The 57671-nt window shown below is 45.6% G+C and carries 57 protein-coding genes and 1 pseudogene (1 of these 58 running past the window's edge); 20 read left to right on the forward strand and 38 right to left on the reverse strand.

All coding sequences use genetic code 11. The features are described 5' to 3' along the window. Positions 1-174 precede the first annotated feature (174 nt). The 4 genes from AC6R03_RS16440 (at position 175) to AC6R03_RS16455 (ending at position 6037) form a co-directional block, all read left to right on the forward strand. Complete coding sequence (locus AC6R03_RS16440; RefSeq protein WP_500630571.1) at positions 175-1161, forward strand: sensor domain-containing diguanylate cyclase; 987 nt, start codon at positions 175-177, stop codon at positions 1159-1161. 217 nt (positions 1162-1378) lie between these two features. After that, positions 1379-2971, forward strand: a complete 1593-nt coding sequence (purH, locus tag AC6R03_RS16445; protein ID WP_500630572.1) for a bifunctional phosphoribosylaminoimidazolecarboxamide formyltransferase/IMP cyclohydrolase — start codon at positions 1379-1381, stop codon at positions 2969-2971. A 149-nt stretch (positions 2972-3120) separates the two neighbouring features. Next, a complete protein-coding gene (gene purD / locus AC6R03_RS16450) occupies positions 3121-4407 on the forward strand; it encodes a phosphoribosylamine--glycine ligase (protein ID WP_500630573.1) in 1287 nt (428 codons plus the stop codon). A 223-nt stretch (positions 4408-4630) separates the two neighbouring features. Further along, complete coding sequence (locus AC6R03_RS16455) at positions 4631-6037, forward strand: EAL domain-containing protein (RefSeq protein WP_500630574.1); 1407 nt, start codon at positions 4631-4633, stop codon at positions 6035-6037. Between the two features lie 123 nt (positions 6038-6160). Here the strand turns inward: AC6R03_RS16455 and AC6R03_RS16460 are convergent, their stop codons facing one another. Further along, positions 6161-6865, reverse strand: a complete 705-nt coding sequence (locus AC6R03_RS16460) for a DUF1481 domain-containing protein (protein ID WP_500630592.1) — start codon at positions 6863-6865, stop codon at positions 6161-6163. Between the two features lie 237 nt (positions 6866-7102). Beyond that, the gene (hupA, locus tag AC6R03_RS16465) at positions 7103-7375 is read right to left on the reverse strand and encodes a nucleoid-associated protein HU-alpha (RefSeq protein WP_100754166.1); all 273 of its coding nucleotides are present in this window, start codon (positions 7373-7375) and stop codon (positions 7103-7105) included. A 293-nt stretch (positions 7376-7668) separates the two neighbouring features. On the opposite strand from hupA, the gene AC6R03_RS16470 reads away from it, so the two are divergent. Beyond that, positions 7669-8745: a CNNM domain-containing protein gene (locus AC6R03_RS16470; protein ID WP_500630575.1), complete on the forward strand. Its 1077-nt coding sequence runs from the start codon at positions 7669-7671 to the stop codon at positions 8743-8745. Between the two features lie 33 nt (positions 8746-8778). Here AC6R03_RS16470 and AC6R03_RS16475 read toward each other — a convergent pair whose 3' ends face one another. From AC6R03_RS16475 to AC6R03_RS16485, 3 genes are all read right to left on the reverse strand, one after another. After that, on the reverse strand, positions 8779-9708 hold the full coding sequence (locus AC6R03_RS16475; RefSeq protein ID WP_500630576.1) for a hypothetical protein: 930 nt from the start codon (positions 9706-9708) through the stop codon (positions 8779-8781). A gap of 168 nt (positions 9709-9876) precedes the next feature. Then, positions 9877-10464, reverse strand: a complete 588-nt coding sequence (locus AC6R03_RS16480; RefSeq protein WP_500627464.1) for a YjaG family protein — start codon at positions 10462-10464, stop codon at positions 9877-9879. A gap of 238 nt (positions 10465-10702) precedes the next feature. Beyond that, a complete protein-coding gene (locus AC6R03_RS16485; protein ID WP_487902802.1) occupies positions 10703-10837 on the reverse strand; it encodes a hypothetical protein in 135 nt (44 codons plus the stop codon). Positions 10838-10959: 122 nt separating this feature from the next. Between AC6R03_RS16485 and AC6R03_RS16490 the strand changes: the two genes are divergently transcribed. Further along, positions 10960-11886: a D-2-hydroxyacid dehydrogenase gene (locus AC6R03_RS16490; protein WP_500630577.1), complete on the forward strand. Its 927-nt coding sequence runs from the start codon at positions 10960-10962 to the stop codon at positions 11884-11886. Next, positions 11886-12470, forward strand: coding sequence for a uracil-DNA glycosylase family protein (locus AC6R03_RS16495; RefSeq protein WP_500630578.1), 585 nt, complete (start codon positions 11886-11888; stop codon positions 12468-12470). Before AC6R03_RS16490 ends, AC6R03_RS16495 begins: the two co-directional genes overlap by 1 nt. Before the next feature lie 69 nt (positions 12471-12539). On the opposite strand, the gene AC6R03_RS16500 is transcribed toward AC6R03_RS16495, so the two are convergent. The 9 genes from AC6R03_RS16500 to AC6R03_RS16540 form a co-directional block, all read right to left on the reverse strand. Beyond that, complete coding sequence (locus AC6R03_RS16500) at positions 12540-13379, reverse strand: hypothetical protein (protein ID WP_500630579.1); 840 nt, start codon at positions 13377-13379, stop codon at positions 12540-12542. 14 nt (positions 13380-13393) lie between these two features. Next, a complete protein-coding gene (locus tag AC6R03_RS16505) occupies positions 13394-14983 on the reverse strand; it encodes a hypothetical protein (RefSeq protein WP_500630580.1) in 1590 nt (529 codons plus the stop codon). Between the two features lie 2 nt (positions 14984-14985). After that, positions 14986-16521: an OmpA family protein gene (locus tag AC6R03_RS16510; RefSeq protein ID WP_500630581.1), complete on the reverse strand. Its 1536-nt coding sequence runs from the start codon at positions 16519-16521 to the stop codon at positions 14986-14988. After that, on the reverse strand, positions 16508-16864 hold the full coding sequence (locus AC6R03_RS16515) for a hypothetical protein (protein ID WP_500630582.1): 357 nt from the start codon (positions 16862-16864) through the stop codon (positions 16508-16510). Before AC6R03_RS16515 ends, AC6R03_RS16510 begins: the two co-directional genes overlap by 14 nt. A gap of 416 nt (positions 16865-17280) precedes the next feature. Further along, the gene (locus AC6R03_RS16520; protein ID WP_500630583.1) at positions 17281-17637 is read right to left on the reverse strand and encodes a DUF4870 family protein; all 357 of its coding nucleotides are present in this window, start codon (positions 17635-17637) and stop codon (positions 17281-17283) included. A gap of 170 nt (positions 17638-17807) precedes the next feature. Then, the gene (locus AC6R03_RS16525) at positions 17808-18974 is read right to left on the reverse strand and encodes a nucleotide sugar dehydrogenase (protein WP_500630584.1); all 1167 of its coding nucleotides are present in this window, start codon (positions 18972-18974) and stop codon (positions 17808-17810) included. A 168-nt stretch (positions 18975-19142) separates the two neighbouring features. Then, positions 19143-20786: a chaperonin GroEL gene (gene groL / locus AC6R03_RS16530; RefSeq protein ID WP_500627458.1), complete on the reverse strand. Its 1644-nt coding sequence runs from the start codon at positions 20784-20786 to the stop codon at positions 19143-19145. A 72-nt stretch (positions 20787-20858) separates the two neighbouring features. Next, positions 20859-21149 carry a co-chaperone GroES gene (locus tag AC6R03_RS16535; protein WP_334554749.1) on the reverse strand — a complete coding sequence of 97 codons (291 nt, stop codon included), beginning with the start codon at positions 21147-21149 and terminating at the stop codon, positions 20859-20861. Positions 21150-21347: 198 nt separating this feature from the next. Next, positions 21348-22238 (reverse strand): LysR family transcriptional regulator, encoded by an 891-nt coding sequence (locus AC6R03_RS16540; RefSeq protein ID WP_500630585.1) that lies wholly within the window; start codon positions 22236-22238, stop codon positions 21348-21350. 108 nt (positions 22239-22346) lie between these two features. Between AC6R03_RS16540 and AC6R03_RS16545 the strand changes: the two genes are divergently transcribed. Both AC6R03_RS16545 and AC6R03_RS16550 read left to right on the forward strand, forming a co-directional pair. After that, positions 22347-22649: a putative quinol monooxygenase gene (locus AC6R03_RS16545; RefSeq protein WP_500630586.1), complete on the forward strand. Its 303-nt coding sequence runs from the start codon at positions 22347-22349 to the stop codon at positions 22647-22649. After that, positions 22646-23623: a Gfo/Idh/MocA family protein gene (locus AC6R03_RS16550; RefSeq protein ID WP_500630587.1), complete on the forward strand. Its 978-nt coding sequence runs from the start codon at positions 22646-22648 to the stop codon at positions 23621-23623. The genes AC6R03_RS16545 and AC6R03_RS16550 overlap by 4 nt, the downstream gene beginning before the upstream one ends. A gap of 79 nt (positions 23624-23702) precedes the next feature. Here the strand turns inward: AC6R03_RS16550 and AC6R03_RS16555 are convergent, their stop codons facing one another. From AC6R03_RS16555 to murB, 4 genes are all read right to left on the reverse strand, one after another. Next, entirely contained in the window at positions 23703-24035 is a 333-nt protein-coding gene (locus AC6R03_RS16555) for a DUF3135 domain-containing protein (protein ID WP_500630588.1), read from the reverse strand. 169 nt (positions 24036-24204) lie between these two features. Next, on the reverse strand, positions 24205-24828 hold the full coding sequence (locus AC6R03_RS16560) for a helix-turn-helix transcriptional regulator (RefSeq protein ID WP_500630589.1): 624 nt from the start codon (positions 24826-24828) through the stop codon (positions 24205-24207). Further along, the gene (birA, locus tag AC6R03_RS16565; RefSeq protein WP_500631354.1) at positions 24825-25793 is read right to left on the reverse strand and encodes a bifunctional biotin--[acetyl-CoA-carboxylase] ligase/biotin operon repressor BirA; all 969 of its coding nucleotides are present in this window, start codon (positions 25791-25793) and stop codon (positions 24825-24827) included. Before birA ends, AC6R03_RS16560 begins: the two co-directional genes overlap by 4 nt. Continuing rightward, positions 25790-26917 (reverse strand): UDP-N-acetylmuramate dehydrogenase, encoded by a 1128-nt coding sequence (gene murB / locus AC6R03_RS16570; RefSeq protein ID WP_500631355.1) that lies wholly within the window; start codon positions 26915-26917, stop codon positions 25790-25792. Before murB ends, birA begins: the two co-directional genes overlap by 4 nt. Positions 26918-27161: 244 nt before the next feature. On the opposite strand from murB, the gene AC6R03_RS16575 reads away from it, so the two are divergent. The 7 genes from AC6R03_RS16575 (at position 27162) to AC6R03_RS16605 (ending at position 34255) form a co-directional block, all read left to right on the forward strand. Next, positions 27162-27593 (forward strand): GNAT family N-acetyltransferase, encoded by a 432-nt coding sequence (locus tag AC6R03_RS16575; RefSeq protein ID WP_500631356.1) that lies wholly within the window; start codon positions 27162-27164, stop codon positions 27591-27593. A gap of 272 nt (positions 27594-27865) precedes the next feature. Further along, a complete protein-coding gene (locus AC6R03_RS16580; RefSeq protein WP_500631357.1) occupies positions 27866-28273 on the forward strand; it encodes an HI0074 family nucleotidyltransferase substrate-binding subunit in 408 nt (135 codons plus the stop codon). Between the two features lie 7 nt (positions 28274-28280). Beyond that, the gene (locus AC6R03_RS16585; protein ID WP_500631358.1) at positions 28281-28607 is read left to right on the forward strand and encodes a nucleotidyltransferase family protein; all 327 of its coding nucleotides are present in this window, start codon (positions 28281-28283) and stop codon (positions 28605-28607) included. Positions 28608-28879: 272 nt separating this feature from the next. Then, the gene (gene pssA / locus AC6R03_RS16590; protein ID WP_500631359.1) at positions 28880-30220 is read left to right on the forward strand and encodes a CDP-diacylglycerol--serine O-phosphatidyltransferase; all 1341 of its coding nucleotides are present in this window, start codon (positions 28880-28882) and stop codon (positions 30218-30220) included. Between the two features lie 482 nt (positions 30221-30702). Next, on the forward strand, positions 30703-31938 hold the full coding sequence (locus AC6R03_RS16595) for a sensor domain-containing diguanylate cyclase (RefSeq protein WP_500631360.1): 1236 nt from the start codon (positions 30703-30705) through the stop codon (positions 31936-31938). Positions 31939-32143: 205 nt separating this feature from the next. Beyond that, positions 32144-33733, forward strand: coding sequence for a tetratricopeptide repeat protein (locus AC6R03_RS16600; protein WP_500631361.1), 1590 nt, complete (start codon positions 32144-32146; stop codon positions 33731-33733). A 12-nt stretch (positions 33734-33745) separates the two neighbouring features. Continuing rightward, complete coding sequence (locus tag AC6R03_RS16605; protein ID WP_500631362.1) at positions 33746-34255, forward strand: hypothetical protein; 510 nt, start codon at positions 33746-33748, stop codon at positions 34253-34255. A gap of 112 nt (positions 34256-34367) precedes the next feature. Here AC6R03_RS16605 and AC6R03_RS16610 read toward each other — a convergent pair whose 3' ends face one another. The 20 genes and pseudogenes from AC6R03_RS16610 to AC6R03_RS16705 all read right to left on the reverse strand — a co-directional run. Continuing rightward, positions 34368-36317: a polysaccharide biosynthesis protein gene (locus AC6R03_RS16610; RefSeq protein WP_500631363.1), complete on the reverse strand. Its 1950-nt coding sequence runs from the start codon at positions 36315-36317 to the stop codon at positions 34368-34370. A 125-nt stretch (positions 36318-36442) separates the two neighbouring features. After that, on the reverse strand, positions 36443-37609 hold the full coding sequence (locus AC6R03_RS16615) for a nucleotide sugar dehydrogenase (protein ID WP_500631364.1): 1167 nt from the start codon (positions 37607-37609) through the stop codon (positions 36443-36445). Between the two features lie 238 nt (positions 37610-37847). Continuing rightward, positions 37848-38396 carry a sugar transferase gene (locus AC6R03_RS16620; RefSeq protein ID WP_500631365.1) on the reverse strand — a complete coding sequence of 183 codons (549 nt, stop codon included), beginning with the start codon at positions 38394-38396 and terminating at the stop codon, positions 37848-37850. 5 nt (positions 38397-38401) lie between these two features. Continuing rightward, on the reverse strand, positions 38402-39352 hold the full coding sequence (locus AC6R03_RS16625) for a UDP-glucose 4-epimerase family protein (RefSeq protein ID WP_500631412.1): 951 nt from the start codon (positions 39350-39352) through the stop codon (positions 38402-38404). Next, on the reverse strand, positions 39352-40104 hold the full coding sequence (locus AC6R03_RS16630) for a glycosyltransferase family 2 protein (protein ID WP_500631366.1): 753 nt from the start codon (positions 40102-40104) through the stop codon (positions 39352-39354). The genes AC6R03_RS16625 and AC6R03_RS16630 overlap by 1 nt, the downstream gene beginning before the upstream one ends. A gap of 35 nt (positions 40105-40139) precedes the next feature. Next, complete coding sequence (locus AC6R03_RS16635; RefSeq protein ID WP_500631367.1) at positions 40140-41579, reverse strand: phosphomannomutase; 1440 nt, start codon at positions 41577-41579, stop codon at positions 40140-40142. A gap of 2 nt (positions 41580-41581) precedes the next feature. Then, positions 41582-42994, reverse strand: a complete 1413-nt coding sequence (locus AC6R03_RS16640) for a mannose-1-phosphate guanylyltransferase/mannose-6-phosphate isomerase (protein ID WP_500631368.1) — start codon at positions 42992-42994, stop codon at positions 41582-41584. Then, positions 42984-44063, reverse strand: coding sequence for a hypothetical protein (locus tag AC6R03_RS16645; protein WP_500631369.1), 1080 nt, complete (start codon positions 44061-44063; stop codon positions 42984-42986). Before AC6R03_RS16645 ends, AC6R03_RS16640 begins: the two co-directional genes overlap by 11 nt. After that, entirely contained in the window at positions 44064-45122 is a 1059-nt protein-coding gene (locus AC6R03_RS16650) for a glycosyltransferase family 4 protein (protein WP_500631370.1), read from the reverse strand. Further along, positions 45119-46093 carry a glycosyltransferase family 2 protein gene (locus AC6R03_RS16655; RefSeq protein WP_500631371.1) on the reverse strand — a complete coding sequence of 325 codons (975 nt, stop codon included), beginning with the start codon at positions 46091-46093 and terminating at the stop codon, positions 45119-45121. Before AC6R03_RS16655 ends, AC6R03_RS16650 begins: the two co-directional genes overlap by 4 nt. A 1-nt stretch (position 46094) precedes the next feature. Further along, the gene (locus tag AC6R03_RS16660) at positions 46095-47084 is read right to left on the reverse strand and encodes a glycosyltransferase family 4 protein (protein WP_500631372.1); all 990 of its coding nucleotides are present in this window, start codon (positions 47082-47084) and stop codon (positions 46095-46097) included. A gap of 15 nt (positions 47085-47099) precedes the next feature. After that, the gene (locus AC6R03_RS16665; protein WP_500631373.1) at positions 47100-48242 is read right to left on the reverse strand and encodes a polysaccharide pyruvyl transferase family protein; all 1143 of its coding nucleotides are present in this window, start codon (positions 48240-48242) and stop codon (positions 47100-47102) included. Between the two features lie 21 nt (positions 48243-48263). Continuing rightward, on the reverse strand, positions 48264-49277 hold the full coding sequence (locus AC6R03_RS16670) for a nitroreductase family protein (RefSeq protein ID WP_500631374.1): 1014 nt from the start codon (positions 49275-49277) through the stop codon (positions 48264-48266). Between the two features lie 2 nt (positions 49278-49279). After that, positions 49280-50497, reverse strand: coding sequence for an oligosaccharide flippase family protein (locus tag AC6R03_RS16675; RefSeq protein WP_500631375.1), 1218 nt, complete (start codon positions 50495-50497; stop codon positions 49280-49282). A 32-nt stretch (positions 50498-50529) separates the two neighbouring features. After that, positions 50530-51090: a dTDP-4-dehydrorhamnose 3,5-epimerase gene (rfbC, locus tag AC6R03_RS16680; RefSeq protein ID WP_500631376.1), complete on the reverse strand. Its 561-nt coding sequence runs from the start codon at positions 51088-51090 to the stop codon at positions 50530-50532. Continuing rightward, positions 51077-51976, reverse strand: a complete 900-nt coding sequence (gene rfbD / locus AC6R03_RS16685) for a dTDP-4-dehydrorhamnose reductase (RefSeq protein ID WP_500631377.1) — start codon at positions 51974-51976, stop codon at positions 51077-51079. Before rfbD ends, rfbC begins: the two co-directional genes overlap by 14 nt. Before the next feature lie 2 nt (positions 51977-51978). Continuing rightward, positions 51979-52857: a glucose-1-phosphate thymidylyltransferase RfbA gene (gene rfbA / locus AC6R03_RS16690; protein WP_500631378.1), complete on the reverse strand. Its 879-nt coding sequence runs from the start codon at positions 52855-52857 to the stop codon at positions 51979-51981. Beyond that, positions 52857-53945 carry a dTDP-glucose 4,6-dehydratase gene (gene rfbB, locus AC6R03_RS16695; RefSeq protein ID WP_500631379.1) on the reverse strand — a complete coding sequence of 363 codons (1089 nt, stop codon included), beginning with the start codon at positions 53943-53945 and terminating at the stop codon, positions 52857-52859. Before rfbB ends, rfbA begins: the two co-directional genes overlap by 1 nt. Before the next feature lie 337 nt (positions 53946-54282). Beyond that, positions 54283-54609: a hypothetical protein gene (locus tag AC6R03_RS16700; protein WP_500631380.1), complete on the reverse strand. Its 327-nt coding sequence runs from the start codon at positions 54607-54609 to the stop codon at positions 54283-54285. 257 nt (positions 54610-54866) lie between these two features. Then, positions 54867-55151 (reverse strand): annotated as a pseudogene (locus tag AC6R03_RS16705) (helix-turn-helix domain-containing protein); the annotation flags it as partial. Between the two features lie 278 nt (positions 55152-55429). On the opposite strand from AC6R03_RS16705, the gene AC6R03_RS16710 reads away from it, so the two are divergent. The 4 genes from AC6R03_RS16710 to rfaD form a co-directional block, all read left to right on the forward strand. Next, the gene (locus AC6R03_RS16710; RefSeq protein WP_500631381.1) at positions 55430-55753 is read left to right on the forward strand and encodes a hypothetical protein; all 324 of its coding nucleotides are present in this window, start codon (positions 55430-55432) and stop codon (positions 55751-55753) included. 71 nt (positions 55754-55824) lie between these two features. Beyond that, positions 55825-56325, forward strand: a complete 501-nt coding sequence (locus tag AC6R03_RS16715) for an N-acetylmuramoyl-L-alanine amidase (RefSeq protein ID WP_500631382.1) — start codon at positions 55825-55827, stop codon at positions 56323-56325. Continuing rightward, on the forward strand, positions 56322-56663 hold the full coding sequence (locus AC6R03_RS16720) for a hypothetical protein (protein ID WP_500631383.1): 342 nt from the start codon (positions 56322-56324) through the stop codon (positions 56661-56663). Before AC6R03_RS16715 ends, AC6R03_RS16720 begins: the two co-directional genes overlap by 4 nt. Before the next feature lie 267 nt (positions 56664-56930). Next, positions 56931-57671 carry the 5' portion of an ADP-glyceromanno-heptose 6-epimerase gene (gene rfaD, locus AC6R03_RS16725; protein WP_500631384.1) on the forward strand. 201 nt of this gene lie beyond the right edge of the window, so only the first 741 of its 942 coding nucleotides appear in the window; the start codon lies at positions 56931-56933; its stop codon lies beyond the right edge, outside the window.

The raw sequence follows: 57671 nt of genomic DNA on the forward strand, positions 1-57671 counted from the left end.
TTGAGCTCAATTTGCAAGCGCGTTGTGATACTGAGCGAAAAGTCAGTAATTCAAATCACTAATTAGATTGACAATTTCGCAACAACTTAGACCCGAAGTGTGACCTAGAGCGATTACACTGGCTGTCTCATCCGTTAAAATAACGTTTTTGCTCAATTATCAGGAAGATAGATCATGCCAACAGACAGCCGAGAAGAGTGGCTGAGCTATGTGCTAAGCTCGTTGCCTGATCACGTCTTTATTCTTGATGAGCAAGGTCACTATACCGACAGCTTTGGCGGCGCGCACTTTGCCGCAGGGTTTGATGTCGAGCGCTATACGGGCCTCCACCTTAGCGACGTTTTGGTCGCCAACAAAGCCAATCAACTGCTCAGCTACTTAGAAGAAGTGTTTGAGCACAAACGCGACAAAGTGGTCAAATACGCCATCGCCCCGACCGACTTATTGATGATGCCGATTGATAGCATTGAGTCGATGGGTGCAGAGAGCGAAAACTGGTTTGAAGCGATCCTGCGCTACGTGCCGCAAAGCACGGCCCACGGCCCGCGAGTGATTTGGTCAGTGCGCGATGTCACCCGTACGCACCTGTTAGAGCAAGAGCTAAAAACCTTATCAGAGACTGATGAGCTCACGGAAATTCTCAATCGCCGCGCGTTTTTCTCTGGCCTCGATAGCGCCTTGCGCCGAGCTCAAAAGCAGCAAGTGCCGCTCGCTTGTCTGATGATAGACATTGACCACTTTAAAGAAATTAACGACCAAGTCGGTCATTTATCTGGCGATGAGGTGATCAAACACGTCGCGCAGATCTGTAAACAGGTGGTGCGAGGCAGCGATTATCTTGGGCGTCTCGGCGGTGAAGAGTTCGGTGTCGTGCTCAGCCACACCAACGCGATTGACGCGTACGACGTTGCAGAGCGTATCCGGGAGTCAATCTCGACAACCGAGTGCCAAGTGGACGGCCACGCCATTCATCCTACCGTCAGCATTGGTATTTCGGAGGTCACCTCCTCCATCGCCTCAAGCAAAGACCTGCTAATCCAAGCCGATAAAGCGATGTACTACTCCAAACAAACCGGCCGCAACCAAGTCACCCTCTACCACGATGGCCTCCCTGACATGAAAGCAGGTGCAACCAACGCCAAAATCCTCTACGCCTCCTAACCCTCTTCTTCCCATTCCCCCTCTAGGAACTAGGAACTCGCCACTAGGAACTAGGAACTCTCCCTCTAGCAACAATAAATTTGAATTTTTTTGCGATGCCAAACGATTGCGCGAGCTTTTTAGCGCTAACTTGGTTAGAATACGCGCCATAAATTACCCCTGACTATTGTTAATCGTTCATTTGATTGAACTTCGTGAATTTGAGGAAGATGGAAGCATGACTAACGCTCGTCCTATTCGCCGCGCTCTGTTAAGCGTTTCAGACAAAACCGGTATCGTTGAGTTTGCCCAAGCACTCGCTGACCGTGGTGTCGATATTCTATCGACTGGTGGTACGGCTCGCCTATTGGCAGAGCAAGGTATCGCGGTCACTGAAGTGTCTGACTACACCGGTTTCCCAGAAATGATGGATGGCCGCGTTAAGACGCTCCACCCGAAAGTTCACGGTGGCGTACTGGGTCGTCGTGGTCAAGATGACGACGTGATGGCGACGCACGGCATCAACCCAATCGATATGGTGGTGGTGAACCTCTACCCATTTGCACAAACCGTTGCCAAAGAAGGCTGCACACTCGAAGACGCAGTGGAAAACATCGATATCGGTGGTCCAACCATGGTTCGCTCTGCGGCGAAAAACCACAAAGACGTGACCATCGTTGTCAACGCGCACGACTACGACCGCGTCATCGCGGAAATGGACGCGAACGAGAAATCTCTCACTCTAGAAACGCGTTTCGACCTCGCTATCGCAGCCTTCGAGCACACCGCAGCTTACGACGGTATGATCGCGAACTACTTTGGTACTATGGTGCCTTCGTACGGTGACAATAAAGAGGGAGACGAAGAGTCTAAATTCCCTCGCACCTTCAACCAGCAGTTCGTGAAAAAGCAAGACATGCGTTACGGCGAAAACAGCCACCAAGCGGCGGCGTTCTATGTGGAAGCCAACCCAGAAGAAGCGTCTGTGTCTACTGCGCGTCAAATCCAAGGTAAAGCGCTCTCTTACAACAACATCGCGGACACTGACGCCGCGCTTGAGTGTGTGAAAGAGTTCGATGCGCCAGCTTGTGTGATCGTTAAGCACGCGAACCCATGTGGCGTTGCGCTGGGCGACAACATCCTAGACGCTTACGACCGCGCATTCAAAACAGACCCAACCTCTGCGTTTGGCGGCATTATCGCCTTCAACCGCGAGCTCGATGCAAAAACGGCAACGGCGATCACTGAACGTCAATTTGTTGAGGTGATCATCGCGCCTTCTGTCTCTGCAGAAGCGATCGACATCGTGGCAGCGAAAAAGAACGTTCGTCTGCTTGAGTGTGGCGAGTGGACAACTAAGACCACAGGCTTTGACCTAAAACGCGTTAACGGTGGCCTGCTTGTTCAAGACCGTGACCAAGGTATGGTCGATATGTCTGACCTGAAAGTGGTTTCTAAGCGTCAACCCACAGAAGAAGAGCTGAAAGACGCACTATTCTGCTGGAAAGTCGCAAAATACGTGAAATCGAACGCGATTGTTTACTCTAAAGGCGACATGACTGTTGGTGTAGGCGCTGGCCAAATGAGCCGTGTTTACTCGGCGAAAATCGCTGGCATCAAAGCCGCTGACGAAGGTTTACAGGTTGAAGGCTGCGTCATGGCCTCTGATGCCTTCTTCCCATTCCGCGACGGTATCGATGCGGCAGCAGAAGCAGGTATCAAGTGTGTGATTCAGCCAGGTGGCTCAATGCGTGATGACGAAGTGATCGCTGCGGCCGATGAGCATGGTATGGCGATGATCTTTACAGGCATGCGCCACTTCCGTCACTAATTACTCGTCGCATTGGGCGCGGTAGCGGCGTTAGCGCTTTCATTCACCCCGGTCACATAGCTAGGCTATGCTCCCGGGGATGAATTCAAGCACTGCCTTGCTACCACACCCACTGCTTAGAGTAATCCAACTTTTGAAAGGATTATTAAATGAATGTTCTAATCATCGGTGCGGGCGGTCGTGAGCACGCACTGGGCTGGAAAGCCGCGCAAAACCCTAAAGTAGAGACGGTTTTCGTTGCACCGGGTAATGCGGGTACGGCGCTCGAGCCAAAACTGGAAAACGTCAACATCGGCGTGGAAGATATCGAAGCACTGGTGGCATTTGCCAAAGAGAAAGCGATTGAGTTGACGATTGTTGGCCCTGAAGCGCCGCTTGTTATCGGTGTGGTGGATGCCTTCCGCGCTGCGGGTCTGCCTATCTTTGGCCCAACAGAAGCGGCGGCTCAGCTTGAAGGCTCTAAAGCATTCACGAAAGACTTCCTAGCGCGTCACGCTATCCCAACGGGCGCCTACGCGAACTTCACTGACATCGAGCCTGCGCTTGCTTACGTACGTGAACAAGGCGCACCGATTGTGGTTAAGGCTGACGGCCTAGCGGCAGGTAAAGGTGTGATCGTTGCGATGACACTGGAAGAAGCGGAAGACGCCATCAAAGACATGCTCGCAGGCAACGCGTTTGGCGAAGCAGGCAGCCGCGTGGTGATCGAAGAGTTCCTTGACGGTGAAGAAGCGAGCTTTATCGTGATGGTCGATGGCGAGAACGTCCTGCCAATGGCGACCAGCCAAGATCACAAACGTGTTGGCGATAAAGACACCGGCCCGAACACCGGCGGTATGGGCGCATACTCACCAGCGCCAGTGGTCACCCCTGAGATCCACAACCGCATTATGGATGAAGTCATTTACCCAACCGTGCGCGGCATGGCAGCAGAAGGTCACCCATACACAGGTTTCCTTTATGCAGGTCTGATGATCGATAGCGACGGCACGCCAAAAGTGATCGAGTACAACTGCCGATTTGGTGACCCAGAAACGCAACCTATCATGATGCGTATGGAATCTGACCTGGTTGAGCTTTGCCTAGCGGCCATCGAGAAGAAGCTGGATCAAGTAGAATCAAAATGGGACCCACGTGCGTCCATCGGTATTGTTCTCGCGGCGGGCGGTTACCCAGGTGATTACAACAAAGGCGATGTCATTTCTGGCCTACCGACCAGCGAAGTGGAAGGCGAGAAAGTGTTCCACGCCGGCACGACCGAGAAAGACGGCAACGTCACCACCAACGGCGGCCGCGTTCTGTGCGCCACAGCCCTTGGCAACACCGTCTCTGAAGCGCAAGCACGCGCTTACCAACTGGCCAAACAGATCAGCTGGGATGGCATGTTCCACCGCAACGACATCGGCTACCGCGCCATCGCTCGTGAGCACTCATAAACTTCTTACTCTTGGCCATTGACGACATCTCGCCAATGGCCGTTTTCTCCTAACACCTTTACCACCTAGCCCTCTCCCCCCGCATAAGTCTCAATGTTGAGAATGCGCCTATTTGTCATATTAATCTCACTCGATTGTGGTATTTTCGAATTCCAACCATCGCATGAATGAACGGACAGCCATTCATCATTAGAAACCATGGATTTACAATGAGTTTGCCGTTTTGACGTCAGATATTTTTCGCTCAAATAAACACTTTTTTCTTCTTTTCGCTGTCGGTGCGTTACTGATTAGCTTGGCGTTTAAAACCACAACGCTTGTATTCTCTTTAGAGCAAAAGTCTACCGCTGTGTCGACCAACGCAGTGATGTCGATAAAACTGCTCGGCAAAATATCGACGGAATTTGCAAGAATGAGGACATTGGAGGCAGAGCACGCAATCGCCCACCACCGCTTTCCACCGCCGCACGAGTTAACTATCGACCGTGTTCATGAAGATATCGATACTCTATTTCATCAATATCGACACTTGATCACGAGCAATGAAGAGTCAGCCTTAATGATTGAACTCGAAAATCACTACCAAGCGTATCTTGAAGTACAAACAGAAATTTTCAACTCAGACTTTGCCGGTTACGACGAACAAACCTATTTAATGCACTCCTCTTTTGAGATATACCACTCGTTGATGGAGACACTAACTTCACTCGTCAACTTGAATGAAGAGATCGCACTTAAGGCCGATGACTACGGTCATCTTGTTTATACTGAAATAAAAAATGCGGCCACTTTTATCATTGTCAGTGCCGGCACAACCCTCTTGCTATTGGGTTATTTGCTAACACGAGAGCTTATACAAACCAGAAACTCTCTTCGAAAACGTGTACAGCGTGCTTTAAAGAACAATGACTTCCATTGTGTCTATCAACCCCTTGTAGACTTAAAATCAGGCCATACGGCAGGTTTTGAGGTGCTATCACGACTTCGCGATGAGCATGGGGCCATCACTCCCGATGTATTCATTCCAATCATCTCTGAACAGAAACGCACTTGGTCATTCACACAGAGCATGCTAGAGCGAGCCCTCGACGAACTCGCCCACTACCCTGTGACCAATGACTTCAAACTCAGTGTAAATATTTTCCCATGCGATATTAATGATGGGAGCGTGAAACGCATTTTGGACATACCCGGGATCGAGCGTTTCAAAGGGGTTATTGCGCTTGAAATCACCGAAAGTGAAGTCTTGGATTATGACGCTGCGAAAGAGCACCTTAACCTGCTATCCACACATGGATTTCAAATCGCCATCGATGACTTTGGTACCGGGTACTCAAATTTTGCCGAACTTGAAGTTATAGCCGCCGATTATCTAAAAATTGACCGCAGCTTCGTTAATGATATGGAAAGTAAGTCAATAAAATCGGTCCTAATCAGCCATATTCTTCCCATCGCAAAAGAGCTCAATATGAAAGTAATCGCTGAAGGCGTCGAAAACTCAAAACAATACACTTTACTCGCAGAAATGGGGGTCGATTATGGACAGGGATGGACGTTTGGAAAACCATTACCAATGACAGAGTATCTCAGCTCTATCGAGACGACTCCCGACATTCTACAACCCGCATGATCACAAAAGGCACGCCCCGCGTGCCTTTTCTCTCTTTCTTTCCCTTACCCATCACCTATCACCCATTACCTACCACCCATTACCCTCTAGGCACTAGCCACTAGGAACTAGGCACTTCATCCCCTACTCCACCAACACCGTCCGCTGCAGACAATTATGGCTGTCTTCCGCCAACATCAGCAACTCTTCGATCACTACACGATTACCGCGAGTCGAGCCTAGAAACGCCACATAGCTATCAATCGACGCCAAACGGCTCACCACAAACGACGGCAGCGTCTGGTTGAACTCAATCTCGGTGTAACTGCGCCCTTCACAGCTTTCAAACTCACTGCCATCCCAGTAGCCTTGGACGAGCTCAATCCCTTGCTTCGCTTGCTGCTTGGTTTGCAAACCGATATTGCGCGCCTCTTGCTGTAACTGCTCAATCATGGACGCGCGCAGCGGGAACACCTTGCCGTCCATCCGGTATTGCTGATAAATCGCCTCACCGTTTTTATTGAAGCGAGCGTGAATGCGATATGGCACGAGTTCTTGCTCATTACTCTGCTGCAAGCTCAGTTGCTCACCTTCTCGAATCAACTCACGCAGCTCACCTTCATCCCAACGGTAATCGGTCTTATACCAACCATACTCCCCGGCCGTAATGTAATCGGCCGCCGTAAACGGGCTTGAGAGGTATTCGGTGTACCAAAACAGACTGGTCGTGTCCCCCATCACCGAGCCGCCAGAATACTCGGAAAACTGGTCAAGATTAGGTGTAGAGACCGTTGACGAACAGCCAACCATCAGCGAAGACAACAAGAAAGGAAGAATGCGCTTTTTCATAACAAGCTTTTTCATAATGAGACTGTTCATATCAAGAAACCAACGCAGGAAAGGACACGCCAGAAAAAATACCAGACATAAAAAACGCCAAGGTATCGATACCTTGGCGTAGTGTAACCCATTTTGTTTCATTGCCTAATGACATTTGACAACATAAACCCTGTCGCTGAGTGCTCAGATTTACGTCATTGATTCAATATCGTACTTAGGAAGGCAATAGAAGATGAAACAAGTCGATTACTTTACAGAATCTTTCAGAGCTTTACCTGCAACGAAAGCTGGCACGTTAGCTGCTGCGATTTGGATCTCAGCACCTGTTTTAGGGTTACGGCCAGTGCGCGCTGCACGGTGATTTACTTTGAATGTACCAAAACCAATTAGTTGAACCTGGTCACCCTCTTTAAGTGCGTCAGTCACACCGTCAAGAGTTGCTTCAAGAGCAGCTTTAGCTTGCGCTTTAGATAGGTCTGCTTTCTCTGCGATAAAGTCGATTAATTGGGTCTTGTTCATTAGGTTTCCCTTCTCATAGGTTATCGAATTCAACTCACTCTAAAACATAAATGCCCCATCTGGCAAAGGTTTGTCGGCGATCTTTGACTTTCATGGCGTACTTTTAGCCATAATATGAGCTTCAACTCACAATTTGTTACTTTCACACTGTGATCGGATGCTTGTTTTTTCAGTGAATTAGCCGTATTTATAACCTCAGAATGGGCTTCGACGTCGGTTATCACTGGCGTCAATACCATGCTACGCTACCCGAATGCGTTCAATTTTCGGGTTGTTTTTGCTATAGGAACTCTATGTTGCTGCTCATTATTTACGTCTCTGTTGCGATTGGCGTATCGTTTATTTGCTCCGTGTTAGAAGCGGTGCTGCTAAGTATCAGCCCAAGTTACATTGCCCAGCTTCGCCAGCAAGGTCACCCTGCGGCAAGCAAACTGGCGATCTTAAAACAGGACATCGACCGCCCATTGGCATCGATTCTTACCCTCAATACCATCGCCCACACCATTGGCGCCGCCAGCGCAGGCGCTCAGGCGGCGGTGGTGTTTGGCAGTCAGTGGTTGGGCGTGTTCTCAGGCGTACTGACGCTTGGCATTTTGGTGCTGTCTGAGATTGTGCCAAAAACCCTAGGCGCGACCTACTGGCGTCAACTCGCGCCAGCTTCAGCCATTGCTTTGCGCTGGATGGTGTGGGCCCTAACGCCGTTCGTGTGGTTTTCTGAGCAAATCACCAAGCGCCTAGCCAGCGGTCATCAAGCGCCGAAAATGCGCGATGAGCTCTCCGCTATGGCGATCTTAGCCCGTGAAAGCGGTGAGTTTGCCGAGGGAGAGTCAAAGATCCTCACCAACTTGCTTGGCATTCAAGATGTGCCTGTCACCCAAGTGATGACGCCAAGACCGGTGGTGTTTCGTGTCAATGCTGAGATGACGATTGTAGAGTTTCTCAAAGCCTACCCAGACACGCCGTTTTCGCGCCCACTGATTTACAGCCAGTCAAAGGACAACATCCTAGGCTTTGTGCACCGATTGGAGCTGTATAAGCTCAAGCAGCAGGGCCACGGCGACAAACAGTTGGGTTCGGTGATGCGCCCGATTCATGTGCTGCTCAACACTCTGTCGCTGCCAAGAGCCTTTGAACAGATGATGGCAAAACGCTTACAACTGGCGATGGTGGTCGATGAGTACGGCACCATTCAGGGAATTTTGACCCTAGAGGACATCTTCGAGCACTTAGTCGGTGAGAACATCATCGATGAGGCCGACCACACCACCAACATGCAAGAGTTGGCGTTTGAGCGCTGGGAAGTGTGGAAACAAACCCACGGTGTGATTGAAAAGCGTGATGATAATGACAAAGATAACGCAGACAAATAGCAAAGGGGCGCCGATAGCGCCCCTTAAAATGGTCTATCGGACAGACCATCTTTCTACGGTTTTCTCTTTACCATCATTATATTCGAGCGTTACAAGCCAACTGTTTGTCCTTAAATCCAACAAACCAACTACATATCCATCAACGTAAAGATCTCCTGAGTTCGCATTATATTGTGCTCCCAAAGAGTTAAAGATGCCCCAACCATCCCCATAAGCCGAGAAGTAACTATAGTCATTATCAGTCTCAGCCCCAAACGCGTACTCCTTACCGTCAGGTCTTGTCACCGTTTTTCCAATAACTAACTCTGGGGTGAAAATATCGCTACCCTGCTGAGATAACGTTGATTTCAACTCAGACTCAGCCGTAGCGCTGTCTACAAAGTTACTTTTTTGTAGATTGTTATTTGTGTTGGTATTCGCCAAGACAAAGTCGTTAAAGAGCGACAGTGTGAGCACTGTTGTTGCATCGGTATCGGGCGTTGCAATCAAAGTCGTCAATGTATTGCGAAGATCAACGCCATTGTCATTGAAAAGCAAACCAGATACATCTAACCGCCCAGTAGCATCGGTTGAGTTAAAAGATTTAAGCAAAGTTGCGATCGTCACGGCATTGACAGATTGACTTGAACTGGATACATCAATAGTTAAGTCGTAGGGAGTCGTTAAACTTGTAGGAACAGAAACTGAACCGATCAACACCTTCTGATCTTCAAGTGTCGGTTGGTTATTCTCGTCACACACTCCCAAGTAAAATGATACTACCTCGTCCGCTAGCGCTTGATATTCACCACTTTCATTTGTACATCCAGTTTGAGTGGCTGACTCGAAGTATAAACCTTTTACTGGTTCATCAATAAATGAGTAAGTTCCTGCTGTAGCCGATGAGCCCGTATCTGATGAGCCATTGCAACCCACTAACATAGCGCCTAAAACGAAGGTTGCCACCACTGACATTTTTATCATTATGTTTTTCCTATACTTTATGAATAAAACAGGAAAAACTTATCACACATAAATATGAAACAAGTGTGTATAAAAGTCGTACTATCGATTATTTTTCTTTTGTTTGAAGCTCATCACCGTATGCCTTTGTATCTTCGCCCTTTTCGGGCGAAGTTTACGGCGACATGACTAAAGTTGTACACCAATATTACTTACACCTTCGTCCTTAAGCTCTAGGCGTAAGTCTTTAATCAAATCGATGTCGCGTTCGGTGGCCTCTTTCAGTGGTCTGAAGATCGCCCACTGCACATCCCACTCTGCGCATACGGCTTCGTTTTGCTTTTGGTTGTCGTTGGTAATGGCGACGCCGGTTTGCGCTTCTTCGAGGTTGGCAACCGTCATTACTGACAACTGGCTGACTTTCTGCATGTTGTCGTAGAGGTAGTCTCGGTCAAGCAAGCCGTGCAATAGCGTCGATAAGCCGACACACGCATCAATGGCCGGGAACACGCCGTAGAAATCAAAATCTTCCGAGCTTGGGATCAGCTCTTCGAGTTTTTCAAGCTGGCGCTCAAAGTTCACCTTGGCGGTTTTTACCGTCAGTTGCTCCCAAATACTATCAAGAATGTCACGGTAGATACGCGGCTGCGCAAACTCGGTACTTTCGCAAAATAGGGCATAGTTGGGGTACATACGTTCACACAGACACGCCATAAAGGTAATCTGTTTCCAAGGCTCTAACTTCTCTAGGCGAAGCTGAAGAGGATTTTGTAGCATAGTGGCTCACTGATTGCGAAAAGGAGAGAAACAAGCAAACCAAGGGTTTACTCAAAAAACCCCCAGAGTTTACTCGATATCGGTGAGTGAAAAAAGAACTGCCGATCTTAATGATGCATGATAGAGGTTCGCTGAGCTAGCGTTGGTATCTATCGTAGAGCATCGCGAAACAACCGATAGAAAACACCGAGGCGAGGATCATTAGCATCGCGAGAGTAAAGTACGTCATCTTAAGCTCCTACTGTTTTCTTTTCGCATTGTCACTGATACGCTTCTCTAAACACGCGATCAAACGTTCTGAATTAAAGGTAAGGAAAGCGACGGCGCTGCCTATCAGCAACATCACCAGCAGAAAAATCGTCGTCGTACTCATATGGCCTCCGAGCGCGAGATTGATTGAGTCACCATTGTCAGTGTAACGGGTATCATTGAACAAAACCAATGGATAGATAAGCCATTGTTCGCCCGCCAGACGATATCAATAAGGATGTTTCCATGACCTTTGCTTCCCACAATGTCTACCTGTTGACTGAGCACAACGAGCGCTATCAGGCGCTACTCAATGCGTTGAATTTACCGGATCTCACGTTCACGCAAGACAAAGCCGAAGCGACGATCTTGCTGGCCGCGCCGCCGATGGCCGCTAAAGCCATGGATCAATTTCCCAACCTAGAATGGATTCAATCTATCTATGCGGGTGTCGATGCACTGGTGCCGCACTTGCAAGACTTTGAAGGCGTGTTGACCAACGTGAAGGGCATATTTGGTCAGCAGATTTCGGAGTATGTGCTCGGTTATGTGATTGCCCACCAGCGTCATTTTTCCCACTATCAAAGCGAGCAGAAAAAAGCGCAGTGGACGCCCAAGCCCTACAGCTCTTTAAATGAACTCAATATGGTCATCCTCGGCACCGGCTCGATTGGTACTCACCTCGCCCAAAGTGCCAAGGCGCTGGGCATGCGCGTTTCTGGCGTGAATCGCAGCGGGATCCCTAGTAAACACTCGCCCTTTGATGCGCTCTACCATGTGCAAGAGCTAACGACTGCGCTGGCGGGCGCGAAGGTGGTGGTCAACACCCTGCCCAACACGCCGGACACTCAGCATATTCTCAACCATCAGACCTTAAGTCACTTAGACCAAGCCTTGCTGTTTAACGTTGGCCGAGGCGCGGCGTTAGATGAACATGCGTTGATTGAAGCCATTGAGCAAGGCTGCGTGCAGCATGCGTTTTTGGATGTGTTTGAGCAAGAGCCACTGCATGACGAGCATCCATTTTGGTCCCACCCTCATATCACCGTCACGCCACACATTGCTGCGCTGAGCTTTCCAGAGCAGGCGGCAGAGATATTTGCCGAAAACTACGCGAGATGGCGTGACGGGTTTCGTTTGCTGCATGTGGTGGAGCCAAAGCGAGGTTACTGATGCTGGATTCACTGCTGAGCGAGATTCGCGCCTGTCGCCACTGCGAGGCGCAACTGCCGCTGGGCGCCAATCCGGTGATCCAAGCCCATCAGGATGCCAAGCTAATGATTATCGGCCAAGCGCCAGGTACACGTGTTCATCACAGCTCCATTCCATGGAATGACCCTAGTGGCGACCGGCTGCGAGATTGGCTAGGCTTGGACAAGACTCAATTCTATGACGCCAAGAACATTGCGATTATGCCGATGGGGTTGTGTTATCCCGGCAAAGGCCACTCTGGAGATCTGCCCCCGCGCAAAGAGTGCGCGCCAATGTGGCATCAAAAGGTGCTTGAGGCGCTGCCCAATATCGGCATGACACTGCTAATTGGTCAATACGCGCAGCGCTACTACCTCTCAGACAAACCCTGCTCACTCACCGAAACAGTCAAACAATGGCAAACTTGGGCGCCCCACACGCTTCCCCTGCCTCACCCTTCACCACGAAATACTTTATGGCTAAAGCGCAACCCGTGGTTTGAGGCGGAGGTAGTGCCTTATATTCGCCAGTATGTGCATGAGCATCTGAATCATCAGAGTTTTTAACAAGTCAAATAAAAACTCCCTTCTGTATGAATCACATGAAGGGAGTCTCACCGAACACTTTGATATCGCCTAACGGATATCACTGAGTAGCATTGGCTTACCAAAAGCAATCAGGTTAGCGTTGCTTTGATTAAAGTAGTCTCGCCAAAACAGCTCTAAGTAATTCATCTTCTGAGCCGATATGTATTGCTGATTACCGGGCACAACCCCGGTACCAATAATATAAACATCGGCTTGATTGAAGTTTGCAAACATCTGAGCGTTGGATACTTTTACCAACTCTTGCTGCGGATCGATGACCCGCGTTTTATTGCTCTTATAAAATGACGTGATGTCAGAGTTCTCGAGCATGTCGCTGATGATAAGAACAACTTTTCTTTTCGAGGTCGAGTATGTCAGGACTTGTCTGCTGATGTCATTGAGCGTGCCAATCAACTCCGTATTAGTTGGCTTTTCTTGTGGTTGAAATGCCTCTTGTAATGCCACCCCAATTTGATTGAGCATAAACTTATGCTGTTGGTCCAGACATTTGTCTAAAGCCTTTAAAACTGATTTCTTAACATAACTACGATGCTCATCATCTATCTGAGTATCAAGCTGACCGTTAAATGCGACTTTGGTATAGCTGTCTTGGGCAAAAGATGAAAACTCGACGAGTTGAACTTTATCACCAGGTTGGATAAATCGGGTCACACTCTGATACAACTCGGCCTTGATACCTTGGTCAAGCGAATGAGCCATCGTTTTATCAACGAGGATAACCAGCTCTCTCTCCATGGGCTTCTGGTAATACTCGCTAGGTACGTCCGTTGTGCAACTAGGCACATCGTTTCTCAATGTTGCCGCTTGCGAAAGTTGAGAAAAGAGCGCAAACACGATGCAAGAAAGTGGCAAAAGAATCCTCTTCATATCTACTCCTTTCATTAAGACGACATCGCTTGTTGTTGTAATCGAGCCAATCGCTCTTCTGCCGTTTCAGGCTTGGGTTCGTTTTGAATTGCTTTCAATGCGGTGACAATTTGCTCATCCGTTAACCCATCCAAATCGTTATTTTTTACTTTGTTCATGATATCAACATCACTTAAAAAGGCCTCCGCTACCGAGGGTGTATCCAACTGATTAGGCTCAATCACAGTTTGATTATTTGTGCTCTGCGGCTTTACCGTCGGTGCTTCACTAGGCTTGTCGTTATGAAACACAGGCTGTTGAGCTTTAATCAACTCCGGCGACTCAGCATTTTTCAATACTCTCAGTTTGTAATAGTTGATAAAGTTACGACTAGATGGGTTGTTTGCTGCGTATATGACATGTTGCTCACCAGAATTTTGCTGTGCGTAAATCGCAATTTTGCTCTGCAAATGTGAGAGAACACTCTGAGCAACCCTTTCAACCCCCGCTTGACGAGAAGCGAAATACTCTAGGTAAGCATTAACGTTTGAAAATTTGTAAGTGGCGTTGTAGGCATCTTTCGACTCTTTACCAGAAAACGTACTCTTGAAACCAAGATAAATACTGTAAGCCTGCATCGCTGCAAAAATGACGGCCAACATAATGAATGTCATCCATCCACCTCGCTTGTGCGCGTCAATCGCATCTCGGAATGCCGCTTTTTCGGCTTCGTCATTGTAGTTCGTCAACTCAGCCGGTGCTGAGTCAGCAAATGGGTTAGCGACAGCAAACACACCACCCATTCCTTCTTGTTCATGACCACTGATTTCTTCAATAGCCAGTTTCTCGAGCACTTGACCACGCACATACGTTGCTCCCACGGCAACAATGGAAATAAACAGAACGGTAACGATACTCATCATCCAAGACTTAGTGAAACCAGCATTGGTTTTTGCCAAACGGTTTGCAATTTGTCGCCAACTAGGCTCTTGATCATCGATTGCGTTTGTCTTGGATTTTAATCCCACATTTAAGTTTGGCGAAATAACACCGGGTTTTTGAGGATCATGATTCCAATGTAGTCTCACTTTTCCAATTTGCTGATTACGATAAAGCTCCCCACCCATAGCATGAGTAAAACCAACAAGTAGGACACTAATCAACAGTGCAATCCCAACCGCCGCTTGTATTTGAATCGACTCACTGCCGTCTTGAATGGTAAAACCCGCCAATACATAGGCAAAGCCCGCCGCTTCAATCAATACCATCACTGATAAGCCCAACCATGTGTACCATTTCATCGGGGAGATACCTGTGTCACCGACCTTATTTAGATAACGGCTGGCTTGCTCATAATGGTATTCATCGGCATTGTATTTATCAAAATAAGGCAGAAAACTGTTGCATACCTCTCGCTCAGAGTTAAACCAACGTTGATCATCCAAGCCCAATCTTTTGGCCAAACGCGCGTTTTTACCAAACAATGGAAAACGGTAATAGAGTGCTTTTAGTTGCAAGTTAATTGCATCACGATTACTCAAATATAGCGCAATCAGAGCAACGGTCGTACCGATCGCCGTCACCAACATGCGATTCAATAGAAGCCAAGCTGTAAGTCCATTCATGATTATAATTTTCCTGGTTTGTAGTCTGCAATCATCAGGCCCTTAGGCCCTTGGTAGTAAATTTTTCCTGCAAAAGACGAAAAGTTTCCATTTGAATGCGTTTTATTCGCAGCAATATCAATGCATTTAATTGGGTAGTTTTCCTCTTGCACAAACGCTCGATAGATAACCCCCTTTGTTCCGTTGTAGATATTGACGTGGACATCTTTTTGGGTTTTGGCAGGCTTAACGTTTGAGTTACGACCGTAGCCTTGGTAAACGTATAATTGTGGTGTTTCCGTCACGACGAGCTTGTGTCGGTCTACCGCAACCGGAGCCAACGCCACTAGGTGGTCGTTCACTTTCGCGCCCCACGCCGTCTTGTTCATCCCTGGTAAATAATCCGTGGTTCGCAGGTTGTCATCTCCCAGCTGTTTGAGACCTGTGGTCACGCTAGGCTCATCGTAAACACACGAAGACTCCTCGAGAGTATTGGCCACTGCTTGACCAATTAAAGAAAAACGGTTGGACTCTTGAGCTCCTATGTACGCAAAAAGATTGTCATCCAAACCCTCGTATAATTGCCCGCCAAAGTCTACGAATGCCCGACTGCTTAAGCTACGACGGTTATCTTTATTAATAACCTCTTTGGCTGCCTCTGACGTTTGCTGTGAATGAGCCATACCTTTATTAACTTGTTGACTTACCGTCTGGCTGCGACTGGCAATATTATCTGTGGTACGCATCTTGGCGAAGCTAGGTTCTGTGGCTTTGTATTTCACATAGTTCGTTACGTACTCGGGTTTATTCTCCAAAGTAACGACTTCAATCCGGCGGTTTTCTGCACGCCCTTGAACAGAGTTGTTTGAAGCAATCGGCTGCGATTCACCGGCCCCATACACGTAGATGTTTTCTTTAGGAATACCATTTTTTATCAGTTGCTTGGCTACACTTGTAGCGCGCTCTAATGAGATCTTTGCATTGAGCTGGGCTGAGCCTGTACTATCGGTATGTCCAACAATCAGTATCGCACTACCACTCGGTTTTACCGTCTCCGCGTATTGACTAAAAAAGCGCTGATGCTTTTTACTGGAAATTGATGTTTGCCCTGACTTAAAGATGTCTCCCTTTACCGTTGCCGACAAACCAACGACTTCCGAAGAGCCTATAACCTGCTTTATGCGCTCAGTATTGCCTGACTTTTCAGCTTCAATAATGGCTTGTGACTGGACAGCAACCATCTGGCCTTCCTCTTCCGAGGAGCCCACTCGCTCAAATTCAACCTCAACGGCTTCTTTTTCTGCGGCTAGAGCCAATTTTTCTTCTCGCTGTGCCCAATAGTACCCAACGGAACAGCCAACCAACGCCCCGACGCCCGCACCTATCCATGCTCCTTTATCACCACCAATTGCATTGCCAGCTAAACCACCAACAATCATTCCGCCAGCACACCCAATTAATGTGGTCGAGCTGATGCCACCAAAATCACCGGTGTTCGAACAACTGGTAATAGATAAAGCGATACTAACGGACACTGCAACTTGTTTAAATCTCGGCATTTTTTACATCCATGCAACTGTACTGAATTGTGTTTTTACGATCGCCAACCCATCGAACGGCGTAATGTTCATTGAGCGGCTCAATTTCTAGAACTTGCTCAAGTTGATGTGGTTGATCCACCAGATGAAAACGCCACAAGTCTGATGTCTGTTCGATAGATACAACATCAAACTCATATCGAATAGAGTGAGGCATACCTAAACTTTGGAGAGCCAGATTAAAGGTCGTAATCAACTCAACATTCTCTGGGTTGATACGAAAATTGAAGGTCGTTTCCTCTTCACCGATAGACAGCACGCCAGTAAAACTTTGACACTGGGGGAGTGAGACGGGGGGAGACATGAGCAAATACACTACCCATGACATCGTCATGATAATTAGAACTAACGTTGCTTTCTTGAGGCCCATTTTGAGTCACATCAATAGTGAATACAGGTGCCTTGTTAAGGACAAGAAATCAACAAAACACCAACTAGACAACCGATCATCGTTATTTGTAAATACTTAATTAGTCGATGATTTTTATGTTATGTAATATCTTTTTACAAAGATTGGGAGACACAATCAAGAAATGGTCGACACAAACACGACCAATACATTCAAATATGTGATCAATAGCACTGAAAATGAATTTATTGACACCAGTTTATATAAAACAACAAGAGCACATGAAAAACCAAAAGACACCATAAAAACAAGAAAAGCGCCCTCATAAAATGAGCGCGCTTTAACTTACGATCAAGCAAACTACACCGCTATTATGCGAAAGACTTGCTGTCTATCGCCCTCGCAATACCTTTGATGTATTTATATAAAGAGTAAATGAGCGCTGCAAGCAACACGATATACCCCACCACAAATACTAGTGTGAGCACGCCCAGAATGCTGAGAATGACTGATACCCAAAATGTTTTTGTCGCGTTTGAAAAATGACTTTCAAATACGGTTCCTTTGGCATCAGCACGTTTGACGTACGCCCAAATCACACCAGCTATGGACAGCAATCCACCTGTAAACACACCCAATAACAGTAACCCATACGTAATTAGAACGTGTGTGCGTATACTCGACAAGTCTGCCGCTCCCTCTTCCATGGTCGCCGTTGTCTCGTTCATCAATCCTATCTCCTATGCAATTGATTGATATAAAAACAACATAATAAACTCTAGGAATAAATTTAAATAGTGCGCTTGTTCATTGTTTTTAAAGAAATTATCATGAAACAGTTCGATTTAAACACCTAGGCAGGAAACGCGCCTACTTACACTCTGCAAATTAAAATACTTCAATCTGAACCAAACAAATCTCGCGTGTATACCTTCTCTTCCACATCCATCAGCGCTTCACAGCGTCGGTTCGAGACGATCACGTCGGCGCGTGATTTAAATGCTCCAAGATCATGAATGACGGGCGAATTGAAAAAGTGCGGCTCAGTAATGACCGGCTCATACACAATCACCTCAATCCCTCTAGCCTTCAAACGTTTCATGATCCCCTGTATCGATGACGAGCGAAAGTTGTCCGAGCCAGACTTCATGATCAAACGATAAATCCCCACCACCTTGGGTTGACGCTTTAGGATCGCTTCTGCAATCACATCTTTACGAGTTTTGTTCGCCGCCACAATCGCAGCGATCAAGTTGTTCGGCACGTCGCGGTAGTTCGCGAGCAACTGTTTGGTGTCTTTCGGTAAACAGTAACCGCCATAACCAAAGGATGGATTATTGTAGTGATGGCCGATACGTGGATCGAGCCCGACACCTTCAATGATTTGCTTGGTATCTAAGCCATGACTCTCGGCGTAAGAGTCCAATTCATTAAAGTACGCAACGCGCATCGCTAGGTAGGTATTAGAGAACAGCTTGACCGCTTCGGCCTCTGTCGAATCGGTAAACAATACTGGGATATCGGTCTTGATCGCCCCGTCGGTCAGTAACGCAGCAAACTGCTTAGCCCGTTCACTCTGCTCTCCTACAATAATACGAGAGGGATACAGGTTGTCATACAACGCTTTGCCTTCACGAAGAAACTCAGGCGAAAATAATATCTGGTCACTTTGGAAACGCGCTTTGACTTGCTCAGTATAGCCCACGGGGACTGTGGATTTGATCACCATGACCGCCGATGCGTTTAACGCCTGCACCTGATGAATAACACTTTCAACAGAGCGCGTATCAAATGTATTGGTCACCGGATCATAGTCTGTCGGCGTGGCAATAATGACAAACTGGGCACCCTCTAGCGCTTCTTGCATGTCAGTGGTGGCTCGAAAATTGAGCGGTTTCTCGCGTAAAAACAGCTCGATTTCCGGATCTCGAATGGGGGATATACGGTCGTTGAGCTTATCGACTTTGCTTGCCACCACATCCACAGCCATCACTTGGTGATGCTGGGCTAAAAGCAGCGCGTTAGATAGCCCGACATACCCACACCCTATCACTGCAATCTTCATTGCGCGGTTCCTATTTCTCGTTAATACCCCATCTAGAAATAAAAGCCGCAGGTTGCAGTGAAAAGACACTCAGTTGACGATTTTGAACAAAAAAAACGGAGGCCGAAGCCTCCGTATGATGCCTCGCTTGGCGCGAGACCTCTCTTTCAACCAGAAGGGTTGGGATGATTACATCATGCCCATGCCACCCATTCCGCCCATGCCGCCCATATCAGGCATTGCTGGTGCCTCTTTTTGTGGTAGGTCGGTGACCATCGCTTCAGTAGTGATCATAAGACCTGCGACAGACGCTGCGAATTGAAGTGCAGAGCGAGTCACTTTCGTTGGGTCTAGGATACCCATCTCAATCATGTCGCCGTATTCGCCAGTTGCCGCGTTGTAACCGTAGTTACCTTCGCCAGCGCGAACGTTGTTCGCTACAACAGACTCTTCATCACCGGCGTTCTTAGTGATTTGACGGATTGGCGCTTCCATCGCGCGAAGTGCCACGCGGATACCGACGTTTTGCTCTTCGTTATCACCTTCAAGGTTTGCCACTTTCGATGCTGCGCGAATAAGAGCAACACCACCACCGGCAACCACACCTTCTTCCACTGCGGCGCGAGTCGCGTGCAGCGCATCTTCAACGCGGTCTTTCTTCTCTTTCATTTCCACTTCTGTCGCTGCGCCCACTTTGATCACAGCCACACCGCCGGCAAGTTTTGCCACGCGCTCTTGAAGTTTTTCTTTGTCGTAGTCTGAGGTTGCGTCTTCGATTTGCTGACGAATCTGCGCCACGCGACCTTGGATCATCTCTTGCTCACCCACACCATCGATGATGGTGGTGTTTTCTTTGGTGATGGTCACGCGCTTCGCTTGACCTAGGTCTTCTAGCGTTACTTTTTCTAGCTCTAGACCGATCTCTTCAGAGATCACTGTACCGCCAGTCAAAATCGCGATGTCTTGCAGCATCGCTTTACGACGATCACCAAAGCCTGGTGCTTTCACAGCCGCCACTTTCACGATACCGCGCATGTTGTTAACAACCAGTGTCGCCAGCGCTTCACCTTCGACATCTTCTGCAATGATAAGCAGAGGACGAGACGCTTTTGCTACCGCTTCTAGCGTTGGAAGAAGCTCGCGGATGTTCGAGACTTTCTTGTCGATCAGAAGAATGAATGGGTTTTCTAGATCAACCGAGCCCGCTTCTTGGTTGTTGATGAAGTAAGGCGATAGGTAGCCGCGGTCAAACTGCATACCTTCTACAACATCGAGCTCATCTTGCAGGGCTTGACCTTCTTCTACAGTGATCACGCCATCACGGCCCACTTTTTCCATCGCTTCAGCAATGATGTTACCTACGGTTGCGTCAGAGTTGGCAGAAATCGTACCGACCTGTGCAATCGCTTTGGTGTCTGAACAAGGCACAGAGAGCGCTTTAAGCTCTTCTACAGCAGCAGTCACGGCTTTGTCGATACCGCGCTTAAGATCCATTGGGTTCATACCCGCTGCTACCGCTTTTAGACCTTCATTAACAATCGCTTGTGCCAGTACGGTCGCGGTAGTGGTACCGTCACCTGCCGCGTCGTTTGCTTGAGACGCCACTTCTTTGACCATTTGTGCGCCCATGTTTTGGAACTTGTCTTCCAATTCAATTTCACGCGCAACAGAAACACCATCTTTCGTGATGGTTGGCGCACCGAACGATTTGTCCAGTACTACGTTGCGGCCTTTAGGGCCCAGCGTCACTTTTACTGCGTCAGCCAGAACGTTCACACCTTCTAGCATTTTAATGCGTGCATCATTACCAAATTTTACGTCTTTAGCAGCCATCTTTATCTTCCTTTCTAAATTCGATTGATTTTGTTAGTTGGGATTCAGAATTGAATTACTCAACGTTTGCTATTACTCAACGATAGCCATGATGTCGTTTTCAGACATGATCAGAACTTCTTTACCGTCGACTTTTTCGGTTCTTGTGCCGTAGCCTTCAGCAAAAATCACCGTATCACCCACTTTAACGTCTAGAGGCTGAACAGAGCCATTTTCTAGAATGCGGCCTTTACCCACAGCGAGTACTACGCCGCGCGTCGATTTTTCTGCCGCAGAACCAGTAAGAACGATGCCACCGGCTGACTTAGATTCAACTTCTTGGCGTTCTACGATAACTCGGTCGTGTAATGGACGAATGTTCATCGGTCGTCTCTCCTGATAATTTCCATTTAGGTTTGATAACGCCCTCAAAGCAGTCGCTCTGAGGCTTTAAAGTCTTGTGCTGACTATTTCAGTCGCGTGCTAACTATATGAGGGATGGTTTGGGTAAACCCAAGGGGGAGAGATGAAAAATTTGTGATCGAGCTTGAAGAAGTGGTGGGTTGCCCACGTTCGGACTTCTCATGGTGATGTTTTGGCGTTTACCGCTGCAACGACAAAATCAACAAAGGTCCGGTTTTTGAGTGACAAATTTTTGGAGCGATACAGCAGGTGTATCGGCTTAGCGTTAGGAACGGCATCTTGCAGGATCTCCATCAACTGGCCGGACTCAATCTCTGGCTCGACCAACAGCTTCGGCTGCAACAGAACACCACATCCTTGGATCGCCGCGAATTTCAATACATCACCATTGTTTGAGGCAAGCCTAATGCGGCTTTGATCAAAGGTACTGGCGGGCAGGTTCAGCACTTGTTGGCTTTCACCTTGGTGATAGTGAAAGCCCAAACAGCAGTGATGTCTGAGATCTTCCAATGATTTAATCCGTCCATGTGCGTTGAGATACGAAGGCGCGGCACAATAGGTCATCGGATAATCGCCTAGCTTTCTTGCAACCAGTGAAGAGTCCACCAGTTCACCTATGCGGATAATAACATCGGCATCCGTTCGAAACGGGTCAATCAGGTTATTGTCGAGCAACATTTCTACATTGATATCAGGATGCTCAGAGAGAAAGTCGGCGACGATCGGCGCCAATACCGTCTTTCCATAGGTGACAGGACAATTCACTTTGACCGTACCACGGGGCCGATTGATCAGCGTATGAATCAAATTTTCGGCGTTGGCGATGTCTTCAATAATCCGATGGCACTCTTGGTAGTAGAGTTTGCCCGCTTCGGTGAGTGACTGTTTTCGGGTGGTGCGATGAATCAATTGTGTCCCTAAACTTTGCTCTAGAAATCGAACATGTTTGCCAATCATGGTAGGAGACAAGTCGAAGTGATGCGCTGCGCTGCGAAAACTGCCCTGTTCAACCACGCAGGCAAAGACTTTCATACTGGTCAGCTTGTCCATTGCGCACCTATAGTTAATAAAGAATAAACTGGCGGAAAGTTTATCAATTAGAACGCGTCAATTAAAGTTGACCTTGAACATCCAAAGCCAACAACACAGAGACCACTCATGAGCCAAACGATTTTTGTCACCGCTGAGCTGAGAATGAATGCTGAACAACCAAGAGCGACGGTTATCCAAGCCATCGAGCAATTTTGCCTTGATATGCAAAGTGAAGCCGGCTGCTTACAAGCAATGGCGACGTACGATGACAACATGCCACAACGAGTGATTTTGTGGGAACGTTATGAGAATCGTGCGGCTATTGAAGCCCATTTCACTATGGCCCATACCCGCGCATTTATCGCTTCGGAGATGACCGAGTTGGTTCAGGCTTTTGAAACACAACAAAATGGAGCGCAAATATCATGAAATGGGGCATTCTTGGAACCAGTTTTATCTCTGGCGTGATGGCAGAAGCCATTAAACAGGATAGTCAAAGTGAGCTGTACGCGGTAGCGGGGCGCTCTGAGAGCAATTTAGCAGCCTTTGCCAAGCAGTACGGGATTGCAAACACATTCACAGATTACGACGCGCTACTGAGTGATGAGCAAGTCGATATTATCTACATTGCCTTGCCGAACCATCTTCACCATGACTTTATTATTAAGGCGGCTCAACAAGGTAAAGCGATTTTGTGTGAGAAATCGCTTTCCATCGATATGGAAAAGACGGAACTGGCGCTACAAGCGGTCAAAGACCATCAGGTGTTTTTCGCCGAAGGCTTGATGTACCTGCATCACCCTTTGATTCAAGAGCTGGTTACCATACTCAAATCCGGTGAGATTGGTGAACTGCGCTCGATTCATACCTCTTACATTGCCTCCATCGGCCAGTTCGTCAATCCAGACAGCAAAGGGGCGATATACAACCTTGGTTGCTACCCAATCTCGTTACTGTACCTGGTTGTGAAAACCCTGCTGGGAGAAGACGCTTTTGCGAATCGTTCTCTCAAGGCCATCAGCCGAAGAGGCGCCGACAACAACATCTGTGAAACGACATTGTTGATGAGTTTTGGCGACCAACACACCGCCACCGTGCACACCGCTGAAGATCATGGTTTGAAGCATCACTTCACAATCCTTGGCAGTAAAGGCTGTATGACCATGGAAACTAACCCCTGGCTTCCCGCTCAAGACAACCGAGTCAGTGTGGAAATCTATGAGACCTCTAAGCGCGACGTGACGGTAACAGCAGAAGGCGACGCGTTCTTGTATCAAGTACGCCAGGTGCGCCGTGCCATAGAAGCCGGACAAAAAGAGCTGCTCAGCCCTTGTGCCAACTGGCAAGACTCCTACAACATTATGCAATTGTTGACGGAATGGGAGAGTCTCGGCGACGCTTGATCCGCCAAGCCCCCCTCTCTCCAAAACGGGTGACTCAAACACCCGCTCTCAGATCGGCGCCGAGTCGACGCAATGTCGCTCAGCGCCACGCATCAAATGGAATGACCTCTGCCTTTTGTTGGGGTTCAAGCAACGTGTCGGTGTCGAGCGCTTGCTGGAATTTGGTCATTTGCGTAACGAGCTCACGCATGAGGACAACATTGGTGTGATTAGGGTTTTTACAGCGGCTGACCACTCGATCTATATGACTTTGCTGCGCCCAGAGCCTAGCTTGCATTGGCTCAGACGCCGCGCTGATCATTTCCTCGCAGATCTCTTTTTTGAGAGCGACAAACGCATCGGGATTCTTTTGCGCCAATTCGACCAGTTCATCGAACGGCGGCAGTTGCTGAAAAAGCGGTGAAGTGTCCATGTGCGCCTCCTTGCCTCACCCATCAAACGTTAAGAATAGGTTAAAAAGTCAGCGATAAAAAGAGGGGGAAGGGGGGAGTCTCAGTTGTGGGACAGTTCCTAGTTTCTAGTGCCTAGTTCCTAGAAAAACCCATTCAAGCTTCGCTTGAGTCCCCTCTAGGAACTAGGCACTAGGAACTCGCCTCTACAACCCTATACCTACACCGTCTCTCCCCCCGCACAATATGCTCCGTCCTCTCAATATGACACTCTGGGCCGAGCAGTTGGCGGAAGATGTTCAACTCTGATTGGCATAAACTCGGGCAATGGGTCGCGGCGCGGCAGATGGGGCAATGGTTTTCGGTGAACAGATAGCCGCCGTCGCAGGCTTCGAACTCGGCCATGTAGCCTTCTTGTTCGCGGATCTCGACTAGGGCTTTGAGCTTGGCTTCTAGCGTCTCGCAGCCGTGCATACGCGCTTGATAGTGCGCCAAGGTTTGGCTTTCGCGATCGAGGGTCACTTTTTCTACCCCTTCGAGGCCATACAGACGCTCTACCGCGTCGATGACTTGAATCGTCAGCTCTCCATGACGATCGGCAAAATGGCGATGACCTTTCGCCGTTAAAGACCAGTGGCGTGTCGGCCGACCCACTTTGACGCGGATATCTTCAATCGCCAGCAAGTTGTCGTCTTCCAACGCTTGCAAATGCTGACGCGCGCCCATGGTCGTCATATCCAGCAGATCGGCAATCTGCTTGGCGGTCACGCGGCCTTCGCGTTTGATGATGTGGAGTATTCGCTCGCCCGTTTTCATGCGCCCCTCAGACTCACTTCCCCGCCCACATACTCTTCTACCCCTTGCTCTGTCTCAATCAACACCGCGCCTTGCGCGTTGATGCCCCTTGCAATGCCAACCACCTCTCTTGGCCCCATAATGAGTTTTATAGGACGACCGAGAAAGTTATCCAACCGGTTCCAACGCTCGACAAAGCCGTGCATCCCTTGCAGTTCATAATCAGACAGCGCGCGGTGCAGGGTTTTAATTAAGGTGATCGCCAGTTGATTGCGATCGACGCTTTCCCCGGTCACCTCAAAGAGGGAGGTCCAAGGCTGGGTAATGGCCGAGGTGGAGCGCTCGTTGCTCGCGGCCATTTGCAGGTTCATGCCCATGCCAATCACAAGGTTAGCAGCGCCGCCCGCTTGACCGGACATTTCGACCAAGATCCCAGCGAGTTTTTTGTCTTGGTAATAGAGATCGTTGGGCCATTTGAGCTTCACACCGTCAATCCCGAGGGCTTCCAGCGCTTCGACAATCGCTACACCGACCACTAAGCTCAGCCCCATAGCGGCGGCCATGCCAGCATCGAGACGCCAAAACATCGAAAGATAAAGGTTAGAGCCAAACGGTGAGATCCATTCTCGGCCGCGTCGGCCACGCCCTTTGGCTTGATATTCTGCTAAGCAGACCGCGCCTGACGTTAGGCTGTCCGCTTGATTGAGAAGATGTTGATTGGTCGAGTCAATAATTGGGATCAGCTCAAGTGGCGTCGCCACGCCGGCTTTGAGCACGGCTTCATCGAGCAACTGCATCGGTTTGGCCAACTGGTAACCTTTGCCCTGGACACGAAAGATGTCGACGCCCCACTCTTGAATGCCTTTAATGTGTTTACTGACTGCCGCACGTGAGATGCCCAGCTGTTCACCGAGCGCCTCACCCGAGTGGAATTGACCGTCACTGAGCTGGCTCAAGAGCGTGAGTTTGGTGTGGTGCTCTTTCATCGCGTTACTCCTTGCGTATTAGCTGTTCCCTGCGTACTAATAGACGACTTCGCCACGCTGACTCGCCCCTCTTCCAGTAGCGTTTCAAGGCGCGTCTCGCCTTGTGGCCCCATAAAGCGCACTTCGTGCTCGAGCGTGACACCAAAGGTTTCTTGTACTTTGGCGCGCACAGTCGCGGCAAGTTCCAGCACATCTTCAGCACTCGCGTCACCGGTATTCACTATCACCAAGGCTTGATTCGGGTGCACTTGCGCCCCGCCAATGCGATGCCCTTTTAGCCCACATTGGTCAATCAGCCATCCGGCGGCGAGCTTCATCGCGCCTTCACCTTTATCACCAGCGGGATAGGCCACCAGCGTTGGAAACGCATCGCTTAACCTTTCATAGTCTGATTTGCTCACGACGGGGTTTTTGAAAAAACTGCCTGCGTTACCTTGCACGCGCGGATCGGGCAGCTTTTCTTGTCTAACGCGGCACACGGTATCAAAAATCTCTTGGGCGGTGACACTTTCACGCGCAAAGCCTTGCAGCGGGCCATAAGCAATATTGGGCTGCCACGCTTTGGCGAGCTTTAAGCCAAGCGCCACAATCACCACTTTTTGGTATAAATCGCGTTTGAAAATCGAATCACGATAACCGAACTGGCACGCTTGCGCGTGCATTCGGCGTACTTCAAAGCTCTCCAGACAGAGCACATCCACGTATTCGCACACATCTTGTAGCTCCACGCCGTAAGCGCCAATGTTTTGAATCGGCGCACTGCCGGCACAGCCCGGAATCAAGGCCAGGTTTTCCAACCCATCGTAGCCAGACTCTACGCACCACTTCACTAGTGCTGGCCAGTCTTCCCCCGCCTCAATATGCAAATGCCAATGCGTGTCGCTCTCTTGCACGGTTTTGCCGAGCAAATGATTGATGATCACCACACCTTGATACGGCGCGGTAAACAGCATATTGCTGCCCTTACCCAGCATCAGCTTAGGCAACGTCGCATAATCACGGTTTTGATACACGTCGATAATATCCTGCTGCGTGTGGGCTTCAATCAGCACCTCACAGGTTTGCGCGATGGCAAAGGTATGGTGGCAAGCGAGGTCGGCGTGGGTTTGAATGGTTTCAGGCATGGGTGTCAGCATGGATAAGGTTGGGTGGTTGACAGGTGTTGATATTCTACTCGATGGGAATGAGAGTTCCTAGTTTCTAGTGCCTAGTTCCTAGAAGGGGGGGCATAGTTCCTAGTCTCTAGTTCCTAGAGGTGGTGGGTGGTGGGTGGTGGGTGGTGGGTGGTGGGTGGTGGGTGGTGGGTGGTGGGTGGTGGGTGGTGGGTGGTATTATGGAGAGAGGTAGATGGATGGCAAGGAGTTTGGGGTGTTTTCAAAGATTGTTGAGGTTGAGGCGATGAAGCTGCCGCTGGTGAACCGCTTGTATAAAGCGCACTATCCGGCGGGTAAAGCGAAGAGTGATGAGTTAGTGATTGCGGGCTATATCGGCACCGAAATCGCGGCGGTGGTACGCTTTCGAAGCCTTGCTGAATATCGCTTATTAACCGGCATGCTTGTGGTGCCGAGCCAGCGAGGCCAAGGGCTGGGTCACGAGCTGCTTGAGTATTGCCAGAAGCACATCCTCGGCCCACACGACTACTGCTTTGCCTACCCTCACCTCGAAGCCTTTTACGCCCAACATGGCTTTACCACGCTCGACAAAAGCGCACTGCCAAATGATGTGAAGAATCTGTTTGAGCGCTATGTGCGCGGTAAACCACAGTTAGTGGCGATGGGGAATTTAGAGGCGAGTTCCTAGATCCTAGTTCCTAGTGCCTAGAGGGGGAATGGAGAGACACAAATAAGATCCTAGGTCATAGTGCCTAGAAGGGAGTGGAGAGACACGAAACAAGATCTTAGTACCTATTGCCCAGCAGCAAACATTTGAGCATAAAACACCCCCAAAACCACTAGCCCCCACCCTCTAGGAACTAGGAACTAGCCACTAGGAACTCCCCCCACTAGGAACTTCCCCCCAAACACAGTAAAGTAACCATTAAAGCGAGACCCATCCTGCCCAGGTGAACAACGATGAACTCAAATCCAGACCGTTGGAAGCAACGTTTACAAAATTTGAGTAAAGTGCAACAAAGGCTCAAAAGAGCCTGCGCGCAAGAGAGTTACAACGAACTGGAACTGGCGGGTTTAGTGCAAACGTTTGAGTTTTCCTTCGAGCTAACGTGGAAAACGTTAAAAGACTTGCTTGAATTCGAGGGCTTTGATGTCGCCTCTCCGCGCAGTGTCTTTCGAACCGCGCTGGAAGCGAAGCACCTCTCCTCTGAGCAGTGCGAAACACTATTGGAGGCGTTGATTAAACGCAACCTGCTGTCGCATACCTATGACGAAGCCAACGTACTCGAAGCTCAAAAGCTCATTTTGGAGTCGTTTGCGCCGGTGATAGAACAAGTCACCCACTATTTGCAGGCTAAGCACGGTTAACCCGCCTATGCTCACACCAAACGTCGACACCTGCGCTGCAACGATGGGTCTAAAACCCCATCAATACCAATTAATCGAAGAGATTGTCCTTGCGCACCCACTCGTCGAGCACGCTTGGGTGTTTGGCTCAAGGGCGCTAGGCACCTTTAAAGACAGCTCCGACATCGTTCTCGCTCTAGAGGGTCCGCATCTTTCGATGAGTACCATCGCCCAAATTCAAGACCAATTCGAGCAATCAACGCTCCCCTACAACGTCGATGTGATAATCACACACACTGTCACCTCAGAGGACTTACTCGCTCATATTCAACGTCACGGTATTCAGTTGAAGTGAGGGAGAGAGAAAATAAGGTCCTAGTTCCTAGTGCCTAGAGGGGAATGGAGAGACACAAAACAAGATCTCAGTACCCACGGCCTAGCAGCAAACGTTTAAGCATAAAACACCCCCAAAAACCACTAGCCCCACCCTCTAGGAACTAGGCACTAGAAACTAGGAACTCCCCCACACACACAAAAATACACTTTCGTCTTGACGCAAACCTATCAACCATCACCGATTTCTTGCTAAACTCCCTGTCCACTTTAAATAAAGGTAACGCCGTCACCATGATGACCAATCGTAATTTGTTTGAGCAACTGCCTGCTCTGGCTCAGGATCCAGCTCAGTTTGAAACGCTGTTTTCCGCGGCCGATTTTCGAACTCGCTTAATTGAAGCGATTCGTCAGGCAAGCAAGCGAATCTATCTGGTTGCGCTCTACTTGGAAGACGATGAGGCCGGCCGAGCGATCCTCACCGAGCTCTATGAAGCCAAGCAGCGTAACCCGGGTCTCGATGTGAAAGTGTGCGTCGACTGGCACCGCGCGCAGCGTGGGTTGATTGGCGCAGAGCCAGGCGAAACCAACGCCGCGATGTACAAGCGCTTTGCTGAGCAATATACCCATCGCGTGCCTGTGTACGGCATTCCGGTGCGTGGGCGTGAAGTGTTTGGTGTACTGCACCTCAAAGGTTTTGTGATTGATGATCAAGTCATCTACAGCGGCGCCAGCTTAAACAACATCTACCTGCATTATAAAGAGCGCTATCGCTTTGACCGCTACCATGTATTGGCGAACCCAGCGCTCGCCGATAGTATGGCCGAGTTTATTGATGAAGCGATGGTGGCGCACCCGGCCGTGAACGATCTCGCGTGCCCAAGCAAGCCGGAAACCGCGCAGATCAAAGCGCAAATTCGCCAATTGCGCGCGCAACTGGCCAAAGCCAGTTACCCGTTTGAGCCGCAAAGCATTGGCGCGCATCAAGTGGCGGTGACGCCGATTGTCGGCGTGGGGAAAAAGCGCAACAAGCTCAACCAAAGCATCAACCATTTACTGGCGATGGCCAAAGATGAGATTTTCATCTGCACGCCCTACTTCAACTTCCCGCGCAGCGTCGCGAAAGAGGTAAAAAAAGCCATCCGTCGCGGCGTAAAAGTCACCATTGTGGTGGGTGATAAGACCGCCAACGACTTTTACATCTCCCCGGAGCAAGAGTTCAAAACCATCGGCGGCCTGCCTTATCTTTACGAGCGCAACTTGCGCGCGTTTGCCAAAGCCAATGAAGCCAATATTGCCGCTAGAAAGCTCTCTCTGAGATTATGGAAGCATGATGAAAATAGCTTCCACCTCAAAGGCATTTGGGTCGATAAGCGCTACATGCTGATCACAGGCAACAACCTCAACCCGCGTGCGTGGAGCTTGGATCTCGAAAACGCGCTGCTCATCAGAGATGACTACCATCACCTCACCCCGCAGTTCGAGCAGGAGGTAGAGAACATCCTCAAGCACACGCAGTTAATCTGCACTTATAAGCAAGTGGAGAAATTTGAAGACTACCCGCTGCCGGTGAAAAAGCTGATGCGTAAGATCACCCGCGTAAGAGCGGATAGAGTCTTAAAACGCATTTTGTGATGGCTTATCCATATCCATCGTGACACACGATATCTCTTTCGAATAGTAGCCAACGGCCCGCGCTAGCTGGGCGTGATACCCCCTATCTGAGCGTAAAAAAAAAGCCAAGTCAAAGACTTGGCTTCATACAAATAAGATACTCATGTATGTTAAACGTCATTTTTAAGGACATAGAGAGCCTTAAAAGATGGCAGCGTTTGGTACACGCCAACTATCCATAAGTGCTATGAATAACTACCATCGGGCTGCGATTATAGGTGCATATGAACTCATGTCAATAACATCGGCGTTTAGTCAGCCACTCCCCCCCAACCTGACACGTCAATCGTTCACTCTTTGACCGCTCAATTCAGGTTCGCTTTGGCGCCATCGTGTTATTCGGATGACAAAACAACGTGATGACAATTGTGGATTCGTTTTTCTTCCGATCGTAATATGCGTATTCGATTGCACATGTGTGCAAAATAAGTACGAGGACAGCCATGCCAAAGTTAACCATTGATACCCAGTATGGCATCATCATTATCCAAAACTTAGAGACCGTATTCGTCAATGAATACTACGCGCACCTGTATGGCTACTCTAGCGCCTCTGAACTCCTCAACTCGATAGACTCGTTTCTTGACTTGATTGATCCGTCCTACCATCCCCAAGCGATCGACAACTATCATCAAACACTCAAAGGTGACGTTCTTCCCCGCGGGAGAACCTTTCGTAATCGCGATCGACACGGTCGAGAGTTCTCCGTGTTTGCCATCGATCATGTGATTGAGTGGAACGGAGAACCGGCTTTACAAGTCACGGTTATCGATCTCTCAGCGCAAGAACGAGCCCAACAGCAACTTCACGAAAATGAGCGAAAATTCAAGCAGCTGATCATTAAGTCTGGGCAGGGCATTTGCGTCCACCGCAATTTTAACCCCATCTTTGTCAATCAAGCTTGGGTTGACTTGATGCGCGCGCCGTCCATCGATGCCGTGCTCCGTGATGTCAACTTACTCTCCTTCCTACCCGAGGAGGAACACGCTAACGCTCAGGTACGTTATCAATCACTCATTAGTGGCCGTTTATCCGGGGCCAAGACGGTTGTGAAAAATCGATGTTTTGATGGCGAGATTCGTTACTTTCGCGTCTACGACAACTTGATTGAATGGGATGGAGAGCCAGCGGTTCAAGCCGTCATCGAGGATGTCACCGATCGAATTACACTTGAAGCCAAGTTAAGACAGCTGTCGGTGACCGATCCACTGACCGATATCTATAACCGCAGGGAACTCGATCGTGTGCTTAACCAAGAGTTTCAAAGAGGGCAACGGTATGGCCATCCATTTGCGGTTATCCTTATCGACATCGATCACTTCAAGGTCATCAATGATACGTATGGCCATGATGTGGGTGACAACACATTGCGCGCCATTGCCAACACACTTCGTGACACCCTGCGCCAAACTGACGTGTTAGGCCGTTGGGGTGGAGAGGAGTTTTTAATTGTTTGTCCGTCCACGGACCTTACCGGTGCCTCACACCTCGCCAACACCTTGAGAGCACGCATTGCGAATCTGGCACTAGACGATGCGAAGCCCGTTACCATCAGCATCGGCGTCGCCAGTCTAGGCACTGACGAAACACAAGTCTCCGACGTTCTGAAAAGAGCTGATCATGCGCTCTATGACGCAAAACGTAACGGACGAAACCGAGTAAAGGTGAACCGCCCGTAATACGAGAAACAAGCAATCCAACACTGCTCACTCAATAGTACTCATTCGTTAGCGAATCAACAGCCCTAGTAAAAAAGTGACAAACCGCCGCTTTTCCCCCTCAACCCCGGCTTCAAGACACACAACTCATTGAAAACAAACGATGCATTTTGTAGCATAATTAAGATATTGTTACTATTTTTTACAGTACTTAAGGTTAGGGATAATGCTAAAGAACAAGTGGTTGGTGAGTACTTTCGTTGCATTGATGGTATCAGGCTGCGCTGCAACGTATGAATCGGCAGAAAAGGCGTATCAAGAGGGCGAGCACGAGAAAGCTCGAGATACATGGCAAACATTGGCTTTAGACGGCGACGCTCAATCCATGTACCGTCTTTTTACTTCAACCAATCGCCCCTCGAGTCAAGATATCGAGTGGCTGAAAAAAGCCGCAGATTCAGGATTAGCCATGGCGCAATACGACTATGGTATGTATCTGCTGGCACAAGAAAGGTTTAAAGAATCGCTCTCTTACCTCACCCAAGCGTCACAAAACCAAGTTGAGCAAGCGACAAAAGTGCTGGCCGACAACAACGATCTATTCCCGCTCTGGCTTAAGGCAGAAACACACGATCAACAAGCGATAAAACAACTGGGGGATTGGTATTGGCGCCAAGAGGACTACACACAATCGCTGAAATGGTACGAACGCTGTGTGGAGAGCCACTCATATTGTTCATTCTTTATCGGATTAGCGTATGACTTAGGAAATGGCGTTACCCAAAACTATGCAACGGCTTTGCAATGGTATTCCAAAGCTGCCGAAAGTAACAATCGAGATGCGGCAAGAAACTTAGCTTGGCTCTATGAAGAGGGTCAAGGCACTCAGATCAACGAAGAAAAAGCCTTCTATTGGATGTCGAAAGCGGCCTCATCCGGCTCCACCACTTCCATCTCTAGCCTAGGCCGATATTATTTGTACGGCATCGGTACAGCCAAAGACACGCAAAAAGCGTTTGAGTTACTGTCTCAAGTCGCTAAGGCTAACAAATATGCATCATTTAACTTGGCCAAAATGTACTACTTTGGCGATGGCATTAAAAAAGACTACCACCAATCATACGACTATTTCTTGAACGCCAGCAAACAAGGCCATGCGTGGTCTGACTACTATATTGCGAACCACTACTACTTGGGCTACGGGAGAGAAAAAAATCACCAAAAAGCCTACCAATGGTTTGAAAAAGCCGCCGAGCAAGACATTCACGATGCGCAATTCCGACTAGGCTGGATGCTCAGCAATGGAGAAGGCGTCTCTATGGATATACGTCAAGCGTTCAAATGGTATAAAAAGGCGGCGGAGCAAGGGAACCTCTCGGCACAGAATAACCTTGGCGTGATGTATGCTGAAGGGAAAGGGACAGAAAAAGACGACGCTCAAGCCTTCATGTGGTACGAAAAAGCGGCTAAACGCGGTGATGAAGTGGCTCAGTACAACCTTGCAGGAAGATATGAAAACGGACGAGGTGTCCGAAAAAACAATGAATTGGCGGCCTTCTGGTACGCTAAGTCTACTCAGAAAAACTATAAAAAAGCGCAATCCCAATTATCAGCGATTCTCAACAAGCTAAGAACCAAAACCGTTCAAGTGGAGACCACGTCGGTTTACAAAGCGACCGATTTTGACAGCGAAGCTTTGCTGAGTGTGTCACGCGGAGATCGCGCCTATGTGCTATCGACTGGCAGTCAATGGACCGAGGTTTACTTGCCTAAAAACCATACCATTGGCTATCTCAACAATACCCACCTTTACTAAAATGGACTGACAATGAAAAAATATCTCTTCGCACTCTTATTTTTCTGCCAATCGGCAATGGCCAACCCGACGGTATTTGGCTTAACCATTGGCGAAACCACCGTGGACGATCTAAAACGTCAATACAGGGTGACTCATCAAGGCGTCAATAAATACAGCCAAGGTGATATGTATCAAATCTCACAGAGCCAAATCCAGTTTGAAGACATTAGCGATGTGACCACCATCTTTAACCGATCAGGCACACTGGTTGGCGTGTTGACGGAGCTGCCTAAAAATAAGTTCGATTACTTAAATGGCGTGCTCGCACAAAAGTATCGGCTTATCAATCAGAAAATTCCGTTTGTGGGCAATAAGTCTGCCACCTACCAAGATGGAGAGACGGAAATCACGTTAAACGCGCCACATATGAGCTTTCAGCTATCGATGAATTACATTCATTCGGATTTGATGTCGGCCTTTAATCAGCAATCGGAAAAAGAGAAGCAACAAAAGCAGCAGCAAGAAAGCTCTATGCTGTAATTGAAAGGCGACGGGTACCACTCACGCTATAAACAACAAAGCCACTGAACGCATCAGTGGCTTTGTTTTTATCAACGTTGTGAATTCAAATGTGACTAGAGGGCCTCACCGCTTATCCGCGCATCAACTCCACAACGGCCGATTCTGTTTCGTCCATCGTTTTGAGGTTTTTCCACACCAAGTCACCAATGCCATCGGTTGGGTTGAACCCTGTTGGCGCCTCAAGCAACAGTTCACGAATACGCTCATGTGCAAGCGAATGACAGGCCAAATCCAATTGGTTGAGCAGGGATTGATACTCATCGAGAGGTAAGAAGACTTCTTGCGCCGTCATGATACGCTCATGCGCCGTTTGTTTGACGTTGTCGCCAATCAATAGCTCTTCGTAGAGCTTTTCCCCAGGGCGCAAGCCTGAGAAATGAATGTCGATGTCGCCATGCGGGTTCTCTCTGGATTTGACCTCTAAGCCAGATAAGTGAATCAGGTTCTGTGCCAAATCGGTAATCTTCACCGACTCGCCCATATCCAGCACAAACACATCGCCGCCTTTGCCCATTGCGCCCGCTTGGATCACCAACTGCGCCGCTTCTGGGATGGTCATAAAGTAACGGGTGATGTCTGGGTGGGTGACCGTGACCGGGCCGCCTGCGGCAATCTGCTTTTTAAACAGCGGAATCACAGAGCCCGATGAGCCCAGTACGTTACCAAAGCGCACCATACAAAAACGCGTGCCATTGGTTTTGGCATTTTCTTGCTCGGCCAGAGCTTGTAAACCAAGCTCTGCCATTCGTTTGGTGGTGCCCATGACGTTGGTCGGGCGCACCGCTTTATCGGTTGAGATCAACACAAAGGATTCAACGCCCGCGTCAATGGCCGCACACGCGGTATAGAAGGTGCCGTAGACATTATTGCGCACCCCTTCAATGACGTTGTACTCCACTAAGGGGACATGTTTGTAGGCCGCAGCGTGGTAGACGGTTTGCACCTTAAACGACTTCATCGCGGTTTCTAAACGGTGCTGGCGCTGCACTGAACCGAGCAGTGGAATGATCTCACAGGTGAGGCCTTTGTCTGCTTTGAGTTGGTTCAGTTCGCGGTCAATTTGGTACAAGCCAAATTCAGACAACTCAAACAACACGATTGCTTGTGGCTGCTGCATGACGATTTGTCGGCACAGCTCAGAGCCAATCGAGCCGCCAGCGCCGGTGACCATCACAACTTTATCTTTGATATTGGCTTCAAGCAGCACTTGCTGTGGCTCAACCGGATCGCGCCCAAGCAAATCTTCGATAGGCACATCTTTGAGCTCATCGATTTTGGCTTTGCCGGAGACGATGTCCGTCATGTCTGGCACAGTGAGCACTTCCACCGGCAGCTTGGCTAACTTGTCCAAAATCGCCTTACGGCGCGAGCGCTTGGCGCTAGGTACCGCCAACAGTACTTGAGAGATGTCGTATTTGTTGATGAGCGGCATCACATCACTGATCGCCAGCACCGGCAAACCTAAAATCACAGTATTAGTGAGGGTTTCATCGCCATCAATAAACGCGCGTACGCGGTACTCCCCTGAACTTCGCAATGCCATCGCCAATTGGCGCCCGCCCGAGCCGGCACCGTAAATCACCACCTCACGACATTTGCGTTGAACGCTCTGCGCTACCAACGAGCGTACCACTACGCGCGGGCCACCACAAAACAACGCCAAGAACGCGCCGTAAATGATCGGTACAGTGCGTGGCACTTGTTCTGTCATGTAAAAGCTTAATGCGGACAGCAGCAACGCCGAAAGGAATGCCCCGGCCGTGACCACAAACAACGCCTGAAAAGTGAGGTAACGCAGCACCGCCCGATACAGCCCTAAGCGCGCAAACACCGCCACCGTCACGACCGTCACGGCTGCCAATACCCCCCACACAGGAGGGTGAGAAAGATAATCATCATCCCCCAGCCTCACCAGTAACGCGAGGTGAAAGGCGAAGAAAATTAAAAGCACATCCACCAATACGCTAACAATGCGTTTGTTGGTGCGGGAAAGTTGCCAAAGAAACTGAAGTCGCTGCATAGTGAGTGTAGTTTTATTAGTGGGTGAACTTTTTTATTAGAGAACTAGGTTCATATTATAGAGAAAAAGAGAGCAAGTCACGCGAGCTATCTCGCCCCTTGGTTGCACAAGGGGCGAGATAGCGATTAGTCACTGCCGAACAGGTCGCGGGTATAGACTTTTTCTTCCACATCTCGGATTTCATCGACCATACGGTTAGAGACGATCACATCGCAAGTGGCTTTGAACTCTTCTAAGTCTCGCATTACCTTGGAGTGGAAAAATTCCTCTTCCTCTAGCACTGGCTCATAGACCACCACTTCGACCCCCTTGGCTTTAATGCGCTTCATCACCCCTTGAATACTGGATGCGCGGAAGTTGTCTGAGCCGGATTTCATGATCAAGCGGTAAATGCCCACGCGTTTAGGCTTGCGGCTTAAAATCGACTCAGCGATAAAGTCTTTGCGGGTGCGGTTGGCCTCAACAATCGCACCAATGATCTCATTAGGCACATCTTGGTAGTTGGCGCGCAGTTGCTTGGTGTCTTTAGGTAGGCAGTAACCGCCGTAACCAAACGAAGGGTTGTTGTAGTGATTACCGATGCGCGGGTCTAAACCCACCCCCTCTATGATTTGGCGTGCATTGAGGCCGTGGGTTTCTGCGTAGGTATCTAACTCATTAAAATAGGCCACACGCAAGGCAAGATAGGTGTTGGAAAAGAGCTTGACCGCTTCCGCTTCGGTGGAATCGGTAAACAGGACTGGTACGTCTTTCTTCTCTGCCCCTTCAAGCAACAGCTGCGCAAAGACGCGCGCTCTTTCTGATTGCTCACCGACAATGATTCGAGAGGGGTGCAAGTTGTCATACAGTGCGCGGCCTTCACGCAGAAACTCTGGGGAGAAGATCAAGTTCTCACAGCCTAGCTCTTGTGAGATTCGCGCCGTGTAACCAACAGGGACTGTCGATTTGATCACCATAACAGCACTTGGATTGATCGCCATGACATCTTTAATGACCGCTTCGACTGACTGGGTGTTGAAGTAGTTGGTTTGCGGGTCATAGTCTGTCGGGGTGGCAATCACCACATAGTCGGCCTCTTTGTAAGCCAGCTGTTTGTCTAACGTTGCCGTGAAATTGAGATCTTTATCGGCCAAGAAGTCTGATATTTCAGTATCCACAATCGGCGATTGCTTGTTATTAAGCAGTGTGACTTTTTCTTCAATAATGTCAACGGCCACAACTTCGTGATTTTGGGCCAACAACATGGCGTTTGACAAACCAACGTAACCGGTACCAGCGATAGCAATTTTCATATTTTTGATTCTTCTAATACATGTAAAACGAATGGCAAACGATGCCAAAAATAAGGAATTGGAGTGCCCGACCGAACATTAAACACCCGAGGCACATCTGATTATTGGGGATAAAACCGCTGTCTCATTGGGCATAAAACAAGAGTGAAATCGACTCATGGGTGAGACAGATATAGGGTTAAATGGTTGATCCTTATTGATATTTATAGGGTTGTAAGGATCACCCCAATAGGCGGCACTATTTGACTGCATCGCCAGAGCCACTGCCTGTCGCAGTCATTAAGATATACTTAAAGTAATCTTTCAAAGTCAACGAATCTATCATCTGCTTGTCCGTTCTGGCCAACAGCTCAGGAGTAGACATATCAATGTTCTGTACTTGAGCCAGGCCCGTAATACCAGGTAATACATCATATACGCCATGTACCTCACGCTCTTTGATCAACTCTTCTTGATTAAACAAATTAGGACGAGGACCAACCAAACTCATTTCACCTTTCACAACATTAATCAATTGAGGCAACTCATCAATCTTGGTCTTACGAAGAAAGCGACCCAATTTTGTAATGGAAGCATTGCTAGCCAAATGACTAGCTACTGACTTCGTCTCCACTGACATTGTACGAAACTTAATTAGCTTAAAAGGTTTCTTGTTACGACCAACCCGCTCTTGAACAAAGATAGGAGAGCCAGTATCAAACAAGCCGACTATTGTAACGATAAGCAATACTGGCCATAGTAAAAGCAGGCCCAAAAAGGCGGCTAAAAAATCTAATAGTCTGATCATAAATATCACTTTTGCTTGGATTGTAAAAATGCTTGAGCAGTTTCTTGAAAGCCAGCTTCAAGTGTTTGAGGTGGCGTCCAATTTAGGGTTTCTTTGGTATGGGTAATGTCCACTTGAAGAGAGCCTAAAAGTCTATCAACGACATCCTGTTTGCCAAGTAGCTTACCTGCTAGTTTATAGAACCAAACAGGCACAGGAACTTGCCATTGTTTCTTACCAAGCGCTTTCGACATATATTCGACTATCTCAGAGGTAGACACATCATGATCGTCAGAAACTAAGAAGGTTTGGTTAACCGCTTTCGGGTGGTCAATGCAAGTTACAATAAGGTCAACAAGGTTCGTCGCCGAAACTAAACTTCTACGATTATTAGTAATACTCCCAAAAGGTAAAGGAATTCCTCTAGATACAAGACTTAACAACGACAAAAAATTAGCTTTAACTCCAGGCCCGTAAACTAACGTTGGCCTGATAACAACAAGCTCTAAACCAACATTATTTACTAAACTATAAAGACCTAACTCTGCCTCAGACTTAGATTGCCCGTAGTCATCTTCAAACGTGTGAGGATCACTCGCAAAAAAAGGACTACCTAATGAAGTGCTTTCACCATTGACTTTAATGGAGCTAATAAAAATAAATCTTTTTACACCTGCCGCAGCTGCTTGTCTTGCGAGGTTTAGAGTACCTGTTGTATTAGCCTCACGATATACATCAAGGGGATTCTTTACTGCATCATCCATGATATGAACCCTTGCAGCACAATGAATAACAACATCACAGCCTTCTAGTGCCTGAGTATACTTTGAAGTTCCGTTTATCTCCGCCTGGATGAATTCATACTCTGAAGAGTGAATGGACTCACTTCTATCCAAAAGGCGAACATTTGAACTTGTTAAGCACTTGACCAACTGACTGCCGAGAAAACCGTTAGAACCAGTAATTAATACACGCATCATTTGCCTCTTAATATGTTAATCACATGTAGAAACAAATAATATAAAGAAGACAAACGACCAAGCCCTAACTCTTTATACACCCTATACACGTTAATCAACTTTTTAAATTTATTTTTGGATAAAGAACCTGCAATAACATTATATATTGCAAAGCTACCGGGATACTTTATCAAAACGTGACCAGAAGACGCGATTTTTAACCACAAAGACCAATCTTGACCCTGTCTAACTCGAGACATATAAACTTTACCTACCATTTCTTGATTGTATGCAACGGTCAGACAACCTATTGGACACTTGACCAAAAGCTGCTCATAAGAAATTGAACTGGGGCAAACCTTCAACGTCTCCTCTCCGGAAATGCTACACTTTCGATAATAGTCACCGTAAGTAAATGCCAATGTATTTGACTCCATATACTCAATTTGATTGGCAAGCTTATCAGGGAGCCATTCATCATCCGAATCTAAGAAAGCTATATATCGCCCAGAAGCTACTTCAATGGCTCTATTCCGTGCTGCTCCGGCGCCAAGGTTAGTCTGATGCATAACTACAACTTTACTATATTTACAGGCTAACTCATCAAGAAACTCACTGGTTCCATCATTTGAACCATCGTCAACAATAATATGCTCTTTTACAGTTACACTTTGAGAAGCCACACTTTTAATACAACCCTCTATATAGTCTTTGCAATTATATGCTGGAGTTACCACTGAAACTAAATTATCTAATTCACGAAATGACATAAAGTACATAAACCTATAACTATCAAAATTCCCAGCTACTTCAATCGCATTTCGACATAAGACAAAACTTTATTCACATATTCATCTGCCAAATTCAACGATGAAGATTCAGAGTAACAACGAAGTTCAGGGGCATTACCAGAAGGTCGCAAATGAACTATTTCACTGTCATTAAACTTAATTCTTAACCCATCCAAGTTATTTACTTCCTCGATAGACGAAACGTTAAAGCCAACGGTTGTTAGAAATAATTCAGGGTCGCTGTAAGCTTGAGCAATCAAATTATTACTAGTTTCACTATGAACACCCTTCAGTCTATTACTAGACGTATACCTAACCGAAACAGACGAAACTAAACTAGAAATAGACCTCTGTTTACTTAGTGACAATAACATTAAGCATAAGGCGGGTAAAACTGCATCTCTAGTATCCAATTTAGAAAGCATCGAGCTACCTAAATTAATTGAACTACCTAATAAGTACCCGCCATTTGCTTCAAAACCTGCAACACGAGAATATGATTCACACAGTTTTACCATATTCTCAATAACATAAGGAGAACCAATTTTAGTTCTAACTACACTATTAAAAAAACCAGATATTTCAATTGAAGAATTGCAACTAACTGGCACAGCTAAAGCTTGTATTGACAAAAACTCACTACAAAGTAACCCTAACACATCTCCCTTAACCCAATCGCCATTTTCGTCAGCAATTAATGGCCGATCACCATCGCCATCAGTCGTGAAGATAACGTCAAAATCGTGTTCCTTAGACCAATTTTGTGCCTTAAGAGAATCAGCATCTGAAACTGCCTCTGTATCTATAGGAACAAAGTGGTCGGTTCGTTCGAGACAAGTTACATGAGCTCCAAGTGATTCGAAAATTGTACTATAAAGATCTCTACCTGCACTAGAATGTTCGTATATCCCTAGTTTTAATCCTGCCAAAGGTTTACCATCAAACAATGAAATATACCTATCAATATACATGAGAGCAGGACTTTGGTTTATTCTAACTCGCTCTGAACTTACACCTTCATTAATAGTAAGAAAACTGGTTGCATTAACAATTATAGATTCATCGTCTTTACTGATCTCGCCATCTGGCGTATAAAACTTAAGCCCGTTACGGTCAAATGGTATATGGCTGCCAGTTACCATGATACAGGGCAAGTTGTTTTTCTGCGAAAAATATGCAAGAGCAGGTGTAGGTAATACGCCCGAAAAAATAACTTTCTTACCGAAATCTTTAACTGCCTTAATACAAAAGTCAGCTATTTGAGGGCTGCTTGGTCTATTATCTATACCTATGACTATAGTGTCGAATAAGTACTTCTTCTCCAAAGCCTCTAAGAAAGATTGAGTGAATGCCGTACAAACAAGTGGACTAAAATCAGAAACTAAACCTCTAGCACCACTAGTGCCAAATTCAATTCCGCTAGACTTGATAACTTCAAAAACTCTAGTACCCATAATTACTTTAACCTACCGTAACGATCCTCAAAGCGGACAATATCATCTTCACCTAGATAACTACCTGTTTGAACTTCGATCATTTCCAATGGAATCATGCCTGGGTTTTCCAAAGCGTGAATATTTCCTAATGGTATATATATGGATTGGTCCTCGGTAATTAACTTAATCTCATCACCATTAGTAACTTTAGCTGTTCCAGAAACAACAATCCAGTGTTCACTTCGGTGGTGATGCATTTGTATAGATAGCTTTTCACCTGGGTTTACTGTAATACGCTTTACATGGTCACGTGTCCCAGAGTCAATAGAATCGTACTTCCCCCAAGGACGATATACTTCTCTATGCAAAATATGCTCTGTACGGCTAGAAAGATCCAATTCTGCCACGAGTTCTTTGACATTCTGTACTTTACTTTTATCAGCTACAAAAATAGCGTCTTTTGTTTCTACGACAACAATATTATCCAAACCGAGGCCGGTAACTAATCGATCTGATGAATAAAACATGCTATTAGAACAGTCGTGAACAAGTACATCACCATTAATGGCATTACCGTTACTATCTTTATCATTTATATCCCACAACGAAGACCAAGAACCAATATCACTCCAAGCGCAATTTAGAGGTACAACAACTGAATTGCTAGTAACTTCCATCACAGCGTAATCAATAGATATAGAAGAACAAGTATCAAGAGATTTTTCGTTAAGCCGTATAAAATCGAGATCACAAGACTTAGTCTCAAAGGCTGCCTTACAACACTCAAGAATCTCGGGGCAGTGCTTTTCAAGTTCAGACAAATAATCTCTAGCTTTAAACAAGAAAGTGCCACTATTCCAATAATATTCCCCAGATTCGTAAAACTCTCTAGCTTTTAGAACATTAGGTTTTTCAATGAACGATTCAATATTGTAACCGTTAATTATAGGAGTAGATTTTTTTATATATCCATAACCTGTCTCAGCACTACTGGGTGTAATGCCAAACGTAACAAGCTTACCAGATTCTGCGAGTGAAATACCGGCTTCGATAGCTTGTCTTAATTCATCAGTCCCATGCATTAAATGGTCGGCCGGAGAAACCAGCATTAAACTGTTTTCGTCATTTTCAAGCAACTGAAGTGCTGCTAGAGCAATTGCCGGGGCAGTATTCTTACTTGTCGGCTCTAAGATAATCGGGCTAAGACTATCTATCTCATTCAATTGTTCTGCTGTAATGAAACGATGCTCTTCATTACAAACAACCAATGTACCATTTATGCCTATTTCTTTGTTTCTTAGAATAGTGTCCTGAAGCATACTTCGATTGCTATTAAGTTTAAGAAATTGCTTTGGATATAAGGTTCGGGATAACGGCCACAAGCGACTACCTGAACCACCAGCTAATATTACAGACGTCAATTTAGAATTCATAATTAACCTTTATTTTTTTACAGCGTTCTCTATCTAAACTAATTAGAGCCGTAAGCATTATCGAAATTACCGGAAAATTGTATAACATATCGCCGGACAACATAGAGCCTAGAATAACACCAAGCATCAAAAAAACTAACAAGTAGAAATCTTTGCAAAACAAAGAAGGGAAGGATGCAAGCATCAAAAGAACACAAGGAATAAAACCAAAGAAGTAAACTAGCTCTAAAATGAAATTATGAGGATACATGCCCATATAGTTATCATTAGTTAGCCCGAAAAACAGATCATCCGTATTAAAGAAATCTAGGAACACAACATATTTTGAAAATCTATAAGCTTCGGAATTATTAGCAAGATCGAAATAAAGCAACCGTGATATTAAGTGGCTGTCCTTAGCCACATATATCAAGATAACAGAAAATAAAATAGCGAAACAAGCTATTAATAACCGTTCACCTTTTCGGGTAAATAGAAATAGTATTGAGAAAATAAACAAAACAACAATAGCACCTCGAGATAAAGTGGCACACATAAATACAGCAAAAATAATCCACAAAAGATAAACTGAAAATTTAGAGTGCTGTTTAGTTGAATCTGTCATCATACTAATTAGAGAAAACGCAAAGAAAAATGACAATATGCGATACAAGACATTAGGTCCGAATACAAACCCTCCGCGTGCTCCTAATAAAAAAGTAGAAGCAAGTAGTCCAATACCGAAAAAACACATATATCCGACGCAAACACGAATCACAACTTGCTTTGAACATTCATTTAAAACAATGAAAAAAAGAGGAATAACATTAATGTACCCAATTGCCATAAAAAAGAAGTTATAATATTCTGGCTGACTTGTGGTAATAACCCCTCTGAGAAATAGGGGGCTTAACAAAATTAATACCAACTGAGCAACTATCTCACCAATACTTATACTGCGCCTAAAGACTAAAACCAAAATCCAAAATGGATAAAAAAGTGAAATTCCCAAAACACTCTTATCACCAATAAAAGTACAAACAAATATGAGCGTTACAATATAAAAACAAGAAAAATAAATTCTAAACATTTAAATTGACATCCATCTCTTGCCAATACTATTAGTCGAGAACTTTTTGGAAACTCTTATTGATTCATCCCTTAGTTCACCTTTATCCTCAAGAGAAATATTTATAAACTCATCTAAGGAGTCAGAAAATTTATCTGAATTAATGGCATTAATCTTATCACTAAAACTTATAACCTCTAAGGGACCAGAATGCCTATGAATGATGGGTATTAACCCACATGCCATACCTTCAATCATGGAAATACCGAAAAGCTCTTGCCAAGTGTCTGTTTTTTTTGACGGTAAGATGATAATATCATGACTACGATATATATCTGCAAGCTGATTCTTATCAGAAATAAAACCCAAATATTCGATTTTCCCATTGCTTTTATTTGAAAAATCTCTAACAACTTCTCGCAAGGGACCTTTACCAACCACTGTAAGGGTAAAGTAATCAGTTTGCAGTATGTATTCAAAAAGTTCTAACAGCCCTTTCTCTGGTACTAAACGACCTGAAAATATTATTTTTTTGTATAGTTTAGTCCTATTATCAACAGGGTAAAAAACTGACTCATTAAATGAATGATAGCATGTAAACTCTGTAATATCATGCTTCGCTAAAAATTCGCCTCTACTAGTTGATACACTACTAGTAACATTTGCGAATTGATCTACGTGTGAAACAAGAAATTTACGCCAGAATTGCTCTAAAAAACTAGTGGGTAGAAAACGATATTTATGAGGCCAATTTTCTTGATTCCATTTAGTCCATGAAGAATGATAAGTAACATTAGCCTTTGAAACAATTCTCTTTATGAAAATAAGGCGGAAGTTAACGGGTGCCATACCAAGTATTACGTTAACATCCCTTAACTTTCGAGGAAATAGAAAACAAAATAGTAGGAAAAGACAATTTTCAAAGCTTTTTAAAACTGTTTCTGTACTCCGATTCTTAACCCCGGAAAAAAACTGCTTTAAAAAATGAACTTCGTAATATGACACCTCCTCGCTTACCTTTTCAAGCGCAGAATAATGACTATTTGCACCATATTCATGTAACACTACAAAACTCTTCATGAGAACGCCTTTCTACCGAAAAATTGATACATAAAGATATTTTTTGCTTTAGAAAACTGTCTACGTCTTACACGGTTAACTATGACTAGTAATAGTGACAACCAGATTATTGGAGTCAAGTAAGGATAGAATTTTTTTGTCAAAACCAAACGGTTTATAACGGAGTAGTAATCTGAAATGTCACTTATTTCTTTTTTTCGCGCAGCACCTTCTTTATGATAAACTATGCTATCTAGAGCTAAACCAACTTTATACTTACCTTTCAACAATAGCATATAGTCAAGCTCTTCATAAAATAAAAAGTATTCTTCTGACAATAAACCGATGTCTTCTAATACTTCTCGTTTGAAAAATAAAGATGCTCCTACAACATAATCCAATTCAGCCTCAACTTCGCTTTCATTTAAACTAAGGTCAGCATCAGCATGAGCATAAAGGTGTTTACTTAAACCAAGATACTTATTATAACGACCGCCAAGGGCTTGAATTTTTGATCGATCATGTTCATAAATCAACTTACTACCAATGACACCATAGCTTTCATCTAAATGGGACTTTTCGATAAGAAATCCAAGGCTAGATCGTTCTACAATTGTGTCATTATTTAATACCCAAACATAGTTAATACTACTATCATTGAGCGCAAAACGTATTCCTACGTTATTCCCACCGGCAAAACCCAGGTTTGACCTTGTTTTCAATAAAGAGATCTTTTTAAGACTTACGCGAGATGGCTCTAAGTGCTCACTGTCAGCGTAGAAACTGCATTCGTAATTTTGTGATACGTGGCGAAATATTGTATGGTATGAATCATCTGGTGAGCAATTGTCAATAACTACAATTTTAAACTCATAAAACGAGCTATCTAAATTCATTATTGAATCAAGACAGGCATTCGTATCTTGAGCCCCTTTCCAATTCAACACAACGATTGCAACCGTCGGTCTAGAAACGCTTGAATTAGATAACATATCAATTTCCTCTGTAAGCTAAATTAAATGTACTTGCAGCAACTTCAGACCAAGAGAATCTGCTTGTTTCAAAAGATAACTCTTTATTTAGCTTGTCGACACTTCTTAATTCAAGCTCTCCAAATTCTTCAATTAAATCATTAACAATGTAAAACTCATTTTTACTTCCATCAAAAAATGATTTTGCCATAACATTAGGACTTGAAACGACAGGTGTTTCAAGAATACATGCATCTAAAGCTACCAAACTGAAAGCTTCATACTTAGAAGGAACTATTAATGCCTTAGAGTAAAAGATTAGATTCTGAAGATCTTCATCAGACACTCCCTTTAGTTTAGTACAAGGACTAATATCTCTCTCAGTATTACAAACAGCGACAAACTTAAAGTCTTTTTTTGTTGTTTTTGCTAACTCTATAAATTCGTCAATACCTTTATTTGAATGGTCTCTTCCAATAAATAGGTAATAGTTACCGTTAACTAATGGCTTAGATGCTTGTAACTTACTAATTGTATCTTGAGTGATTGAATGACCGTTAGGAATTACACAATTTAATTTTGATTTATTCTCAAAAAACTTACATTCATAATCTGTCAAACATATGTTTGATTTTATACGCTTCAAGTTGTTACTTGTGAAATTTTCGAACAGCAATTTCGCAAGAAAAGGCAAGCGATGATATTGAAATGGATGATAGTGTGAGGTGTAAACTACATCAATATTTAGCTTAGTAGTAAGCGAGATAGCCTGTTGAGCAAACAATGATGTAAAACCGTGGACATGAACAATGTCAGGCTTAAAATCAGATAGTTTACTTCTCAAACTTTCATGCTTGAGCCATCTGTGAGAAAGTGGAAGTTTAATAGAGTCAGAAAAAAACTCCACCTGGCAATTCAATTTAACCAACTCATGCGACAATTTTCTAATATGTGTTTGGATACCCCCTATAGTACGTATTGGGTCGTTCTGATAAACCATTAATACTTTCATGCTATACCACTCTCTTTATCCAAATACTTCTTTAGACAATTCACTCCACATAGAGTCTGTTTTAGTTTTTAAAAGGTCAGCATTCACTCTTAACTTACTACGTAATGTAATATCATTGTCTTCCAAATACGATATTTTAGACTTGATCTCATTCTCATTCAGAGGCTTTTCTAACAAAAACTCAGATGCATCATATTCTTTATACAACTCCTCATACTTGTGATTCCAACTTGTAGCTAAACATGGAACTGATTGACTGAGAGCAGATACACAACCATGATACCTAGAAGAAAATGCAAATTTACTCGTCGCAATTTCATCTTTGATACACTCCCCAGAAAGGCCATGAACTACTAACACCTCTTTGGAAACACTCGCTACAGCCTCACATACATCGTAATCAGAATCTCCCTCATGATTAATAACCTTAACGTTATAGCCTCGGGATATGAACTGAATACACATAGTTTGAAGGAATTCCACGTAATTAGAACGCCAGGCATCAGAAGGCGATTTACCTGAAACCATATTAGAGTTTGGAATAATCACTACCTTGTTAGTCACAGTGTCCAAATTGTTTTTCTGTAAAAGATTGGTAAAATCAGGGCACAATGACAAATTATCTTCGTTCTTCATCAGGTTTTTGAGAATCGTATAACTTACCTGCTCTCGAGCGTAGATGTGACTTGCTTTATGAAAAGACTTATTAATAACCTTTATTGCCTGAGTATTATTAAATGGGCCAAAAGCTTGTGGCATCAATATATATTTTTTTCGTTTCTCGTGGAATCGCTCTAAAACACTTCCTAGACGTAGCATGGTACCTACTGGCCACTTATCTCCATAAGCAAAGCCACTAGCATCCAAAATAACATCTACGTCACTTTCAAATACAATACCTAAGCTATTTTTTAGTTTTAACCTAAATTTCTTCGGTAATTTATAGGTTAGCCAGTTAAAGTCGAACTTTCTAAAGCAAAGATTTATGTATTGTAGCGCGTTAACTTCGCACTTTTCCTTGTAAGTAACATTAGAGGATAATAAAGCTAACTCTACGTTGTCGCACATACGATCAGAATCGACCCTATATTTTATAGTTTGTAACATTAACTCAGCACCTTTATTCTTAAAGTGCACCCCTTTCACATATACAATCATTTTATTTTCAACCAACAACAATTAATTAATTACAAGAAGTTCTTTTTCTGTTTTCTTTTCCGAGTAAGGTGTCAAGCAACCTTGTTGTGCGTAACCAAATGCGACTAGGCAAATAACTTTTTGAGTATCTGTCAAATCAAGTTCTTTAGAAATCTTAATGTCTCTAGATTTAACATCTGGCCAGTTTAGAACACAACTTGAAAGCCCTAATGTTTCAAAACCAAGTAGAAGTTGCATTACAGACAGTGACGAATCAACGTATATTACATTCCTATCATGGAGCATATTGAAGCTACCTTGCTCACCTACAACAACCATCAGATTTTTAATATTGTGACTAAACCCTGCACTACCCATAGCTAATTTTGAAATGCGAGCAGCATCATCACCAGAACAGTAGTAGAATTTAAACGGTTGTCGGTTACATGCAGAGGGAGCCTGACTCGCTATTTCCACTGACTTGACTATCAGTTCATGATCCACCTCTCGGTCTTCAAACCAGCGAGTAGATTTCCTAGCCGAAACAAACTTTAGGAATTGAGCGCTATCTATTAATGCGTTTTCCTTGACTTCAATGGGTTTTTTTGAGTTGCCTTTTAAGTTTCCACTATGAATTATACATGTTTTAAATAACTCTCTTGCTGTGTCAACTTTCTTGTCACCCTGCTTTACGACATCAAAATACTCTATTAATACATTCGTACCCCATTCTAACTGTTCAGAATCGATATTATTAGCAATACTTTGATGTAATTTTACAGTCTCATATATAAAGTCTCTTGCAAATATCGACCTCCGAGGAATCATTACGAGTCCCTTTTCAATCCTATGAATATTTCTTCGATAGAGTGCATATTTCCCACTTACGCTAGTATTAAATCCTATAATGCCTCTAACAATAGATCTTGATTGCCTATCATAATCTCCGCACAATGCGATAAAGACTGATACGATACGATCATTCTTATACAAAATCCTAAGGCACGTGTTTTTCAAACCCGATTTAATTCTTATTAATTTAGACTTAATCCCCATTACTATTTACCTTTAATTATTGCAGTATTCCTAAGATAACATTTAGTTTCATTGAACAAAAACAAAGAAAAATAGGAAGACACTGAGTAAGAAACCAATGATGCACATGCCGCACCATAAAAACCCCATAATGGTATCAAAATCAAATTTAAAACCACATTAACAACTGCACCTAACGAATGAGTAATGACCGAATATTTTAATAAATTGGAAGTAATTATCCACTTACTTAGTACCGCTCTTACAAACACAAAAGATGATGAGATTAGATGTATTAATAGCACATAATAACTATCTATGTACTCTCTACCATACATTACTATTATTAGAGGATAAGAAACAACCCCAAGAAGCAACGAAATAGCTATAGATATTTTCAATAGCTTTATTTTAAGACTTCTAAGTTCGCTGTAATAGTCGTTTAAGCCACTTTTAAATGCTTCAATTATCTTGGGCAGATATGATGCTGCAATAACATTTGCTACGAAGAAAGTTGACTCGGAGAATTTAGTGGCAACTGAATAGATTGAAACTGATTCAGGCCCAATAAAATATTTTAGCATGATAATATCAAGCTTAAGATTTATTACCTCAGCAAATCCAGAAGCAATCAAAACACTTCCAGCACCAACAAATCTTTTCGTGTATCGCAGTTTAATTCTATTTTTATTTATTATTATTCTTGAAACAAAATAAGTCAAAACATTGAACAAGATCACCTCAGTTGCATATATGATAATTGCATCATTTACACTCAACCGATCGTCGACATATAAGTATAACTTTATAACAACAAATATTAATGTTATTACCAACCTTAACTTTGTTATCAGTATAGATTTCAAGTATGATTGACATAACACTTCAAACACTTGAAATGCTTGTGAGATTAAAATTGATATTACAAATATTTTCGTAACAACATTTATACCATCAAAGCCCAATGCTTGGATAATAACATATGAAATTAAAGCACATACTAATCCACTTGTAGCTTTTATAACGAATGCATTTGATATTAGTGATTTTTGCTGTCTAGGGTATTTTATTATCACACTGGACAAATAGCCATTCAATCCAAACGCAGCTATTGGCAAAAATAGCGTTACAGATGTTACAATAGCATTGTAATTTCCGAAATTTTCTAACCCTAAAGTTCTTGCTAAAATTATAGACCAAAGAAAAGAAGAAAATAGTAGTGTTAGTTTATCTGCGATCATCCAAATCGAATTGGAAGAGTACTTATTGAGAGTCAAAGCAGTTCACTCTCATTAATTTCTTGCAATAATTTTCCATTCTTGTCTTTTTCTGATAACAAAACTTCAGCATTATTAGAAATTGGCCACTGTACATTTATGTCAGAGTCACTCCATAAAAGTGACACTTCAAAATTTGGGTTATAGTAATCGGTACATTTGTAGACGAACTCAGCCTCAATTGAAGTCACATAAAAGCCATGAGCAAATCCTTCAGGTACCCATAGTTGCCTTCTATTCTTATCTGACAAATATACGCCTACCCATTGACCAAATGTCGGTGAGTCTTTGCGAATATCAACTGCCACATCATACACTTCACCAGAAACCACTCGAACTAGCTTTCCTTGAGTGTTTTTTGTTTGGTAGTGTAGGCCTCTTAATATTCCTTTTTTTGATTTTGAGTGATTATCTTGTACAAAGCTAGTCGGCTTACCTGTAACTAGTTCTTCAAACCGTTGTTGATTCCAAGTTTCCATAAAAAAACCACGCGCATCTCCAAAGACACTAGGTTCAATAATTTTCACATCAGGTATCTTCGTATCAATTACTTTCATTTAATTGCTCCGTGTACAAATCAAGTGCGTCTAAAGCTGAAATCCAATCACTAGCCTCAATACCCAAAGTACTGGTAATTTTATTTGTAGCTAATTTCGAATTTGATGGTCGTTTAGCAGGGGTTGGGTATTGCATTGTAGTTATACTGTAAAGTGAAGGTTTAACTTTAATAACTCTTTGCTGAACTGCTTTATCAAAAATCTTATTTGCAAACTGACACCAACTTACATGTGGAAGTCCAGAGTAATGATATACCCCATATTCAACGTGCTTACCCATTGTGATCTTCTTTGCGATAACTATAAGTGCTTTTGCAATATCACCTGCGTAAGTCGGCCCGCCAAATTGATCAGCAACGACACTCAATTCATCACGCTCTTGACCTAAACGAATCATCGTCTTAACAAAGTTATTCCCATGCTCACCGAAAACCCAAGCTGTTCTTAGAATAATGTGTTTATGACATGCCTTCGAAACTTCTACCTCTCCCGCCAGTTTACTTGCGCCATAAACTCCTTGAGGGTTGGTTGCATCAGTTTCTACATACTCACCATCTTTGTTACCTTCAAATACATAATCTGTAGAAATATGTAAAATAGCTGCTCCGGTTTCCTTCGCTGCTTCAGCAAGAAATCTCGGCCCATCACAGTTTATCGCATACGACAGTTCAACTTCACTCTCAGCTTTGTCTACTGCTGTATGAGCCGCTGCGTTGATAATAATGGTAGGTTTGAAAGCTCTAACGCTGTCGAATACTGTGTCTCGATTTGTAATATCTAGCTCGTCCCTATCTACTGCGAGCAAAACAACACCATCTTTGTGCTCAAGCATCTCCGTCAAACAATGCCCAACTTGGCCTTTGGCGCCAGTTACAAGAATGCGCATGACTAACTTCCCTTATTTTCATTTACAAGGCGAGTAAGATATTGACCATATTCATTTTTCATCATCGGCTCTGCAATACAAAGAACCTGCTCGTTCGATAACCACCCATTGCGCCATGCTATTTCTTCTAAGCAAGCGACCTTTAATCCTTGTACATGCTCAATAGTCTGAACAAATGACGATGCTTCATGTAAACTTTCATGAGTGCCTGTATCCAACCAAGCAAAACCTCGACCTAAAAGCTCTACATTGAGTGAACCATCATTTAGGTACATTTCGTTGAGCGTGGTAATTTCAAGCTCACCACGGTCTGATGGTTTAACTTTCTTAGCCATCTTCACGACTCTGTTGTCATAAAAATAGAGACCAGTGACTGCATAATTGGACTTAGGTGTGGCTGGTTTTTCTTCTATCGATACCGCTTTCATGCTTTCATCGAATTCAACCACACCAAAACGCTCAGGATCTTTCACTTGGTAGCCAAATACTGTAGCGCCCGTTTCTCGTGATGCTGCATTTCTCAGTGTTTGAGAAAAAGATTGACCATAGAAAATATTATCACCCAAAACTAAACACACACTGTCATCACCAATGAATTCCTCACCAATGATAAACGCTTGTGCTAAACCATCAGGGCTTGGTTGAACTGCATATTCGAGATTGATACCAAAGTCTGAGCCATCTCCCAACAGGCGCTTGAAGCCCGCGTTATCTTCTGGTGTAGTGATGATGAGAATGTCTCGGATACCCGCAAGCATCAACGTTGAAATTGGGTAGAACACCATCGGCTTGTCGTAAATCGGCAGAAGCTGTTTTGACACTCCTCTAGTCAGAGGGTACAAACGCGTACCAGAGCCACCTGCTAATACAATCCCTTTCATTATTTTTCCTCGCCTGTAACTATGCCAAGACGTTCACGTTGATAGCTGCCATCCTGAACGTTTTGACACCATTTTGAGTTGTCTAGATACCACTGAACCGTTTTGCGAAGACCTGTTTCAAACGTCTCTTCAGGCGTCCAATGAAGCTCATTCTGCATCTTACTCGAATCAATCGCATAGCGACGATCGTGACCTGGACGGTCTTGTACGTAAGTAATTTGGTCTGAGTAAGGCGTTTCTTTTGGCACTAACGTGTCGAGAATGTCACAAATCGTATTTACGACTTGAATGTTTTTCTTTTCATTGTGACCACCAATGTTGTACGTTTCACCGACTTTGCCCTCGGTAACTACTTTGTAAAGCGCACGAGCATGGTCTTCCACGAATAGCCAATCACGAATTTGATCGCCTTTACCATAAATCGGTAAATCTTTACCTTCTAGGGCATTCAAGATAACTAATGGGATAAGCTTTTCAGGGAAGTGGTAAGGACCATAGTTGTTTGAACAGTTGGTAACAATAGTTGGCAAGCCATAGGTTCGCAGCCATGCACGTACTAGGTGGTCGCTTGACGCTTTTGATGCCGAATATGGGCTTGATGGCTCGTAAGAAGTCGTTTCCAAAAACATTGGAAGCTCTGTTCCTTCTGGTACTTCATCAGGGTGAGGAAGGTCGCCATACACCTCGTCAGTGGAGATATGGTGAAAACGAAATGCCGCTTTAGCGTCATCGTCTAGTGTATTCCAGTATTCACGCGTTGCTTCTAAAAGCGTATAAGTGCCCACCACGTTGGTTTCAATGAACGCGGCTGGCCCTGTGATTGAGCGGTCAACGTGTGACTCTGCCGCGAGGTGCATCACCGCATCGGGCTTGTGTGCTTCAAATACTCGATTAAGTTCTGCTCTGTCGCAAATGTTCACTTGTTCAAATGAGTAGCGTACGTTTGATTCAACCGAAACCAAAGACTCAAGATTGCCAGCATAGGTTAAACAATCGACATTCACGATACTGTCCTGCGTGTTCTCGATAATGTGTCGAACCACTGCTGAGCCAATAAAGCCCGCACCGCCAGTTACGAGTATTTTCATTCTTTTCTACCAACGTTAAAAAAGCACCTCTGTGAGGTGCTGTTATTTGTCACTTTCCTATCTCAGACATTTTCTAACACACTGAGACACTTTCTTTGATTTTGAGACAGGCCAACTTACGCCAGCCCTTATTAACTCTCTGTTTTCGCTCAATGGGGCAAAGTAGCCCCAATAGCCACCACCCCATACGCCCGCGCAGAAACGCTACCGCCCTCAGGTCACGCTCCCACTTGCGAAACATTCACCAAATCAATGAACTATCATCAACTCAATGCATAAATTTGGCAAAATAATACATCATTTACTAGGGGGATTAAACTGCTGAATGCCCTTTCGCTTAGCTTGGTGATGAGCGAACTAAACTATCCATCAGCTGGTTCACTGCGGCCCTTTGAATGCATTGATCATCTAATTGGTAATAGGTCTTTTTTGTGGTGCTATCATAACGCTTTATCACATCAATAAATATCTCCGCATTGCGCACCGCAGAGGGGAGTGCGTGGCCGCCAGTCATATTAAGGGCGCGTTTGAGTTCGCTGCCGCTCATCGGTTTAGGGTAGGCGCTCAATAGCACCTCAAGCAACTCTCGCGGTCGGCCGCTGGCGCGGATGATGTACAGGCTTAAAATGTGTTTCTGCTCAGGTAGTGATAATCGGTGTTTCATGATGCCTCCTCCCCTTTCTTTTTCTCGTCCGCACGGCTGCGTTTACGTGCTTTGATCAAACCTTGAATGCGCTCTTCAAACGGGTGGGTTTGCCCTTTGGCGTGATACTCGCTGACTAACTTATCCACAGCACGCAGGGGTGGCGCTGCCTGCCTATAACCCTCTTTATTAATTTCTAATTGGGAGATTCTCGGTGCAGCTGCTGCACGGGGAGAGGGTGAAGACTTTGCTTCCTCTCCGGTGCACGTGCCGTCTAGTTCAACGTGCAAATGGGCAGGGGTGTAGAGCTGGTACAGGTTGCTACGCTGGCGGCCGCGTTTATCAAAGCGATGCACCAGTTCGAGAAAGCCTTGCTCCTCTAACCGTTTGATGTGCTCTTTCACTGTGCGCAGCGAGACTTCGCAATAGAGCGCTAAATACTGGTAAGAGGGAAAGCAGCGGCCGTGCACATCGGCGTTATCGGCCAGCTTAAGTAAGATCAATTTGCTGATGGGCGATCCGGTTTTGGCTTTCATCAGGGTGGCGACTAGGGTGTGGCTCATGAGCTCTCCTCGGCTTTGTTATTGGAATGTAAACAACAAACAAAACAGCCTCTTACCGATTAGGGTTCGCCATACGGCAGAAATACCCTAGTAATTGGTGAGGTTGCAAGCCGCCTCACGCCTAGTCATTCTTTGGCTCATTGGATATGCACCTAATTTTGTACACGCTCGCATTTTTTCCCTTACTCTCTCGGGCTGTATAAATAACCAGAATTTCACCAACCCTAATGGCGAAATGTCGCGTAGAGTGTCGCCTCCTGATTGAGAAGGGAGTTGCTATGCCAGTGTGTCACCAATGCAGTGAATGGGCGATTCGTCGCCTCTGCTACGTGTATTCCCCCTTTGACCCAACCCTAGAGGAGATCTATTTCCCCACGTTCACCTACCCGCACAGCCCCATCAGCCGTGAGGGGTTTATCGCCCTAATTGCCCAGGCCCAACGCTCAGAGCCACTAGGTTATGAGCTCACCTACGCCCTATGGGTAAAAGGCTGTGATTTGGCAAACCTTGCCAAACAAACCGGTGCGGATCTGCAAGCGCTCGAACGCGCCATGAACGCCTTTATCAACACGCTCACCACCCTCTACACCGAACACCCCTAACCCTAACCCTAACCCTAACCCACAACCCATTACCCATTACCCATTACCCATTACCATAATGAGGAACATCAATGCCCCCAACTTCAACAAACCACCCCTCACTACCCGTCACCCCTGCACATAAGCCATACTGCCCCCTAAACACGATCACCGTGCATTGCAGCGCGACCCATGCCGAGCAGGATATTGGAGCCCAAGCCATTCGCGCGTGGCATCGGGCAAAAGGGTGGCGAGATATTGGCTATCACTTTGTGATCACGCGCGCCGGGAACGTAGAGCTAGGCCGCCCGCTGTCACACATCGGCGCCCATGTGCGCGGCCACAACCGCGGCAATATCGGCATTTGTGTGGTGGGCGGGTGTGATGAGCAAGGCGGCGCGCAAGACAACTTCACCCTCGCCCAGCGCAAAGCGCTGTTTGCGTTAATCGAACGGCTGCAGCAAGAACATGACATTTGCGATGAGCAGGTCAAACCGCACCACGCCTTTGCCAACAAAGCCTGCCCGGTAATGGTGCTTCACCCTGTCCAATCCGTTTCTGTGGTTAAACAAACTAACAAGGAGACCCTATGAGCCTTTGGAGCCGTATTTTTGGTAGCCCGTCGTTTATCGATAAAAGCCTAGAAGCCCTCACCGACACAGGAGATGCGATGTTTTTCACCAACGAAGAGAAAGCCAAGCACAAACTCGCCCTACTCAAAGCATTTGAACCGTTTAAATTGGTTCAACGTTATATTGTGCTGCTGTTCACCATCCCTTATGTGTTGCTCCATTCGATGGTAGTGATCGGCTGTATGCACGGTTTTGAGTGGCACCCCATCAGCGAGATGATTAATGAGGCGTTCGGGTATCCGGTTTTAGCGGCGATTGGGTTGTATTTGACGGGAGGGGTGGTTAAGAAGAGTTCTTAAAAGTTCCTAGTGGAAAAGAAGTTCCTAGTTCCTAGAGGTGAGTTTCTAGAGGTGAGTTCCTGGTGGAAGACAAGTGCCTAGTTCCTAGAATTGGATGCGTAAAAGTGGATTTGTCTATCGTCAAGCAGCGCTCTGGGGCTTTACCTTTTTGACGCAATCCCCCCACACACCCTCTAGGAACTAGGTTCTAGGAACTAGGAACTTATCCCCAGTACCTGATATACTTCGCCCATAACGAACAATTTCTAGGCTGAGGTAAACAAACGTATGATCATCGTAACGGGTGGCGCGGGCATGATTGGCAGTAATATTGTCAAGGCGCTGAATGAGCAAGGTATTAACGATATTTTGGTGGTCGATAACCTGAAGAACGGCAAAAAGTTTCAGAACTTGGTGGATCTGGATATTGCTGATTACATGGATAGAGACGACTTTCTTGTTCAGATCATGGCGGGTGAGAACTTTGGCCCGATTGAAGCCATCTTCCATGAAGGCGCATGCTCGGCGACCACTGAGTGGGATGGCAAGTACATGATGCTCAACAACTACGAGTATTCCAAAGAGCTGCTGCACTACTGCCTAGATAGAGAGATCCCGTTTCTTTACGCCTCCTCAGCGGCCACCTACGGTGAGACCGACACCTTTATTGAAGAGAAAGAGTACGAAGGCGCACTCAATGTGTATGGCTACTCCAAACAGCAATTTGATAACTACGTAAGACGCGTGTGGGAAGATGCCAAAGCTCACGGCGAGACACTCTCTCAAGTGACAGGATTCCGCTATTTCAACGTCTACGGCCCGCGTGAGCAGCACAAAGGCTCGATGGCCTCTGTCGCGTTCCACCTCAACAACCAAATGAACGCCGGTGAAAACCCGAAACTGTTCGCCGGTAGCGAGCACTTTAAGCGTGACTTCGTCTACGTCGGTGATGTGGCGGCAGTGAACTTGTGGTTCTTTGAGCATGGCGTCTCGGGCATTTTTAACCTGGGTACGGGTAATGCGGAATCT

The organism is Vibrio sp. R10-SG-ISO4 (assembly GCF_059834135.1).

Bases quoted from the DNA above. Each gene is read 5' to 3' on its own strand.
- AC6R03_RS16440 (WP_500630571.1), top strand. From the start codon at position 175: ATGCCAACAGACAGCCGAGAAGAGTGGCTGAGCTATGTGCTAAGCTCG.
- purH (WP_500630572.1), top strand. From the start codon at position 1,379: ATGACTAACGCTCGTCCTATTCGCCGCGCTCTGTTAAGCGTTTCAGAC.
- purD (WP_500630573.1), top strand. From the start codon at position 3,121: ATGAATGTTCTAATCATCGGTGCGGGCGGTCGTGAGCACGCACTGGGC.
- AC6R03_RS16460 (WP_500630592.1), bottom strand. From the start codon at position 6,865: ATGAAAAAGCGCATTCTTCCTTTCTTGTTGTCTTCGCTGATGGTTGGC.
- hupA (WP_100754166.1), bottom strand. From the start codon at position 7,375: ATGAACAAGACCCAATTAATCGACTTTATCGCAGAGAAAGCAGACCTA.
- AC6R03_RS16470 (WP_500630575.1), top strand. From the start codon at position 7,669: ATGTTGCTGCTCATTATTTACGTCTCTGTTGCGATTGGCGTATCGTTT.
- AC6R03_RS16475 (WP_500630576.1), bottom strand. From the start codon at position 9,708: ATGATAAAAATGTCAGTGGTGGCAACCTTCGTTTTAGGCGCTATGTTA.
- AC6R03_RS16480 (WP_500627464.1), bottom strand. From the start codon at position 10,464: ATGCTACAAAATCCTCTTCAGCTTCGCCTAGAGAAGTTAGAGCCTTGG.
- AC6R03_RS16485 (WP_487902802.1), bottom strand. From the start codon at position 10,837: ATGAGTACGACGACGATTTTTCTGCTGGTGATGTTGCTGATAGGCAGC.
- AC6R03_RS16490 (WP_500630577.1), top strand. From the start codon at position 10,960: ATGACCTTTGCTTCCCACAATGTCTACCTGTTGACTGAGCACAACGAG.
- AC6R03_RS16495 (WP_500630578.1), top strand. From the start codon at position 11,886: ATGCTGGATTCACTGCTGAGCGAGATTCGCGCCTGTCGCCACTGCGAG.
- AC6R03_RS16500 (WP_500630579.1), bottom strand. From the start codon at position 13,379: ATGAAGAGGATTCTTTTGCCACTTTCTTGCATCGTGTTTGCGCTCTTT.
- AC6R03_RS16505 (WP_500630580.1), bottom strand. From the start codon at position 14,983: ATGAATGGACTTACAGCTTGGCTTCTATTGAATCGCATGTTGGTGACG.
- AC6R03_RS16510 (WP_500630581.1), bottom strand. From the start codon at position 16,521: ATGCCGAGATTTAAACAAGTTGCAGTGTCCGTTAGTATCGCTTTATCT.
- AC6R03_RS16515 (WP_500630582.1), bottom strand. From the start codon at position 16,864: ATGTCTCCCCCCGTCTCACTCCCCCAGTGTCAAAGTTTTACTGGCGTG.
- AC6R03_RS16520 (WP_500630583.1), bottom strand. From the start codon at position 17,637: ATGAACGAGACAACGGCGACCATGGAAGAGGGAGCGGCAGACTTGTCG.
- AC6R03_RS16525 (WP_500630584.1), bottom strand. From the start codon at position 18,974: ATGAAGATTGCAGTGATAGGGTGTGGGTATGTCGGGCTATCTAACGCG.
- groL (WP_500627458.1), bottom strand. From the start codon at position 20,786: ATGGCTGCTAAAGACGTAAAATTTGGTAATGATGCACGCATTAAAATG.
- AC6R03_RS16535 (WP_334554749.1), bottom strand. From the start codon at position 21,149: ATGAACATTCGTCCATTACACGACCGAGTTATCGTAGAACGCCAAGAA.
- AC6R03_RS16540 (WP_500630585.1), bottom strand. From the start codon at position 22,238: ATGGACAAGCTGACCAGTATGAAAGTCTTTGCCTGCGTGGTTGAACAG.
- AC6R03_RS16545 (WP_500630586.1), top strand. From the start codon at position 22,347: ATGAGCCAAACGATTTTTGTCACCGCTGAGCTGAGAATGAATGCTGAA.
- AC6R03_RS16550 (WP_500630587.1), top strand. From the start codon at position 22,646: ATGAAATGGGGCATTCTTGGAACCAGTTTTATCTCTGGCGTGATGGCA.
- AC6R03_RS16555 (WP_500630588.1), bottom strand. From the start codon at position 24,035: ATGGACACTTCACCGCTTTTTCAGCAACTGCCGCCGTTCGATGAACTG.
- AC6R03_RS16560 (WP_500630589.1), bottom strand. From the start codon at position 24,828: ATGAAAACGGGCGAGCGAATACTCCACATCATCAAACGCGAAGGCCGC.
- birA (WP_500631354.1), bottom strand. From the start codon at position 25,793: ATGAAAGAGCACCACACCAAACTCACGCTCTTGAGCCAGCTCAGTGAC.
- murB (WP_500631355.1), bottom strand. From the start codon at position 26,917: ATGCCTGAAACCATTCAAACCCACGCCGACCTCGCTTGCCACCATACC.
- AC6R03_RS16580 (WP_500631357.1), top strand. From the start codon at position 27,866: ATGAACTCAAATCCAGACCGTTGGAAGCAACGTTTACAAAATTTGAGT.
- AC6R03_RS16585 (WP_500631358.1), top strand. From the start codon at position 28,281: ATGCTCACACCAAACGTCGACACCTGCGCTGCAACGATGGGTCTAAAA.
- pssA (WP_500631359.1), top strand. From the start codon at position 28,880: ATGATGACCAATCGTAATTTGTTTGAGCAACTGCCTGCTCTGGCTCAG.
- AC6R03_RS16595 (WP_500631360.1), top strand. From the start codon at position 30,703: ATGCCAAAGTTAACCATTGATACCCAGTATGGCATCATCATTATCCAA.
- AC6R03_RS16600 (WP_500631361.1), top strand. From the start codon at position 32,144: ATGCTAAAGAACAAGTGGTTGGTGAGTACTTTCGTTGCATTGATGGTA.
- AC6R03_RS16605 (WP_500631362.1), top strand. From the start codon at position 33,746: ATGAAAAAATATCTCTTCGCACTCTTATTTTTCTGCCAATCGGCAATG.
- AC6R03_RS16610 (WP_500631363.1), bottom strand. From the start codon at position 36,317: ATGCAGCGACTTCAGTTTCTTTGGCAACTTTCCCGCACCAACAAACGC.
- AC6R03_RS16615 (WP_500631364.1), bottom strand. From the start codon at position 37,609: ATGAAAATTGCTATCGCTGGTACCGGTTACGTTGGTTTGTCAAACGCC.
- AC6R03_RS16620 (WP_500631365.1), bottom strand. From the start codon at position 38,396: ATGATCAGACTATTAGATTTTTTAGCCGCCTTTTTGGGCCTGCTTTTA.
- AC6R03_RS16625 (WP_500631412.1), bottom strand. From the start codon at position 39,352: ATGCGTGTATTAATTACTGGTTCTAACGGTTTTCTCGGCAGTCAGTTG.
- AC6R03_RS16630 (WP_500631366.1), bottom strand. From the start codon at position 40,104: ATGTCATTTCGTGAATTAGATAATTTAGTTTCAGTGGTAACTCCAGCA.
- AC6R03_RS16635 (WP_500631367.1), bottom strand. From the start codon at position 41,579: ATGGGTACTAGAGTTTTTGAAGTTATCAAGTCTAGCGGAATTGAATTT.
- AC6R03_RS16640 (WP_500631368.1), bottom strand. From the start codon at position 42,994: ATGAATTCTAAATTGACGTCTGTAATATTAGCTGGTGGTTCAGGTAGT.
- AC6R03_RS16645 (WP_500631369.1), bottom strand. From the start codon at position 44,063: ATGTTTAGAATTTATTTTTCTTGTTTTTATATTGTAACGCTCATATTT.
- AC6R03_RS16650 (WP_500631370.1), bottom strand. From the start codon at position 45,122: ATGAAGAGTTTTGTAGTGTTACATGAATATGGTGCAAATAGTCATTAT.
- AC6R03_RS16655 (WP_500631371.1), bottom strand. From the start codon at position 46,093: ATGTTATCTAATTCAAGCGTTTCTAGACCGACGGTTGCAATCGTTGTG.
- AC6R03_RS16660 (WP_500631372.1), bottom strand. From the start codon at position 47,084: ATGAAAGTATTAATGGTTTATCAGAACGACCCAATACGTACTATAGGG.
- AC6R03_RS16665 (WP_500631373.1), bottom strand. From the start codon at position 48,242: ATGATTGTATATGTGAAAGGGGTGCACTTTAAGAATAAAGGTGCTGAG.
- AC6R03_RS16670 (WP_500631374.1), bottom strand. From the start codon at position 49,277: ATGGGGATTAAGTCTAAATTAATAAGAATTAAATCGGGTTTGAAAAAC.
- AC6R03_RS16675 (WP_500631375.1), bottom strand. From the start codon at position 50,497: ATGATCGCAGATAAACTAACACTACTATTTTCTTCTTTTCTTTGGTCT.
- rfbC (WP_500631376.1), bottom strand. From the start codon at position 51,090: ATGAAAGTAATTGATACGAAGATACCTGATGTGAAAATTATTGAACCT.
- rfbD (WP_500631377.1), bottom strand. From the start codon at position 51,976: ATGCGCATTCTTGTAACTGGCGCCAAAGGCCAAGTTGGGCATTGTTTG.
- rfbA (WP_500631378.1), bottom strand. From the start codon at position 52,857: ATGAAAGGGATTGTATTAGCAGGTGGCTCTGGTACGCGTTTGTACCCT.
- rfbB (WP_500631379.1), bottom strand. From the start codon at position 53,945: ATGAAAATACTCGTAACTGGCGGTGCGGGCTTTATTGGCTCAGCAGTG.
- AC6R03_RS16700 (WP_500631380.1), bottom strand. From the start codon at position 54,609: ATGAAACACCGATTATCACTACCTGAGCAGAAACACATTTTAAGCCTG.
- AC6R03_RS16710 (WP_500631381.1), top strand. From the start codon at position 55,430: ATGCCAGTGTGTCACCAATGCAGTGAATGGGCGATTCGTCGCCTCTGC.
- AC6R03_RS16715 (WP_500631382.1), top strand. From the start codon at position 55,825: ATGCCCCCAACTTCAACAAACCACCCCTCACTACCCGTCACCCCTGCA.
- AC6R03_RS16720 (WP_500631383.1), top strand. From the start codon at position 56,322: ATGAGCCTTTGGAGCCGTATTTTTGGTAGCCCGTCGTTTATCGATAAA.